Below are 57,671 nucleotides of genomic sequence, written 5' to 3'. Positions count from 1 at the left end.
ACTGCGGTGATCGCCCAGCCGATCAACACGGCGCCCACTTCTGCGCGGGCCGCCATGTTTTGCGGCAAGGAGAAGATCCCACCGCCAATCATCGAACCGACCACCAAGGCAATCAGGGCGCTGAGTCGAAGTTTCTGGGCCGGTTGAGACATGAAGACTCCTGAATAAATAACCACGTGAGCTGACAACCGTGCACTCAACTCATTAGTTGAGCGAGTGTAGCGTTTATTAGAGACCGCGATAAAACCCCACGCTCATAACGTAAGGGCATGACAGTTTGAGAAGTTTAGGAGTATTTAGAATTTAAATACGGCCAGGGTGGAGCCCAGGCCAAACCACCTTGAAAAGTTTGCACATTCGGCAATACGGTCTAGTTTCAAACGTCCACGCCCCCTGGCTAAAAGATTGACCACAAAGAGCGAAACGGCTCTGGCAAGCGCGTTTCCGAGGTTTTATATCGTCCACTAACTTCCATCCTAAGTCATTAATTCACAATGGAATGTGCCAATGAAGTGATCTGAGTCAGCTGTTTGATTCGCGCACGGAATTATTCTGTGGTCTCTCTTCTCCTGCATTGGAGTCATGCAATGTCTGAAACTCCCGGAAAACTTCGATTAGGCGCTCTGGTCGCACTTGTCGTCGGTTCGATGATTGGTGGAGGGATCTTCTCACTGCCGCAAAACATGGCCGCCAGCGCCGATGTCGGCGCGGTGTTGATGGGTTGGGTGATTACCGCCATCGGCATGTTGACCCTGGCGTTCGTGTTCCAGACCCTCGCCAACCGCAAGCCTGACCTGGACGGCGGTGTGTACGCCTACGCCAAGGCCGGTTTCGGCGACTACATGGGTTTCTCTTCCGCCTGGGGCTACTGGATCAGTGCCTGGCTGGGCAACGTGGGGTACTTCGTACTCTTGTTCAGCACCCTCGGCTACTTCTTCCCGGTTTTTGGCGAGGGCAATACCCCCGCGGCAGTGATCGGCGCTTCGGTGCTGCTGTGGGCCGTGCATTTCCTGGTACTGCGCGGCATCAAGGAAGCCGCGTTCATCAACCTGGTGACCACCGTCGCCAAGGTGGTACCGCTGGTGCTGTTCGTGCTCATCGCGTTGTTCGCGTTCAAGCTGGACATCTTCACCGCTGACATCTGGGGCGTGAAGAACCCCGACCTGGGCAGCGTGATGAACCAGGTGCGCAACATGATGCTGGTCACTGTCTGGGTGTTCATCGGCATCGAAGGCGCAAGCATCTTCTCGTCGCGTGCGGAAAAACGCTCCGACGTGGGCAAGGCCACCGTGATCGGCTTTATCACCGTGCTGCTGTTCCTGATGCTGGTGAATGTGCTGTCCCTGGGGATCATGACCCAGCCGGAATTGGCCAAGTTGCAGAACCCGTCGATGGCCGCCGTGCTGGAGCATGTGGTCGGCCACTGGGGGGCGGTGCTGATCAGCGTTGGCCTGATCATTTCCCTGCTGGGTGCGTTGCTGTCGTGGGTGCTGCTGTGTGCGGAGATCATGTTCGCCGCCGCCAAGGACCACACCATGCCGGAGTTCCTGCGCCGCGAAAACGCCAACCATGTGCCGGCCAATGCCCTGTGGCTGACCAACGCAATGGTCCAGCTTTTCCTGGTGATCACACTGTTTTCCGCCAGCACCTACCTGTCGCTGATCTACCTCGCCACCTCGATGATCCTGGTGCCCTACCTGTGGTCGGCGGCCTATGCGCTGCTGCTGGCGGTGCGCGGCGAGACCTATGAGAACGCCCTGCGCGAGCGCAAGAAAGACCTCTTCATCGGCGCCATCGCCCTGATCTATGCGGTCTGGTTGCTGTACGCCGGCGGCGTCAAATACCTGCTGCTGTCCGCCCTGCTGTATGCCCCTGGCGTGGTCCTGTTCGCCAAGGCCAAGCATGAACTGGGCAAGCCGATTTTCACCAACGTCGAGAAACTGATTTTCGCCGCAGTCGTCATCGGCGCCCTGGTGGCGGCCTATGGGCTCTACGACGGTTTCCTGACCTTGTAATTGTGTACCACTGGAGGATCTGTAATGACCACGAAAAAAGTGAAGTACGGCGTACATTCCGAAGCCGGCAAACTGCGTAAAGTCATGGTGTGTTCCCCAGGTCTGGCCCATCAGCGGCTGACCCCCAACAACTGCGATGAACTGCTGTTCGATGACGTGCTGTGGGTCGCCCAGGCCAAGCGCGACCACTTCGACTTCGTCACCAAGATGCGCGAGCGGGATATCGATGTGCTGGAAATGCACAACCTGCTGACCGACATCGTCGCCATTCCCGAAGCACTGGACTGGATTCTGGCACGCAAGATCACCGCCAACCAGGTCGGCCTCGGCCTGGTCAATGAAGTCGGCTCGTGGCTGCGCAGCCTGGAGCCGCGCAAGATCGCCGAGTTCCTGATCGGCGGCGTATCGGCCGATGACCTGCCGACCAGTTTCGGCGGCAAGACCATCGAGATGTTCCGCGACTTCCTCGGCCACTCCAGCTTCATCCTGCCGCCGCTGCCCAACACCCAATTCACCCGCGACACCACTTGCTGGATCTACGGCGGTGTGACGCTCAACCCGATGTACTGGCCGGCGCGCCGCCAGGAAACGCTGCTGGCCAGCGCCATCTATAAATTCCATCCCGAGTTCGTCAACGCCGACTTCCAGGTCTGGTACGGCAACCCGGACCAGGAACACGGCAATGCCACGCTGGAAGGCGGTGACGTGATGCCCATCGGCAACGGCGTGGTCTTGATCGGCATGGGCGAACGTTCGTCGCGCCAGGCCATCGGCCAACTCGCACTGAACCTGTTCAAACACAACGCCGTGGAGCGTGTGATCGTTGCCGGCCTGCCCAAATCCCGTGCCGCGATGCACCTGGATACGGTGTTCAGCTTCTGCGATCGCGACCTGGTTACCGTCTTCCCGGAAGTGGTCAGCCAGATCGTCGCATTCAGCCTGCGCCCTGACGACAGCAAGCCTGGCGGCATTGATGTGCGTCGTGAAGATGCGAGCTTCCTCGACGTGGTCGCCACCGCCCTCAAGCTCAAGACCCTGCGCGTGGTCGAGACCGGCGGCAACGCCTTCGCCGCCGAGCGCGAGCAGTGGGATGACGGCAACAACGTGGTGGCCGTGGAACCGGGCGTGGTGATCGGCTACGACCGCAACACCTACACCAACACGCTGCTGCGCAAGGCCGGCGTGGAAGTCATCACCATCAGCGCCGGTGAACTCGGCCGTGGCCGTGGCGGTGGCCATTGCATGACCTGCCCGATCATCCGCGACCCTATCGACTATTAAGGAGATTCCATCATGGCTTTCAATATGCGCAACCGCAGCCTGCTGTCGCTGATGCACCACACCACCCGCGAGCTGCACTACCTGCTGGACCTGTCCCGCGACCTCAAGCGCGCCAAGTACACCGGCACCGAGCGTGCGCACCTGCAGGGCAAGAACATCGCGCTGATTTTCGAAAAAACCTCGACCCGCACTCGCTGCGCGTTCGAAGTGGCGGCCCATGACCAAGGCGCCCACGTCACCTACATCGACCCGGTGTCGTCGCAGATCGGCCACAAAGAAAGCATGAAAGACACGGCCCGCGTCTTGGGCCGGATGTTCGACGCCATCGAGTACCGTGGTTTTGAACAGGAAATCGTCGAAGAGCTGGCCAAGTTCGCTGGCGTGCCGGTGTTCAACGGCCTCACCGCCGAGTTCCACCCCACACAAATGATCGCCGACACCCTGACCATGCGCGAACACAGTGACAAACCGCTGCATAACATCAGCTACGCCTACCTGGGCGATGCGCGCTACAACATGGGCAATTCGCTGCTGATGATCGGCGCCAAGCTGGGTATGGACGTGCGCATCGGCGCGCCGAAAGCCCTGTGGCCCCATGAAGATTTCATCAAGCAATGCCAGGCGTTTGCCGAGGAAAGCGGCGCGCGCATCACCATCACTGAAGACCCGAAAGAAGCGGTGAAAGGCGTGGACTTTATCCACACCGATATCTGGGTCTCCATGGGCGAGCCAGTAGAAGCGTGGGACGAGCGTATCGAGCAACTGCTGCCGTACCAGGTCAACGCCAAGATGATGAAAGCCTCGGGCAACCCACGCGTGAAGTTCATGCACTGCCTGCCGGCGTTCCATAACAGCGAAACCAAGGTGGGCAAGGACATCGCCGCGCGTTACCCGAACCTGGCCAATGGCGTGGAAGTGACCGAGGACGTGTTCGAGTCGCCCGCCAACATCGCGTTTGAGCAGGCAGAAAACCGCATGCATACCATCAAGGCGATCCTGGTGTCGGCGTTGGCGGACATCTAAGGCTACACGGTCAAATGTGGGAGGGGGCAAGCCCTTTCCCACCTTTTGTCCTGTGTTCACAACGATGGATTTCAGAAGGACATTCTTTATGCGTATCGTCGTAGCCCTGGGCGGTAACGCCCTGCTCCGCCGCGGTGAACCCATGACCGCAGACAACCAACGCGCCAATATCCGAATCGCCACCGAACAGATCGCCAAAATTCATCCCGGCAACGAGCTGGTCATTGCCCACGGCAATGGTCCGCAGGTCGGCCTGCTGTCGTTACAGGCGGCGGCGTACACCAGCGTGTCGCCCTACCCGCTGGACGTACTGGGTGCCGAGACCGAAGGCATGATCGGCTACATCATCGAACAGGAACTGGGCAACCTGCTGGACTTCGAAGTGCCGTTCGCCACGCTGCTGACCCAAGTGGAAGTGGACGCCAAAGACCCGGCGTTCAAGCACCCGAGCAAACCCATCGGCCCGGTGTACGCCAAGGCCGAAGCGGAAAAACTCGCCGCCGAAAAAGGCTGGGCCATCGCCCCGGATGGCGATAAATACCGTCGCGTGGTCGCCAGCCCGCGCCCGAAACGCATCTTTGAAATTCGCCCGATCAAGTGGCTGCTGGAAAAAAGCGCCATTGTGATCTGCGCCGGCGGCGGCGGCATTCCAACGATGTATGGCGAAGACGGCAAGCTGCGTGGCATCGAAGCAGTGATCGATAAAGACCTGTGCTCCTCGCTGTTGGCTTGGCAACTGGACGCCGATTTGCTGGTGATCGCCACCGACGTTAACGCCGCTTTCATCGACTACGGCAAGCCCACCCAGAAGGCCATCGGCCGGGCCCACCCCGACGAAATCGAAAAACTCGGCTTCGCCGCCGGCTCCATGGGGCCCAAGGTGCAAGCGGCCTGCGAGTTCGCCCGCCAGACTGGCAAAACCGCCGTCATCGGTTCACTCTCGGACATCGAAGCCATCGTCCAGGGTAGCGCCGGTACACGCATCAGCACCGCCAAACCCGGGATCAGTTACCTGTGAAGTAGAGGAGAAACGCCTATGGCCACCTTTGAACCTGGTCACTTGCACATCGAACGTCACGCGCTCAACAAGGATGACTACAGCTACAACCTGTGTATCGACTATGAAGTCAGCCAGGACCCAAAGGAAGGCAAGGGAATGCTCTTCAAGTTGCACGGTTCGGTGCAGGGCAAGGAGTTCAATGAGGAGTTCTTCTTGCCCAAGGACCAGTCATTCGATTTCGCCCGCCATGCAATGAACATCGCGCAGAAATATGGCATGCCGAAAGTCGCGACGATCAATGGCCAGATGCATAAGCAGTATGACTTGATGTTTGAGGATGTGCGGCATCAGTTGGACGTGAAGCCCGGAGACCCGGTCAAACCTGAACATCTGGCATAACACACCTGCACTGAAACAACACGGGCCAAACATGTGGGAGGGAGCAAGTCGAATCGTCGCTCCGCCCCTCCCACATTTTGACTTCCATCAGTTGTCAGATTTCACCTGCGCCCCGCTCCAAGGCATACTTGCCGCCTCTGCTCTCCAGAATTGCCAACCGCCCCATGCGTATCCACGTCAGCTTCATCGACCGCGTCGGCATCACCCAGGAAGTCCTGGCCTTGCTCGGTGGGCGTAATCTCAACCTGGATGCGGTGGAGATGGTGCCGCCCAACGTCTATATCGACGCGCCGACCCTCAGCGCCGAGGTGCTTGAAGAGCTGCGCGACGCCTTGTTCAGCGTGCGCGGCGTGCAGGCGGTAACCGTGGTCGATATCCTTCCTGGCCAACGCCGCCACCTGCAACTCGACGCCCTGCTCGCCGCCATGACCGACCCGGTGCTGGCCTTGGACAGTGCGGGCAAGATCCTGCTGGCCAACCCGGCGTTGATCGCCCTGTACGGCCGCGAGCCGGCGGGGGAAAGCATCAGCGAGCTGTTCAACGACCCGGCGCTGCTGGAGACCTTGCTGGAACAAGGCTTCCGTTTGCCGCTACGTGAGATCAGCGTCAACGGCCAGACTTTTTTGCTCGACGCCACGCCAATCACCGACGCAGGCGCCCTGCTCACGCTCTACCAGCCCAACCGCATCGGCGAACAACTGTCGGCACTGCACCATGACCATGCCGAAGGGTTTGATGCGCTGTTGGGCGAGTCTCCGGTGATTCGCACCCTCAAGGCCCGTGCACAGCGGGTCGCGGCCCTGGATGCACCGCTGTTGATTCAGGGTGAAACCGGCACCGGCAAGGAGTTGGTCGCCCGTGCCTGCCATGCGATCAGTGCGCGGCACAGTGCACCATTTTTGGCCTTGAACTGTGCGGCGCTGCCGGAGAACCTGGCCGAAAGCGAGTTGTTCGGTTACGCCCCCGGTGCGTTTACCGGCGCCCAGCGTGGCGGCAAGCCAGGGCTGATGGAACTGGCCAACCAGGGCACGGTGTTCCTGGATGAGATCGGTGAGATGTCGCCGTATTTGCAGGCCAAGTTGTTGCGCTTCCTCAATGACGGCAGCTTTCGGCGGGTGGGTGGCGACCGTGAAGTGAAGGTCAATGTGCGCATCCTCAGTGCCACCCATCGCGACCTGGAAAAGATGGTCAGCGAGGGCACCTTCCGCGAAGACCTGTTTTACCGCCTCAACGTGCTCAACGTCGAAGTACCGCCGTTGCGTGCACGTGGCCAGGACATCCTGCTGCTGGCCCGCTACTTCATGCAGCAAGCCTGCGCGCAGATCCAGCGCCCGGTGTGCCGCCTGGCGCCCGGTACGTATCCCGCGCTGCTGGGTAACCGCTGGCCGGGCAATGTGCGTCAGTTGCAGAACGTGATATTTCGTGCCGCCGCCATTTGCGAAAGCAGCCTGGTGGATATCGGCGACCTGGATATCGCCGGCACCTCCGTCGCCCGCCAGAGCGACGGCGAAATCGACAGCCTGGAACAGGCCGTGGAAGACTTCGAGCGCAACCTGCTGGAAACGCTCTACACCAGCTACCCTTCGACCCGCCAACTGGCCAGCCGCTTGCAGACTTCCCACACCGCTATCGCCCATCGCCTGCGCAAGTACGGCATACCCAACAAACCTTGATTCAAGTTGGAATACAAACCTATGTGGGAGCGGGCTTGCCCCCAATGCCAGTCAGTTAAGAAGGAACACTATCACTGTGGCGAGCGGGCTTGTCCCGCGTTGGGGCGCGTAGCGCCCCCAAAGAAGGACGAATGCGGTGTATCCGATACTCCGCGCAGATAGCTTTTGGGGCTGCTGCGCACCCCAGCGCGGGACAAGCCCGCTCGCCACAACAAGCCCGCTCGCCACAGGTTACCGGTTGCTCGTTCTAGCGCTTAACTGACTGGCATTGGGGCTTGCCCCCTCCCACATTCGAATGCATTTCAAAACATTTTGGTCTGAGAACGACATCCTGTGTACTGAAAGCGCTACAGCGTAACGATATCGCTACAACCCTGTTTTTTACGCGCCATGCAAGGCTTTGATCCACATAGGCTTTTTTTCGCGGCACCAGCTGTAGCGAAATCGCTACAGCCAAACAGCATGCCGTCATAACAAATTTTATTAACTCGTTGATTTATAACAATTTAATAACATTGGCCGCGATATTGCTAAGCAACTCCTCATTATTCCAATCCCGTCCACCAGACGAATCTGGCCCTGAGGAGTTTCCATGAGCGAGTTGCGTTTCACTGAAGATCACGAATGGCTGCGCACCGAAATCGACGGCAGCGTCACCGTGGGTATCACCGCTTTCGCACAGAACGCGCTGGGTGATGTGGTTTTCGTGCAACTGCCGGAGTTGCAGAGTTACGAGCAGGGCGCTGAAGCGTCCACCGTAGAATCGGTCAAGGCGGCCAGTGGCGTGTACATGCCCCTGGCTGGCGACGTGCTGGAAGTGAACGACAAACTGAGCGACAGCCCGGAACTCGTCAACGAAGACCCGATGGGCGAAGGCTGGTTCTTCCGCTTTAAACCCGCCGATGCCGACGCAGTGGCTAAGCTGTTGGATCAGGATGCGTACGACCGCCTGATCAAAGCCAACGCTGAAGCCTGAGGAGCGCGCCATGACTGTTAATTTGAGCACCGCCAACGAATTCATCGCCCGCCACATCGGCCCACGCCAGGAAGACGAGCAGCAAATGCTTGCCAGCCTGGGCTTCGACTCTCTGGAAGCCCTGAGCGCCAGCGTGATCCCGGAAAGTATCAAGGGCACCAGCGTGCTCGGCCTGGAAGACGGCTTGAGCGAAGCGCAGGCCCTGGCCAAGATCAAGGCCATCGCCAGCCAGAACCAATTGTTCAAGACCTACATCGGCCAGGGCTACTACAACTGCCATACGCCGTCGCCGATCCTGCGTAACCTGCTGGAAAACCCGGCCTGGTACACCGCCTACACCCCGTACCAGCCAGAAATCTCCCAGGGCCGCCTGGAAGCGCTGCTGAACTTCCAGACCCTGATCAGCGACCTCACCGGCCTGCCGATCGCCAACGCCTCGCTGCTCGATGAAGCCACCGCCGCCGCCGAAGCGATGACCTTCTGCAAGCGCCTGAGCAAGAACAAGGCCAGCAACGCCTTTTTCGCCTCGGTGCACAGCCACCCGCAAACCCTCGACGTACTGCGCACCCGTGCCGAGCCGCTGGGCATCGACGTGGTCGTGGGCGATGAGCGCGAATTGACGGATGTCAGCCCGTTCTTCGGTGCCCTGCTGCAATACCCGGCCAGCAACGGCGACGTGTTCGACTACCGCGCGCTGACGGAGCGTTTCCACGCCGCCAATGCCTTGGTAGCCGTGGCCGCTGACCTGCTGGCGCTGACCCTGCTGACCCCTCCGGGCGAGTTCGGTGCCGACGTGGCCATCGGCAGCGCGCAGCGCTTCGGCGTGCCACTGGGCTTTGGTGGTCCGCACGCGGCGTACTTCTCCACCAAGGATGCGTTCAAACGCGACATGCCGGGCCGCCTGGTCGGGGTTTCCGTGGACCGTTTCGGCAAGCCGGCCCTGCGCCTGGCCATGCAGACCCGCGAACAACATATCCGCCGCGAGAAAGCCACCAGTAACATCTGCACCGCCCAAGTGCTGCTGGCCAACATCGCCAGCATGTACGCCGTGTACCACGGTCCCAAGGGCCTGACCCAGATCGCCCAGCGCATTCACCAGTTGACCGCGATCCTGGCCAAGGGCCTGACCGCCCTGGGCCAGAAGGTCGAGCAGGCACATTTCTTCGACACCCTGACCCTCCACACCGGCGCCAACACCGCCGCCCTGCACGACAAGGCCCGCGCCCAACGCATCAACCTGCGTGTGGTGGATGTTGAGCGCCTGGGCCTGTCGGTCGACGAAACCACCACCCAGGCCGACATCGAAGCCCTGTGGTCGATCTTCGCCGACGGCAAGGCACTGCCAACCTTCGCCGCCACTGAAAGCACTCTGCCCGCCGCCCTGCTGCGCCAGTCGCCGATCCTCAGCCACCCGGTGTTCAACCGCTATCATTCCGAAACCGAGCTGATGCGCTACCTGCGCAAATTGGCCGACAAGGACCTGGCACTGGATCGCACCATGATTCCGCTGGGCTCGTGCACCATGAAGCTCAACGCCGCCAGCGAGATGATCCCGGTGACCTGGGCCGAATTCGGCGCCCTGCACCCGTTCGCGCCGGCCGAACAAAGCACCGGCTACCTGCAACTGACCACCGAGCTGGAAGCCATGCTCTGCGCCGCGACCGGTTACGACGCAATCTCCTTGCAACCCAACGCCGGTTCCCAAGGTGAATACGCGGGCCTCCTGGCCATTCGTGCCTATCACCAGAGCCGTGGCGAAGAGCGTCGCGACATCTGCCTGATCCCATCGTCGGCCCACGGCACCAACCCGGCCACCGCCAACATGGCCGGCATGCGCGTCGTCGTGACCGCCTGCGACGCCCGTGGCAACGTGGACATCGAAGACCTGCGCGCCAAAGCCATCGAGCACCGCGAACACCTCGCCGCGCTGATGATCACCTACCCGTCCACCCACGGCGTGTTCGAGGAAGGCATCCGCGAAATCTGCGGGATCATCCACGACAACGGCGGCCAGGTGTACATCGACGGCGCCAACATGAATGCCATGGTCGGCCTGTGCGCACCGGGCAAGTTCGGCGGCGACGTGTCCCACCTGAACCTGCACAAGACCTTCTGCATCCCTCACGGCGGTGGCGGCCCAGGCGTGGGCCCGATTGGTGTGAAGTCACACCTCACGCCATTCCTGCCGGGCCACGCCGCCATGGAGCGCAAGGAAGGTGCGGTATGCGCGGCGCCGTTCGGCAGCGCGAGCATCCTGCCAATCACCTGGATGTACATCAGCATGATGGGCGGCGCGGGCCTCAAGCGCGCTTCGCAGTTGGCGATCCTGAATGCCAACTACATCTCCCGTCGCCTCGAAGAGCACTACCCCGTGCTGTACACCGGCAGCAACGGCCTGGTGGCGCACGAATGCATCCTGGACCTGCGCCCCTTGAAAGACAGCAGCGGCATCAGCGTGGACGACGTGGCCAAGCGCCTCATCGACTTCGGCTTCCACGCCCCGACCATGTCGTTCCCGGTGGCGGGCACCTTGATGATCGAGCCGACCGAAAGCGAATCCAAGGAAGAACTGGACCGCTTCTGCGACGCCATGATCGCCATCCGTGAAGAAATCCGCGCGGTGGAAAACGGTACGTTGGACAAGGACGACAACCCACTGAAAAACGCACCGCACACCGCCGCTGAATTGGTAGGTGAGTGGTCGCACCCGTACAGCCGTGAACAAGCGGTGTACCCGGTGGCGTCGCTGATCGAAGGCAAGTACTGGCCGCCGGTTGGCCGGGTCGACAACGTGTTTGGTGATCGCAACCTGGTGTGTGCGTGCCCGTCGATCGAGAGCTACGCATAACCTGACTGGCTGAACGCGGTCAAAATGTGGGAGGGGGCTTGCTCCCGATGAGGGAGTGTCAGTCACCAGATCTATCAACTGACACACCCTCATCGGGGGCAAGCCCCCTCCCACACTTAAACCCAGTACATCCGATCAATAATAAGAAACCGGAGAACCACCATGTCCCTTAGCGTGTTCGACCTGTTCAAGATTGGCATCGGCCCCTCCAGTTCCCACACCGTTGGCCCGATGCGCGCCGCCGCTCGATTCGTCGAGGGGCTCAAGCGTGACAACCTGCTGAGTGCCACCACCGGCATCAAGGTGGAACTCTATGGCTCGCTGGGCGCCACCGGCAAAGGCCACGGCAGCGACAAGGCCGTGCTGCTCGGCCTGGAGGGCGAACACCCGGACACCGTGAACACTGAAACCGTGGCCGCGCGCCTGGCGCAAATGCGCAGCGACGGTCGCTTGAACCTGCTCGGCGAACACAGCATTGCGTTCAACGAGAAAGAACACCTGGCGATGATTCGCAAGCCCCTCGCCTACCATCCCAACGGCATGATCTTTCGTGCCTTTGACGCCGCCGGCATCCAGATTCGCAGCCGCGAGTACTACTCGGTCGGCGGCGGTTTTGTCGTGGACGAAGACGCGGCCGGCGCTGACCGGATCGTCGAAGACGCCACGCCCCTGACCTTCCCGTTCAAGAGTGCCAAGGATTTGCTCGGCCACTGCACCACCTATGGGCTGTCCATCAGCCAGGTGATGCTGACCAACGAAAGTGCCTGGCGCCCGGAAGCGCAAACCCGCAGCGGCCTGTTGAAAATCTGGCAGGTCATGCAGGACTGTGTGGACGCCGGGTGTCGCAATGAAGGGATCTTGCCCGGGGGCTTGAAGGTCAAGCGCCGTGCGGCGGCGCTGCATAGGCAGCTGTGCAAGAACCCCGAATCGGCGCTACGCGACCCTTTGTCGGTACTGGACTGGGTCAACCTCTATGCCCTGGCGGTCAACGAAGAAAACGCCAATGGCGGGCGCGTGGTCACGGCGCCCACTAACGGTGCGGCCGGGATTGTGCCTGCGGTACTGCATTACTACATGCGCTTTATCCCCGGCGCGAATGAGGATGGCGTGGTGCGTTTTCTGCTCACCGCTGCCGCCATCGGCATTCTGTACAAGGAGAACGCCTCGATCTCCGGGGCTGAAGTCGGCTGCCAAGGTGAAGTCGGTGTGGCCTGTTCCATGGCTGCCGGCGCGTTGTGTGAAGTATTGGGTGGCAGTGTGTCCCAAGTGGAAAACGCCGCCGAGATCGGCATGGAGCACAACCTCGGCCTCACCTGCGACCCGATTGGCGGGCTGGTGCAAGTGCCTTGCATCGAGCGCAACGCCATGGGTTCGGTCAAGGCGATCAATGCGGTGCGCATGGCCTTGCGTGGTGACGGGCAACACTTCGTCTCGCTGGACAAGGTCATCCGCACCATGCGCCAGACCGGCGCCGACATGAAAAGCAAATACAAGGAAACCGCCCGTGGCGGTTTGGCGGTCAACATTATCGAGTGCTGACGCCCATCTGCGCGCCAGCACGTTTTTCAGGAGCTGAATATGTCCACCGAAACCCTGTTGAAAACCCCATTGCACGCCCTGCACCTCGAGCTGGGCGCGCGCATGGTGCCCTTCGCCGGCTACGACATGCCGGTGCAGTACCCACTGGGCGTGATGAAGGAACACCTGCACACCCGTGAACAGGCCGGGTTGTTCGACGTGTCCCACATGGGCCAGATCCGCCTGACCGGCGCCAATGCCGCCAAAGCCCTGGAAACCCTGGTACCCGTCGACATCATCGACCTGCCGGTGGGCATGCAGCGTTACGCCATGTTCACCAACGAGCACGGCGGCATTCTCGACGACCTGATGGTCGCCAACCTGGGCAACGACGAGCTGTTCCTGGTGGTCAACGCCGCCTGCAAGGACCAGGACCTGGCCCACCTGCGCAAACATATCGGCGACCAGTGCAGCATCGAGCCGCTGTTCGAAGAACGCGCCCTGCTGGCCCTGCAAGGTCCGGCCGCCGTCAGCGTGCTGGCGCGCCTGGCACCGGAGGTCAAGCACATGACCTTCATGCAATTTGCACCGACCCGCCTGCTGGGTGTGGACTGCTACGTCAGCCGCTCGGGCTATACCGGCGAAGACGGTTTCGAAATCTCGGTGCCGGCGGCCAACGCCGAAAGCCTCGCTCGCAGCCTGCTGGCCGAGACCGAAGTGCAGGCCATCGGCCTGGGCGCCCGCGATTCCCTGCGCCTGGAAGCCGGCCTTTGCCTGTACGGCCACGACATGAACACCGACACCACGCCAATCGAAGCCAGCTTGTTGTGGGCGATCTCCAAGGCCCGTCGTGCCGACGGCGCACGTGCCGGCGGCTTCCCCGGCGCAGACCGCATCTTCACCCAGCAACAAGCCGGTGTGAGCCGCAAGCGCGTGGGCCTGTTGCCACAAGAGCGCACGCCTGTGCGCGAAGGTGCCGAGATCGTCGACGAACACGGTACGGTGATCGGCCGTGTGTGCAGCGGTGGCTTCGGCCCGACCTTGGGCGGCCCGCTGGCCATGGGTTACCTGGACAACGCATTCGTCGCACTGGATACCGAGATCTCTGCGTTGGTGCGTGGGAAAAAGGTGCCACTGCGTGTAAGTAAAATGCCATTTGTGCCACAGCGTTACTACCGTGGCTGATTGACTGTTTCTATAAGTAACGCGGTTGCGTTAACGTGCACTAATCTGTAACGCAACCGCCATAAAACAGTGCATTGACGATAGTCATTGTTATAGCAATTAACCTATAACAAGTGACTTATTCTATCGAATAAGTCCGGTCTACAATTTTGACCTAAGTGTCATAAACCCGAGCAAAACCGTGGCATTGCGCAGGGCTTGTTTTTTCTCCATTAGTTGGCGTAGAGTTTGTTCACTGTGTTTGCATGGGTCGCTTGGAACCTGGACCTGGGCAGTAGCTGAAGTAACTACGCTACAACCCGTTCGACGTCTCTTACTTTCCTGCAACCCAGCCCAGTACTCTTTCATATGAAAGGGGCTGTCATTAATTTTTAGCGTCAAAGGAAAGAAGAAAATGGCTGATCGTCAGAGCGGTACCGTCAAGTGGTTCAACGACGAGAAAGGGTTTGGTTTTATCACTCCTGAAAGCGGCCCGGATCTGTTCGTGCATTTCCGCGCCATTCAGGGCAATGGCTTCAAAAGCCTGAAGGAAGGCCAGAAGGTCACCTTCGTTTCAGTTCAAGGCCAGAAAGGCCTGCAGGCTGACGAAGTACAAGCAGAAGGCTGATCCTTCCTGCGACAAAAAGCCCCTGGTATGACATCAGGGGCTTTTTTATGGGCGCGATTCCGTAAACTGCTTTTTTTCCTCAGAGAGCCCTGCCATGTCCAACCCCCTGCTGAGCCCCCAAGGCGAATTCCCCGCCGTTGGCCTGGGCCGTCGTCTGGCAGCGATGTTCTATGATTTCCTGTTGTGCACTGCCCTGCTGATCGTCACCGCGTTTGTCTACAAACTGGTGTGGATCGCCATCGTGGGCGAAGCGAAAATGCGCACGCTGACCGAGTCTGGCGCGCTGGACGGCGACCCGTTGCTGTCGACGATTCTGTTCTTCGTGCTGTTTGGGTTCTTTGCCAAGTTCTGGACCCATTCCGGGCAGACCCTGGGCATGCAGGTGTGGGGGGTGCGCGTCCAGAACGCCGACGGCTCGCGCATCAGCCTGTGGCAGGCACTGTTACGCTTTGTGGTGTCGATTGCGTCGTGGTTGTGCGTGGGGCTGGGGTTTATCTGGTCGTTGTTCGACAAGCACAAACGCAGCTGGCATGACATCTATTCGGACACGCAGCTGGTGCGGATCCCGAAGCAGAAAAAATAATTCCAAGCGACACAAATCAAATGTGGGAGCGGGCTTGCTCGCTCCCACATTTTGATCGTATCCACAACAGGATCAGGCGTTGCCGGCAAGTTTGAGGCGCGCAGCCTGGGTGAAATCCAGCATGCGCTTGAGCGGGCGCACCGCCTGCGGGATCACCGAAGGTTCGACGAAGATCTCATTACTGCCCTCACGCAGGCACTGCAACGTGCGTTCCAGCGTGTTCATCGCCATCCACGGGCAGTGCGCGCAACTGCGGCATGCCGCGCCGTTACCGGCGGTAGGCGCTTCGACGAACACCTTGTCCGGGCACAGCTGCTGCATCTTGTAGAAGATGCCGCGGTCGGTGGCGACGATAAAGGTCTTGTTCGGCAAACGCTGCGCCGCGGCAATCAGCTGGCTGGTGGAACCCACCGCATCCGCCAGTTCGATCACCGACGTCGGCGACTCCGGGTGCACCAGAATCGCGGCATCCGGGTACAGCGCCTTCATGTCTTCCAACTGCTTGGACTTGAACTCTTCGTGGACGATGCAGGCACCGTCCCACAGCAGCATGTCGGCCCCGGTCTGGCGCTGGATGTAGGTGCCCAGGTGTTTGTCCGGCCCCCAGATAATCGTCTCGCCGTTGTCCATCAGGCTTTCGACGATCTCCAGTGCACAACTGGAGGTCACCACCCAGTCCGCCCGGGCTTTGACCGCCGCCGAGGTGTTGGCATATACCACCACGGTGCGCTCGGGGTGTTGGTCACAGAACGCCGAAAACTCATCCACCGGGCAACCCAGGTCCAGGGAGCACGTGGCTTCCAGGGTGGGCATGAGGATGCGTTTTTCGGGTGTGAGGATTTTGGCGGTCTCGCCCATGAACCGCACACCGGCGACCAACACAGTCTTGGCCGGGTGGGCCGCACCGAATCGGGCCATTTCCAGTGAATCGGAGACACAACCACCGGTTTCTTCGGCCAGGGCCTGAATCACCGGGTCGCAGTAGAAATGGGCAACCAGCACTGCGTCTTGAGCCTTGAGCTCAGCGGCGATGGCGGCGCGCAGGCCAGCCTCTTCAGCGGCGCTGAGGGCCTTGGGCTGCTTGGCGTCGAGGTGGGCTTGAACCAGTAGGCGTTCGGAAATTTGCGTCATGTTCGCAAGACCTGCAGGCGCAGTAAGCGCGAAAGTCGAGTGTACCACCGGCTCTGGAGCCCTTCGGGCGCCGCCGGACGAAGTGATTGTGTTCATCAAGCACGGGTGAATCTGAAGCTGCGCAAGGCTACAGAATATCCCCAGAATGCAAAAGCCTATGTTCATCAATCGGCGTGACCAGGTGCCCGTGCCCCCCCTGCCCGCCAACGAACCGATTAAACGATTCTGCTGCAACAATCAAAAACACTCTTTGCCTAACCGCCTCCCCGCTTAGCCCGAAAATAAAGCCCCGCCCGGTTATCACTCGCCTATCGCGCACCGCTTTTGTGCATTTTTTTGCCAAATAACGCGGCATTACTCACATTTTGTGTAATAAATCCTACAGACGCTGTAACAAACCGTTTATTGATGACTCAAGTGCGGCAAGTCCCCTGAGCTCACGGTATGGCTGAGCGTTCATGGGTCGTGTGTTTTTCTACGTTAAGGATGTCGAGTGCCGAATCAGCCCTCAACCGAACGCCCGTGTTATCTCCCTAAGTTGGGCATCGCCCTGCTCTGCCTCTGTGCGCTGCCGGTCGCGGCCGCCGATGGGCCGCAACCCGGCCAGGAAGCGCTGCGCTTGCAGCAGCAACAGCAGCGCGATTTGCAGCAGTTACAACTCGAACAGCGCCAGCGGCAACTGCAAAGAGGCAGTTTCGGGACGCTACCGGCCACGCCCACCTTGCCAAAGGACATCGCCAACGATGAACAGTGCTGGCCGCTGAGCGGCACGCGCCTGGCCGGTGTGACGCTGTTCAGCAAGGCCGAACTGAACAAACGCATCGAGCCCTACGTGGCCCCCTGCATGGGCGTGACCCAGATCAACCGGCTGTTGGCGCAAATCACTGGCCTGTATGTCGAGGCCGGCTATATCGCCAGCCGTCCGTACCTGATCAGCACGCCAGCCGCCGGGCACCCGCTGGATATTCACGTCGAAGAAGGCTACCTCGAAGGCATCGAACTGGCCGACCAGAGCCTGCCCGTGTCGTTAGGCGGAGCATTCCCCGGGATGCTCGGCAAGCCACTGAACCTGCGCGACCTGGAGCAGGGCCTGGATCAGCTCAACCGTCTGCGTTCGGTGGACCTCACCGCCGACATCGCCCCCGGCAACGAACCTGGCGCCTCGCGCATCATTTTGCGCTCGCGCAGCAGTGACTCGCGTTGGGGGCTGGGACTGGGTGTGGATAACCTCGGCAGCGCCAGCACCGGGCGCGATCGCAATGCCATCAGCGTGAGCCTGGACAGCCCGCTGCAGCTCAACGACTCGCTCAACCTGAGCTTCAGCGACACGCTCAACCATGGCCCGCGCTATAGCCGCAGCAACAGCCTGTTCTATTCGATCCCTTACGGGTACTGGACCTACAGCGTATTTGCCAGCCATGCCGAATACCGCTCGCCCTTCAAGCTCAGCAGTACCACGTTCTATAACAGCGGCCGCACGGATCAAGTCAGCTTGCGCACCGACCGAGTGCTGTGGCGCGACCAGGGCCATCAATTGAGCGCCAACCTGCAACTGGCCTACAAGGACGTCGACAGCTACCTGCAAAAGGTTCGCCTGGGGATCCAGAGCCCGACGTTGACCGTGGCCGAGGCCGGCTTGAACCTGTTCTGGCTCAACAGCGCAGTGTGGAACCTCGACGTCAATTACGCCCAGGGACTGACCTGGTTCGGCGCCGATCGTGATGCCGATCAGGTGGTGAAAAACCTGCCCCAAGCGCAGTTCCACAAGTACCGCGCCAACCTGACCCAATGGCGCAACGGCCAATGGCGACAGCAAGCGTGGCAATGGCAGAGCCAGCTGTCCGCGCAATACAGCCCGGATACCTTGCCCGCCATCGAACAACTGCTGGGCACCGACGACTCGGCCGTGCGTGGCTACCGCGAAAACAGCGCGTCCGGTGCTATCGGTGCGGTGTGGCGCAATACCTTGCGCCTGCCCCTCAACAGCGACCTGCCGGTCAAGATCACCCCGCGCCTGGGCCTGGACAACGGCTGGCTCAAGCGCGAACACGGCGCCCAGGGCCAACGCCTGAGCGGTGCCAGTGCCGGGCTCAACCTGAGCTGGAAGAACGTGCAGCTCGACTTCGATTACCAACGCAGCCTCAACACACCCACAGGGTTTGGCCAGGAGCCACAGGTCTGGCTGACGCGCTTGAGCTTGCAGATTTAAGCCAACACCGGATTAGCCTGAATTAACTGCCGTACCTGACCCCCACAGCAGCGTTGCAACGAACAACGCACGTGGCAGATCAGACAACACAGAGCGAAATCAATGATGCCGACTGATACTCACGCGTTTCACCTCTCGCCCCAGGGCAAACTGCGCTGGGCCATTGCCAGCCTGTTCCTGCTGCCGCAACTGGTACTGGCCGGTGGCCTGACCATCGTCGAGGGACCTGGCGGCACGCCGCAGCTGCAAAACCAGGGCGGTGTGCCCATCATCAACATCGTCGCGCCGAATGCCGGCGGCCTGTCCCATAACCAGTTCCTGGACTACAACGTCGACCGCCAGGGCGTGGTGTTGAACAACGCCTTGCAGGCCGGCCAATCCCAACTCGCCGGGCAACTGGCGGCCAACCCGCAGTTCCAGGGCCAGGCAGCGAGCGTGATCCTCAACGAGGTGATCAGCCGCAACGCCTCGACCCTCAACGGCGCCCAGGAAATTTTCGGCCGGGCCGCCGACTATGTACTGGCCAACCCGAACGGGATTTCCGTGAATGGCGGCAGCTTCATCAACACCCCGAACGCCAACCTGGTGGTCGGCCGCCCCGAGTTTACCGACGGCAAGCTGCAAGCCTTGAACACCCGCGATGCCCGCGGCCAACTGACGGTACAAGGCCAGGGCCTGCAAAACCGCGAGGGTTCGATCAACCTGATCGCCCCGCGTATCGACAGCGACGGTCGCCTCAGTGCCCGTGATCAATTGAACCTCACCGTGGGCCGTAATCAGGTCGACTACGCCAGCGGGCAAGTGCGCCAGGTGGACCCGGCCAGCAAGACCCAGGACCAGCGCATCGACGCCAGCCTGTTCGGGGCGATGCAGGCTGGGCGCATCAACATCATCAGCACCGCCGAAGGGGCCGGTGTACGCGTAGGTGCCGTGCAAGTGGAGGGTCGCGATGGGGTGACGATCAGCTCGGCCGGCGACCTCGCTATCAGCGGCCAGGTCCACGCGGGCAGCCTCGACGCCACCCGCGCCGGCGTGCAGAGCCGCCAGGGTGACGTCGACTTGCACAGTGCCAAGGACTTGAACCTGACGGCGACCGATGTCAGCGGGCGCAACGTCAAACTCGACGCCGGCCGCAACCTGACCCTCAGCAGCCTGGAAAGCCGCAAGCTCCAGGAAAAGCGTGAACAGTGGAACAACAGCAACTTCCTGTTCACCTACGAAACCTATGACCGCACCACCACCGACAAGGACTCGCGCCAGCACGGCAACAAGGTTGTCGCGCAACAAGATGCCGCGCTGTAGTCCGGCGCCAAGACCGAGATCAAAGCCAGCCAGGTGGAAGCGGGCAGCGCGTTGCACGTCAACAGCGGCGCCGACCTGCAGGTCAATGCCGCCACCGAAACCCATGAAACCCGCGACCTGGGCAACCATCGCAAGCACCTGTGGAAGGCTAACTGGGACAACTCCAGCAGCGAACAACGCAGCGTCACCAGCAGCCTCAAGGCCGGCAAGACGCTGGAGCTGAGCAGCCAGCAGACACTGCAATTGCAAGGCGCCGAGCTGAAAACACCCGGTGATATCCAATTGGCCGGCGGCAAAGTGGACATCAGCAGCGCCAGCCGTACCCAGAGCAGCAGCGACAATGCCTACTCCGGCGACCTGACAGGTGGCAGTTTCTTCGGCAAGAACGGCGACGGCGATAAGGGCAAGACCTTGAATACCGGCAGCCGGGTCAACGCAGATGGCAAGCTGATCGTCAAGGCCGACGACGTGCGCATCAGCGGCAGCCAGGCCCGAGGCGGGAAACAGGCCAGCGTTATCAGCGACAAAGGTTCACTGGTCATCGACGGCGTACAAGACACGTCCCACGACAACCGCTACAGCAACGACAGCAAGTTCTTCGGCCTCTCCAAGGATGAAAACCGCACGAACCTCAAGGGCAGCACCGTCGTCGCCAGCGACTTGCGCTCGGACAGCAACCTCACACTGCAAAGCGCCAAGGACATCACCGTCAGCGGCTCGCAAGTGTCCGCCGCAGGTGAACTGCAAGCGGACGCCAAGGGCGACATCAAGGTCGTGGCGGCTGAAAACACCGCCCACGACACGACCCGCACTCATACCCGCGGCTTCAATGGCTACGCCAAGGAAACCGCCAACGGTAGCCGTCAGTACCGCGCCGGTGTGAACTATGAAGACCAGCAGCAAACCCGCAAGACCGACACCACCCGGCAGCACGCCTCGGGCCTCAGTGGCGGCAGTGTCGTGGTGACAGCCGGTGGCGATGTGAGTATCAAAGGTTCCGACGTCAAGGCGACCCAAGGTGATGCGACCTTGAGTGGTAAAAACGTGGAACTGCTGGCCGCTCACGACAGCACGCTCAGCGACACTGACACCACCACCACCGGCGGCGGCGTCTACTACACCGGTGGCCTGGACAAGGCCGGCAACGGCGCGCAGTTCAGCCATCAGAGCAGCCACGACACCCGCAACCAGACCACGGCACACACCAGCAGCGTGGCGGCGGCGGGCAAACTGACCATCAATGCCGGCAACACCCTCACCAGCCAGGGCGCACAGGTCAAGGCCGGTTCCGGGTTGCAGGTCAACGCCGGCAACATCGATAACCAAGCGGCGCATAACACCGAGACCAGCACCCACAAAGAGAACGGCTGGACCGCCGATGTCGGTGCCAATGTCGAGTACAAAGGCGTCACCCGGCCGATCGAGAAGGCGGTCGAAGGCGTCGCCCAGGCCAAATTCCATCAACCCGGCTTGCTGGATGCGTTCGAGCAGCCCAATGTCGGCTTGGATGTGGAGGTGGGTCATACCCAAAAGACCCGTACACAGCAGGACAGCACCGCCGTGGTCAGCCAGTTCAGTGGCGCCACGGTCCAGGTCAACACCGCCGGCAAATTGCAGGATGAAGGGACTCAATACCGCGCCACCGACGGCGGGCTGAAGATCAATGCCGGTGAACATGTCGTCACAGCGGCCGCCAATACTCACAGCAGCAGCGAGCAAGGCGTGGACGCCAAGGCGGGCGTGCGGGTCTACACCACCACCGGTGAAGACGTGAATGTGCGCGGCAGCGGCGCAGGCGGCAGCAGTGACGTGCGCGAATCCAGCAGTACGGCGGTGGTCGGCAGCTACGCGGGCACTCAAGGCGTGAACATCCAGACCAAGGGCGACGCGCGTTATGAAGGCAGCCAATTCAACGGTGGCCAGGCGGGCGTCAACCTCAAGGCAGGCGGTGAGCTGGCGCTGAACCAGGCCAACGACACCCAGAGCCAAAACAGCAGCACCCTGCGTGGCAGCGGTTCACTGACCGTGGGCACGGCACCCGGCACCAACGGCACGAACGTCAACCTCGGTGCCGGCGTGCAACTGGATCACAAACGCGTGGACACGCAAGACAGCCAGGCGCGGGTCGCGACGATTCAGGGCAGCGGGCCGATCCTGCTCAGCAGCGGCGGTGACATGACCCTGCAAGGCACTCAGATCGGCAGCGACACCGCCAAGACCGGTGATATCAGCCTCAAGGCCGGTGGCAAACTGGACCTGCAGGCCGCGACCAACACCCATGTCAGCAGCGGCAGCAACCTGGGCGGCGGCCTGACCGTCGGTGCAGGCAAGACCAGCAGTGCCGAAAGCAGTGGCAAGACCGGTAGCCTCAGTGCCAACTTCAACATCGGCAACGTGGCGGAGAATGACCACGGCGTGAGCGTCGGGCAGTTGCACAGCAACGGCAACGTCACCCTCGCCAGTGGCGCCGACACCGCCAATGCCATCCACTTGCAAGGCACTCAAGTCACGGCTGCCAGCGTCAATCTCGACGCGCAGAACGGCGGCATCCTGCAAGAGTCAGCGCAATCGACCCAGGCCCACAACAGCTGGGGCGTGGCCCTGGGCGCAGGCGGCAGCGGCGGCAAGACCACCTTGGCCGACGCCGGTGAGCACGACACACCCAAGACCCAGCGCGGCATCAATGCCCGGGCCAAGGTCGACGTGGATCACCTGCAAGGCACCACCCAACACGACAGCCTGATCAAGGCGGGTACCGTGGCCATCAACAGCGCCGGTGATACCCACCTGGCGGGGGCCCGTATCGAAGCGGATCAAGTGAGCGGCAAAGTGGGCGGCGACCTGATCGTCGAGAGCCGCAAGGACCAGGTCAACAGCACCCAGGTCAATGTCGATGCCAAGCTGGATGTCGAAAAAAACCAGCCCGGCGTGGTCGATAAGCTGGCCAAGACCACAGGCCCGCTCAAGGACAAGGTGCAAGCCAAAGCCCAGGGCGCCTTCGACAAACACCGCGAGAAACTCGAGAACGCGGTCGACAAGGGCACCGAGCACCTGGCTTCGGCCAAGGACAAGGTGGTCAACAGCGTCGCTGACGCCAAGGAGCGTTTGGGCGAAAAACTCAGCCGCAGCGGTAGCTACGACGTGAACCCCGAACCCCGTGGCGCGTTCGGCACCCGCGTGGACAAGGCCAAGCAATACCTCGCGGACAAGAAGGACGCCCTGGGCACTCGCTTGTCCGGGTTCAAGGATAAGGTCTGGCCAAAAACCAGTGACAGCTACGTCGTCAGTGGCAAGAACACCACCGGCAGCTCAGTGGCGGATACGGCGCAGAACGTGCTGTTCGGCGACAAGAGCGGCAACACCGCCTACACCCCGACCCTGAACCTGGACGTCAGCCACGTCGTCAAGGACAGCGTCGCCCAGGCGTCGGGTATTCGCGGCATCCAGGGCGTCCATCTGCAAGTGAGTGGCGAGACTCGCCTCACGGGCGCCCGCATCAGCGCGGACAATGGCAAGGTCGACCTGGGTGGCTCCACGGTGAAGGCGACGACGCTGTCCGGCAGCGACTATCGCGCCGATGTCGGGCTGAACGCGTCGAAATCACCGGTCAACCTGGTGCTGGGTGCCAAGGACGAATTGCCCCAGAAACAGGACGACGCAACGCGTCAGGACCAGGCCATCAACCTTGGGCTGCTGCGGGCGGGTGGGCACAGTGACAGCCAGGAGTTGCAGGCTGGAATTGATCAAAACAACCGCTAAATAGGCAGGCTTCGGTGGCAGCAGGTGCGCTTGTTGCCATCGGAGCAACCATTTCTAAATGTTTCTTCATAAAGCCAATTCGTCATTAAACAGACATATATCAGGAATTAAATCGTCACGTCTTAGACAGGTGGACCTATCCACTTGCCCCTTCCCTTGAGGTGTTGTCGTGATGTTGCCGACTAAAAAAAGTCTGTCTGTTTTGTTGACGGCCCTGTGTCTGAGCGGCGTGGCCCACGCCACCGACGTAACCGGTGCCGGCTCCAGCTTCGTGTACCCGGTGCTGTCCAAGTGGTCGCAGGACTACAGCAAGAACTCCAACAACCGCATCAACTACCAGTCCATCGGTTCCGGTGGTGGCATCGCCCAGATCAAGGCGGCCACCGTGGATTTCGGTGCCTCCGACGCCCCTCTGTCGGCCGATGACCTCAAGGCCGGTGGCCTGGGTCAATTCCCCAGCGTGATTGGCGGCATCGTGCCGGTGATGAACGTCGAAGGTGTGGCGGCAGGCCAGTTGAAGCTCGATGGCGACGTGCTGGCAAAGATCTTCCTGGGCGATATCAAGGCGTGGAACGACCCGGCCATCGCCGCACTCAACCCGGGCTTGAAGTTGCCTGGTGCCAACATCACCGTGGTCCATCGTTCTGATGGTTCCGGCACTTCCTACAACTTCACCAACTACCTGTCCAAAGTCAGCGATGGCTGGAAAACCAAGGTCGGCTTCGGTACCACCGTGCCTTGGCCGGTAGGTGTGGGTGGCAAGGGCAACGAAGGCGTGTCGGCCTATGTGAAGCAGATCAAGAACTCGATCGGCTTTGTCGAATACGCCTACGCGTTGCAGAACAAAATGACCTACGCCCAGTTGAAGAATGCATCGGGCAAATTCGTCGAGCCTAACGCCAAGGCGTTCCAGGCCGCCGCAGATACCGCGGACTGGGCCAGCGCCAAGGACTTCAACCTGATCATGACTAACGCGCCAGGCGAAGGCGCATGGCCGATCACGGCCACCACCTGGATCATCATGTACAAGCAGCCCAAGAATGCCGAGCAAAGCCAGGCGGCTTTCAGCTTCTTCAAGTGGTCACTGGAAAAAGGCCAGCAACAGGCCGCTTCCCTGGACTACGTTGCCTTGCCGGACTCCCTGGTGTCGCGAATCGAAGGTTACTGGAAGTCTGACTTCGCCCACTGATTCGCCCTACAACCACCTTGCGCAGTGATTGCGCAAGGTGGTGAGCACATCTGATATGAACGACTCCGTCCAATCCCTGGTTATGACGACTCACGCGAGTGACACACGGGGCGACAGCCGCGCCGCCCGCGACCAACGCCACGACCTGTGGTTCAAGCGCTCGATGTTCGGCGCCGCCATGCTGGTGCTGGTACTGCTGGGAGCGATTGCATTCTCAACCCTCTGGGGTGGCGGCCTGGCCTTCAAGACCTTTGGTTTGGGTTTCATCACCAGCACCGAGTGGGACGCCGTCAACAACCACTTTGGTGCCGTGGTGCCGATCTACGGCACCTTGGTCACTTCCTTTCTGGCCTTGCTGATTGCGGTGCCCGTGAGTTTCGGCATCGCGATTTTTCTCACCGAAGTCGCGCCGCCCTGGCTGAAAATGCCGGTGGCGTCGGCCATTGAATTACTCGCCGGTATTCCCTCGATCATCTACGGCATGTGGGGTTTGTTTGTGTTCGGGCCGTTCATGGCTGAACACTTGTCGCCCTTGATCAATGACTACCTGGGCGCCCTGCCCTTTGTCGGTTCTCTGTTCCAGGGGCCGCCGCTGGGCATTGGCATGCTGACTGCCGGCATTGTGCTGGCGGTGATGATCATGCCGTTTATCACTTCAGTGATGCATGAGGTGTTCCGCAGTGTGCCGACGCAATTGAAAGAGTCGGCCTACGCGCTGGGCAGCACCACGTGGGAAGTGGTCTGGGACATCGTCTTGCCCTACACCCGCTCGGCGGTGGTCGGGGGCATCTTTCTCGGCTTGGGCCGTGCCCTCGGCGAAACCATGGCGGTGACCTTCGTGCTCGGTAACGCGCAACAGTTCTCCGCGTCCCTGTTGATGCCCAGCAGCTCCATCGCCTCCGTCATCGCCAACGAATTCAGCGAGGCTTACACCGACCTGCATCGCTCCGCGCTGATTGCCTTGGGCTTCCTGCTGTTTATCGTGACCTTCGTCGTACTGGCGCTGGCGCGATTGATGCTGATGCGCCTGTCGCGCAAGGAAGGGCTATGAACGCCAACGAACGCCTGTACCGAAAGCGCGCCCTTAAAAACGGCGTGGCCATGGTCCTCAGTTGTGGTGCCACCGCCTTCGGCTTGTTGTGGCTGGCGTGGATTCTGCTGACGACCGTGATCAATGGCCTCCAGGCCCTCAACCTGCGCCTGTTTACCCAGATGACCCCACCGCCCGGCACCGAAGGCGGACTGGCCAATGCGTTTTATGGCAGTGCACTCATGTCGGCCATCGCGCTGCTGATCGGTACGCCCATCGGCTTGATGGCCGGTATCTGGCTGGCGGAGTTCGCCCGTCATTCGCGCCTGGGCACCACGGTGCGCTTTATCAACGACATCCTGTTGTCCGCCCCTTCGATTGTGCTGGGCCTGTTCATCTACACCGGCGTGATCCTGCCGCTGAACCTGCTCACCCACCACCAGGTGGGGTTTTCCGCCATCGCCGGTGCATTGGCCCTGGCGCTGCTGGTGATTCCGGTGGTGGTGCGCACCACGGATGAAATGCTCCAACTGCAACCGTCGACCCTGCGTGAGGCTGCGCTGGCACTGGGTGTGCCGCAATGGAAGCTGACGCTGCAGATTGTCCTGAGAGCGGCCAAGGCCGGCGTAGTCACCGGCATTCTGCTGGCCCTCGCCAGGATCACCGGGGAAACCGCGCCGCTGCTGTTCACCGCCTTCGGCAACCAGTTCTGGAGCAGCAACCTGCTCAAACCGATCGCCAGTGTCCCCGTGGTGATTTTCCAGTACGCCATGAGCCCGTTCGACGACTGGCATTCGCTCGCGTGGGCGGGTGCATTGGTCCTCACGCTGTTCGTGCTGGTACTGAGCCTGGCATCTCGCCTGATTCTTTTACGCAATAGGTCTCACTGATGGACGCCACCGGCATTGATCGCGAAAAAACCAAAATCCAGGTGCGGGGGTTGGAGTTTTTCTACAACCACCAACGCTCGCTGAAATCCATCGACATCGATATTCCAGAAAAACGCATCACCGCCATCATCGGCCCCTCGGGCTGCGGTAAGTCCACCTTGCTGCGGGTGTTCAATCGTATTTACTCGATGTACCCGAAACAGGAAGCGCGGGGCGAAGTGCTGCTCAACGGTGAAAACATCCTCGCCCCCGGCTACTCGATGAACCGGCTGCGCAGCCATGTCGGCATGGTGTTCCAGAAACCCGTACCGTTTCCGATGTCGATCTACGACAACATCGCCTACGCCGTACGCCACCATGAAAAATTGTCCCGGCGCGAAATGAACGACCGCGTCGAACAAGCCCTGCGCGGCGGCGCCTTGTGGGATGAGGTCAAAGACAAACTCAACCAGAGCGCGCAAAGCCTCTCCGGTGGCCAGCAACAGCGGTTGTGCATCGCCCGCACTATCGCGCTGCGCCCGCAAGTGTTGCTGCTGGACGAACCGACCTCGGCGCTCGACCCCATCTCGACCGGACGTATCGAGCAACTGATCACGGAGCTGAAGGCTCAGTACACCGTGATTATCGTGACCCACAACATGCAGCAAGCCGCACGGGTGTCGGACAACACCGCGTTCATGTTCATGGGAGAGTTGATCGAGTACGGCAATACCGACGAGATCTTCACCAAGCCGAAGATGAAGCAGACCGAAGACTACATCACCGGGCGGTTCGGCTAGCGCGACCAGCCCTGCAAGACGCCTGCGCCAACGCGCACTTGCAGGGCCATGCAACCGTCGCTGTCAGGCGAACAGCGCCTGTACATTGGACATTGCATCATCGGCAAACCCCTGCAGGAATGCCTCGAACGCCGGCACATCTTCCTGGCCGCCGGTGTAAGGCTGCCCCATGATGGTCCAGGTCGCCACGCTCTGATTCGCACCGTGCGGAACGACCTCCATCAGCGCCCACAGGTTGCCGATATTCAGGGAGGTGTAGATGAGCGACCAGGTCATGGTCATGCGCTCATTGTCGTGGGAGTTGAGTTGCTCAATGACCACGTTACCGTCCTTGAACAGCTTCTTGCGCACCGAACGCACGCCGGTGCCGGTCATGTCGATATGGGACAGCGCCGGAATAAACTTGTTAAACCCGGCGAAATCACCGACGACGTTCCATACGCTACGGGCATCGCCATCGACGACGACGCGAGCAACGACCGGGTTACCGACCGGATTGCGGACCAGAGTGTCGGGTTCAAAATGCTGCATGGGAAAGCTCCTTTTTGTTGGGCCAGATAAAGTCGACTGGCTTGAGGTAATAAGCGTGCAAGGAAATCCACCGGCATCAGATCGAAGTGGAGTGCCCATTCAGGCACCTCCTTAAGGTGCAACGACGCATTGAGCATCAACATCAGACGGTTCTGATGTGGCTGGCACACCCCGCTACGCGTGTTGAACGCAATATTTCCCAGGCGATAAAAGTTGACCTCTCCCCCGACTCATTGGGAGAGGGCCTAGCCTGCGAACCCTGATGTATTCAGTTTTTTGATTGTCGCAAGGCCAGGGCCATGATGAAAAAGCCACTGGCGACCATGAGTTTCGGGTTGAACCACTTCATCCGGCGCGGCCTGAACGGCGCCAGCCCCCGTTGCACCAGGCCGAAGGTGGCCCCGCCAGACATGAACATCGCTACGCGGGCCACGTGGACGTTCATGCCGGCCATGAAACAACCGAACAAGCCCCCGATCACCGCAACCCATGCGCGAAAAGAAACCGTCTTTTCAACGGCCTCAGTCATGCGTATCGCCCTGGTGCGGGGTCGAGTGTCGACGGTCGTGATCACGGACATGGCGCTTTTCAAATGCGAGGCACAAAAGTGCACCGCCTAGTTACAGGCGGCGGCTTTTTTTACAACGCTAATTTTTAATCAACTGCCCAACTGCCCACGGGTGTCCGCGTCGAAGCGCTTGCGGGCCTCCTCAGCCGCCGGTTTGAGCAGCTTGAGCAGCGCCGCCTCGCTGTACAACTGAGTGACTGCCAGTTCCTTGGGGGTCGGCTCAATCGGGATCAGCACCTCTTCGCTGTCCGCGTGCAGCCAGATCGCCACAACGTGCAGTGCCGAGATGAACAGGACTCGCAGCTCAACGGTTTTACCTTTCAATTGCGCCGACTGCTCCGCCAGTTTCAACGCATCCACCGTCGCCGCTGCCAACGGCCCGTGGTTGAGCGAGGCGAACTCGACCTGCCCCTGGACGTCGGCCAGTTGCGCGTCCGCAATCGTCACGCCATCGGCAAACACCAAGTAGTGCCAATCGCCGACCTTCGCGTCTTTCAGGCTTTTACCGTGCGTCAAATCCTCGAGGCTGAGCGAGTAGCCACGATAGGCCTCGCTCAGCCTGATTTTGCCCGGCGCAGCGGCCGCGAGTGAGTGATGGGCCCCCGCACCCTGGGTTTGCAGCGCGGCTTGCAACGCAGGACGCAGTGTCTGTACGCCGTTGGAGGGCGCCTTTGGATAAGTCAGTTGCATGATCTCGCCCTCCTCAGTTTTTTACGGTGAAGTAAGTGTTAGTCCAATTGCCGCCGCCGTTGTACGAACCGGGAAACGCGTTCAACGCGCGGGTCGAATAGCCGTAGATCGAATCTGCGATCAACAGGTAATTGCCGTTGGTTCCATAGATCACCAAAAAGTGCGCACCGCCTCCGTACCAGGCGCAACGCAAGCCGATGGGTCGGCCCCTGTTGATCTGGTCCTGGATGGCCGCCATCTGCAACGAACCTTGGCTCATGCCGTTGTAGCTGCGCGTGGTTCGTAAAGCGGAATCCAGATAGCCGTAGACGTTGCACGGTCCGGGTTGATTGCAGCAGTTACGGTCCAGCTCGCTGCTGGCGACACCGCACTGGGTCCAGGACCCGGTGCCGTAGTAGTTGCCGACCGAGGCGGAAACAGCCGCCCAGCACCAGTTAGTCTGGGTTTGTCGCTGCATGCTGAAATTGAGACTGGCGGCAGCCATTGCCTGTGGCTGAGCAGCCGCTTCGACTTCGACCAACTGCGGATCGAGCAGATGGCCAATCAGGCAGTTGGGCAGTGTGTTGCCGGTGGATGGGGTTGTTTCAGTGGTTAACATGTTTCAATCCTCCATGAGTGAAAACAAGCGTCCTGCTTGTAACCGTGTGGCGGTGTTGCTGAGCTATCGACGTTCAAGGTTGCCCATATTGGATGGGGCGTTTCGATCTGGCTCGAGGTAACCCTAGACGTGGATATGCATTAGCGCGAATAAATGGATGCATGGATGCATAATTGCTGATGGAAGATTTCAGCGGTTCAATGGAAGAATGGAAGGGGACATACAATGAAAAGGATTTATTTATTCTGAGAAAATAAATCCCCTTTTTTGCTAAAAGCAGTCGCTCGTGGCGGCGTAAAACGACCAGACAGCGCTATTGCTCTTCACCATCAGACAAGGGAATCAACAGCCGGGAAAGTAGTTTTTTAGGGATAATTATCTGTCCTTGCAGGAACCTCTTGTGTGTAGTAACGAATACGGCCATCAGGCAGTGTTCTAGTGACCGCTGCTGTCTCTTGAGCTTTTTGTAGTCCTGATAGTTTCGCTCTCAATGCAGCTTGGGCATTCGCACTTGTGGCTTCAGTAGCTACAACCTCTCCCGTTGTAGCAGTAGCTTTTGCACCAACAGTATCACCCGACGCGAATTTCGTTGTCTAGGCGCGCAACGCCAGACGTGGCGCGGCCTGCGCGCCGGTCGGCCCAGCCGATGCGCGCTCATCGAACAAAACCACCCCGATATGGGTATTGAGCCCACCACAGAACACCCTGGACGACCCAAGAGCCAACAGAAATTTGTGGCGCAGATGTTGGATGCCTTGATCGCTCAGGCCACGACCAAAGCGAGCAGCGAAGGACGGGAGGTTTTGCAGTAAGCAGATAAAACAACACCGGCGCATGGCCGGTGTAGGATGAGGATATCTATCAAATATGAGCAGAAATTCTTTTATACAAAAACTCATAAAAATCTGAAGCATAATTAACATTATCGCCAGACGGAAGCCGAAGACTCACAGGGCACTCACCATCTTTAAACTTCGAATAGTCAAAGAAAAAGACCTCCCCCATATCAGTTTCGCTAATCACAAGTTTTTTGCCATCTACCAGATTATTTTTTATGCCCACAATGTGCTGATAGACAATATCCCCCCCATTGACATCCTCAAAGTCCACGCCATAGATACTATAAATTTCTTCAGTACCAATCTCGCCCCCCGCATACGTCTTTAAAAACCACTTGTATGACTCTGGTAGTTCAAGCCCTAGCCGCTGCTCAGCCTTCTCAATCCAGTCATCACCCACGCAGTCGGCCTGACTGCCAAAGCACACGATATCAGGATGCAGTGATACTAAATCCTCAATTTGGTGCGTCGTAACTTGGCTCATTCTCAATTCCTAAAATCTGCAGATCGTTGCTGCCAATACTGCGCCTTCCACTTATCAAAAGCTGCCCTATCAATACCTGAAGGAATTGTATTAGGGTTAATGTGAATAGTTGCGCTATTTGTTTGGTGAAAACTTTGCGTCATTTCTGCAATAGGCCCTGACTGTGTTTGCGTCATATGGTGCAGGTTCACCGACTTGCCATCTACACCGATGGGCGCGCGACCAGAGGCCATACGCTCAGCATTACTACCTGTTATGACCTTGCCACCTTCACGCCAACTAGTTTGCAAATTAGGATCAAATAAATCATTCCGTTGATATACCTTATCCCAACTAAACTGAATAGGGTCTTTTGACCAAAAGTTACGTTATTGAGTAAAAACGGAGCCCGCTTCTGTAGCGTTACCTATTCCTTTTGCACCATTTCTAAACGCATAATTATTATTTAGCCTCTGGCAGTGGTTTTAATGGCGCGGACACATCCTGTGCGCTCTTTAAACTACGACTGCCAGAATGTCAGACAGACACCATATTCATCGAGAAGATCGTCAGCAATTTCAAACTGAAATACCTTCTCTGGAAAGGCATCGGATAACGCGCGCCTCCAATATCTAGTGATCTGTTCAGCAAATAAATGACAAAGACGATAATCTTCTTCCGACAGGCCCACTTTAAATACGGGTCGACCCGGTGCATCCTCCCACTTTGAAAAGAACTGATTTATTGAAAAAATATTTCTGTATCGTTCAACGTCTCTACGCGATGTACTTTGTTCCAACACACTAGATTCGGTCTCAACCAGCCCGTTCAAATGAAATTTTTGCGGATCGTATTGCTGAGCGTTAGGCAGCCAGAAAATGTGACCATTGACCTCAATAAAATCAGGAGAGAGCAAACCCAGAACAGAAATTGCCTGTTCTAATGAAACCAAGTTCCCTACATATGAAAAAAACTCCCCGGAGCCAATATCTGAAACAAACAGACTCAACGACTCTTTAGAAATATTACCCTGATAAACTTTCATCATTTCAACCCCAAGCTATCAAGAACCGACTGAGGAACATTCCCCTCAAAAACTTTTGCATCACTTCCCTTCTTGGGGAAATATGTTCCATTCGGAGCTTGGTTCCATTCGACCACCTTAATCCGAGAGCTAGACACATCATATAGTGCACGCCCCTCAGGACAGTAGACAACAACATGCCCATTTCCAAGATTTGCATAAGAATCGGGAGTTTGCCCTTGCAACGGATACTGAACACCACCACGCGTTCCCGTGACCGTCACATTCGTTTCCCTGAGTCCCTTGGTATAATCTAAATCAATAGTACTACCGGCAGAGTCCGTAATGAACCTGGGTGTATTTGGAGCGTTAGTAGTTGCTTTTGCACCAACAAATATTTCGGACTATATCTGCTTTACCCTATTAACATATACCTAATAATCCAAGGTCATCTTTAAGCTCCACGACTTCATCAGAAGGCAGATCTTCCAACATAGAGGAGAGTTCAAACTCATCTAACAATTTAGAGATGGTATCCAGATGATACCTCTGGACCTTTTCCGGAGATCGCCCTGCTGAAAGAATAAGTGCTATAACTTCGAGCATTAACTTTTCAACAGGCAATTCAAATGAGTTTTCAAGCTCGCCATAGGCATAACCCACTTCACTTTCACCTTCAGCCCATGAGCTTTGGTGGCTGAGCTTGACCTTGCAATAGCTATAATAGCTACCCAGAAACCAAGCCCGGATTTCACCATAAGTCACTCTGTCTTCCATTACGGCGTCTTCCTCGGAGGGCGCAGCATAACACCCTGATTATCAAGAATATTAACGGTAATATTGGGGTACTTCGCCTTGAACTGCTCAGCCACATTCAGACAGCTGGCACAAGCCGCTTTCTCCGTAAGGATATTTACTGTTCCTCTTGCGGAGGTATTTCTCCCCAACTGGTCAGCGATATTATCTAGAATTTTGTATTCCGTATCTATTCCCCGATAAACCAAGTCTCCAGCCTTATTGGGTACAGATTGAGCGACAAAATTCCCATTTCCGGAGCCGATAAGCCCCTTACCAGCATCAGAGACTTGGCTGTGTGCGGCCATCTGCTTAGGTATTCCGGGAATATCTATTTCCGCGACAGCTACGTTACCACTTCGCCGTAAGCCAGACGGCAACCCAGCTCGAACGTCCATGACCCGTTGGGCCATCGGAGCAGTGTCAATCACGGTCGCAGTCGCTTTTGCACCTCCCGCCTTTTTAACCCCAAACAGCATAGCTGTCCACTTGGAAAGCATACCCACCGTCTCGGGGGCTATGTCAACGCCTACCTCTCCTGCCGCGTTACTCGCTGCCTGCAAAGCACCATCGACAATACCTACCCCGGCCACCCTCAAGCGAGAGTTAACGTTCATCAAATCCACCGCCCCTAGCATGCGATCCACCTCATCAGGTAGGTCACCGTGGGCTCGTACTTGAGAAATCATCTCATGGATTGCGTCATAGCTCGCCACCCAGTCGCCATAAGCTTCCTTGCACTTTGCAGGATCGCTTTCACAGAGAGTATTCAGGCGTTTTTCGTTAGCCTCATTCAAATCAGCATATTTATTGATGACGTCCCTGCAGCTTTCTGTGGCGGTACAGGTTTTGGCCTCACCAATGAGCGCTTCAACCTCCTTGTGCTGCAGCTCGTTGTAAATTGTTCCCTGCTGAGCCACCCACCCCGCCACTTCCTGATCTTTTGCGCTCCCCCCCACACCTGCTGCGACCGTCATTCCGATTAACTGAGAGGTCATGGCCAACACACGATCATGGGCCTCGCCAGGGAATAATTTTTCACCAAACGTTTGTATCAGGGCCTTATTCGCGCCAGCAGCAATAGCTCCCGAGGCGAAATCCCCTCCTGCCGCTTCGGCGATTAATCCTCCGACAATCGCATGCACTGCCACCTTAGTGGAAAGGTTGGAACCAACGAGTTCGGTTCCCACACGCTCGTAAATCATTCCAGACAGGACGCTGGCAGTCAGATCAATAGCTGCTTGACCGATATTTTTAGTAAAACTGCCGCCATTGGTAACAGTTCTCAGCGCCGAGTTGACCGCCAATTGCCTCCCAAGGTCTGCGGCAGTGAATTCACCGGTGACGCCGGCAAACTTAGCTATAGCCCCACTGAGCCCTGCGATTGCATAGCCTTTCAGGCTATCGCCCGACGTCACATCCTTGGCAATATCGCCCAAGTTCCCTTTGTTGTTGATGGTACTTGTCGCGCCTTTGACTGCGACCGCAGTAACCACCGAGTTCGCAACGAGACCGGTTGTTGTAGTAGACGCCGCTCCCACAAGACCCGCTCCAGCGCCCCAGGTGAAGTAAGTGACAATGATGGCGATGACCAACGCCGCGCCACCACCCAGGCTTGAGTTGTTGTACTTGAAACTATCGTGAACCTCTTGGACCTTGCGCCAATCCACATCTCCGCGCTGCTCGGCTTCTTTCAGCCAAGCCAGTTGCGGGTCAGCTTTTACCATCACGTCAATGGTCTGGCTTACGGTGTGCTGGTCGATCTGCTTGACATCAATCTTCAAACCATCGACCGCTTTGATCACGACGCTACCTTGCGCAATCATCTGCGTTTGGCGCAACGTCTCGTCGGTGTTGCCTTTGCCTTTAGAGCTCGTCCACACCATGTCACTCTTGCTCTTGGTGTGGCTCTCGTCATGCAGATCCTTCACCGCCTCAAACGTCACCGCCCCACCACTGACAATCGCAATATCCCCGCCACTGTCGAGCTTCGCCGCCTGATACTTCTGATCCCCACCACTCTCCAGCGTCAGATCACCCCCCGTCTTGATTTCACTGCCGACATTCTTCACATCGGTCACTTCATCACGCTGGGTCTTCTTGCTGCCCCACCCGCCCTTCTTGCTCATGTCATACAGCGAGTAGTGGCTGTCCTGCGCCGCCAGCAGTTGCAGCTCGTTGTCGGCATGCACGTAGGCTTCGTTGCCCGCGCTGATCTTGCTGGCGACTAGCGTGAGGTCGGTGCCGGCGATGGCGACCAGATCGCCGCCAGCTTTGAGTTCGGCGCTTTGTTGGGTGACGTTGTCCAGTTGGGTGGTGGTTTTGGTGTCGCCTTTTTTGCCTTTGGAGTACTCGTGTTCTTCGTTGGCGGCGGCGGCCAGGGTCAGGTTATTGCCGGCCTTGACGCTGAGGTCCTTGGCCGCGCTGACGGTGCTGGCAACTACGGCGATGTCGCGACGGGCGTCGATGGCGAGGTTACCGCCCACGTCCACACCGGAGGCGTGTTGCAGTGTGGTTTGCTCGGTGCCTTTGACGCGGCGGCGTTGGTAGGCGTAGTCGTCCTGTTCGGTCTGGCTGGCGATCACTACGTCACGCCCTGCGCTCACGCTGGCGTTGCCACCGGCCTTGAGGTGGCTGCCAAGGTTGAGCACATCGCGCCCGGCATTCAGCTTAAGGGTATCGATAGCCTCAAAGCGTGAGGCTTCGCTGACCACGTCGTTACGCAGTTGATAGCCCTCGCCCTCTTGCTTGAAGGTGGTGACGGTGCGCTCGTTGATGATGTCGCCGGTCACGGCGGTGGCGCTGATGTCGCGGCCATTGATGATGCCGCCACGGCTGTTGCGGATCGAGTCGGTGGCGAGCATTTCCAGGCGGTTGCCGGCTTGCATCAGGCCGCTGTTGTCGATGTTGCCCGCGACCATGCTCAGGTTGTTGGTGGCGCGCAGGGTGCCGCTGTTGTGCAGGTCGCCGCCGGTGATCAGGCTCACGTCCTGGCCCTGGATCAGCGCGCCGTTGGGAGCCAGGCGGTTGTTGGCCTGGGCCAGGTAGAGCACCGGGGTCAGGACTTTCTGGCCGTTGACCTCGGCTTCTTCCATCCACACGATGTCGTGGGTCAGCGCCGCCACTTGTGCGGCGCTCAGGGAGACGCCCAGTTGCAGGTTGAGCGAGTCCTTGTAGGAGATGGCGTTGTCCATCAGGTAACGGAACAGCTTGTCATCGCTGGCAATGCCGTTGATGTAGCGCTGGCCGGTGCGGGCCACCACGGCTTCGCGGATCAGGCGTTGCTCGTACAGGCCGTCGCCCAGGCGCTTCCAGCTGGCATCGGGGTTGTAGCCCAGTTTGCCGAGCAGGTAGTCGGAGCTCATGAACTGCTTGAGGTCGGTGAGCGCCGGGTTGGTTTCGATCAGGTATTTGTGGCTGTTATCCACCGGGGCGATTTCCGGCAGGCCTTGCACGCGGGTGATCGAGGGGGAGCGATTGTCCAGAGCCAGCGGGCCCTGGCCGTTGACTGCGCCGCTGACGGGCTGGCCGTCGAGGCTGAAACCGCGTTCTTGCACGGCGGTGTAGTCGAGTTTTTTCTCGCTACGACCACTTAGAGTTGTTACAAGGACAGCTTGGCGACTTGCACCCTTTCATGCCGCAGGCTTATAGTCCGCCGGTCGCCCACATGGCGATTCAGGTTTGGCGACCTGACGGTAGAGAATGCGCAAGCTGACGGCTTTTTTGCAGCCACTTGCGCGCCTGCAAAGTCGTCTTATGACGGCTGTGCGCGGGAGACCTTCGGGTCTGCCGGTTTTCTCTACTGCCGGTTCGCCAACCTGCGTACAGCTGTCACCCATTCGTTTGGCGACGTTTGAGTGGTGGCATCAATCACTTGAGTAGAGAGTTTGAAAATGACCCGATACATCCCCCTGACAGGCCACGATTCAACCATCCCCGCGCTGGTGATCGACACCCAAGCTCCCCTTGATGTTCTCTATGATGCAGCCGCCTACCGTATTCGTGCGGTGACTCAATTTTTGGAAAACTTGGCGTTTCGGGAGCAGATTAGTAGTGATGCGGTTGTGCTTCACGATTTTGCATTGCTGCTGGCCATCCCTCTGAGGGATGGGTGTGATTTGTTGGATGTAATTAGTCGAAAAATGAGTTCGCAGAATTCATAAATAAAAAAGGGCGGTTTTCAACCGCCCGCTTGACTAAGCTCAAGCTTGCCAAGCAAAAAAAATAAAAACTCAATTATTAAAGAGCAATAATACGCCAAGCCATTTCTTAGCTAACAGATTAAAAAACAGAAACTAAATAAAATCCGTCCCCTTTTCCATGGAAGGTTGGCGGCCGCTCCTTTCCTCACCGGTCATCTCATGGAGGAAAACAACGGGCTAGGCTCCTGAAAAACCCTCATGCGTACATGCCCTGCTCTCTGACCCGGTGGGATTTCAATACCAAGCCATTGCGGTATTTCAATGTTGCCTTCCACTATTTATAAGGCGTCGGCTTCCACGCTGCGGACATTTCGAGGTTGTATTACACGGCCTATACACTCGCTGTCTAAGCTTCGCAGTGCCGGTTACCCGAGCACCACACAAGACTCGCTTCCGGTGGATGGCTGGTCCTTGCCGGACGGGGTTAGTACCCGCTCGGTTTCTTACGCCATTTCATGACGGATTGCGCCGTCAATTCCAGGCGACCAAGCTTTGCCTGGCGCACATAAATCTGCCCTTTTTTAACCGCCTTTATGCTTTCTACTCTTAACTTCTTTAATTTTTGAAAGCACCCAAATCCCTACACCCACTGGAACTCCATAAGTTAAGCCAACCCACAGGGCTCCCTTAATATTAGCCCCATCAAATCTCCAAACCTCAAACTTAAAAAACCCAATTATCGACACAATCAAATTCCCAATTAGTCCCAGCACAAAAAAGGCCACTACAAAATACACAAGAAGGACCACCAACAGGTAAACACCCACACTTTTCGGTTTCATTTTCCACCACCTAAATTAGTTACCCCCCCACCTATGACTTCTGACATTGCAGAACCCATCGTAGCACCTACTCCTTCGCTCGCTGCGCCCCCCACTAAGGGCTTCAACTGCCCAGATACAACATTACCCGTCTTATATCCTATGGCAGTACCTATCGCTGTCCCCAGCAATGAAAATTTTGAATCTTCCCCCTTGATCACGCTCCCTAGGTATGCGCCACTTAGCCCATAACCTTGTGTAAGCCAAAAACCTTTTCCTTGAGTCAGTGCACCCACACCGGCGGCAAGTGAAACGTCGGTATAAGCAACAGGTTTACCTGTGGATAATTGATACGTGAAGTTAGCACCTCCAGAAATCAAGGCACCCGCTACCAGCCCTCCTATCCCTACAGCAGGTGCTTCAACTGCCGCCAGGGGCAGACCAACGCCGATTGACCATGCTTGTACAAGTCCATTGGCAGGCATTGGCCCATCAAAACCATCGCCCCTCAGGTGCGAACTCATTGCAGCGGTAGCCTGGTCTGGCGTTCCACCCTCTTTAAGCACTTTTTCACCTGCACTCACAGCCCCCGCAATGGCGGGCCCACCAATATGAAACTCATCATTATATTTTTTTGCGTTTCCGGCTACCCAGCTAGCGGTTGCAGGATCACCGTTGACTAGAGCACCCGCCAAAACGCCGACGAGTTGAGCGGTGCCTACCCGGAACTGGGTATCCGTGGTAAACCGGGAGTCCAGGTACTTATCCAGCTTCTCCGTAGCCAAGGCCGTCAATCCCTCTGAAGCAGCGCCGGCTAAAGCCCCGGTCTTGAAGTCTCCGCCTTTAGCACTTGATAACGCTCCTCCCAATACGGCGTGCATCAAGACTTTTTGTGCCGACCCTGGGGCTATTTTCAGGTAATCAGCCAAATCGCCCACCTGCTTGTCGTTAGCAAGGGTACCTGCGCCTTGTGCACCGACTAGCTAGAATAGGAAGATATCAGAGCCTTTGCGATAATACCTTCCGCGGTGCGAGCGGATGCCAGCTTAGCCAACTCATCCATCGAGATTAAATTAGAGTTTAAATACTCGTAAAAACCCTCTTGAAGCTCTGATTTTTTCACAGCAACAACGCCAAATTCCTCATATGCGCTTTCAAAGGCAACCCATTTGCACGCGCTATCGCATAGAACTATTGGATAACCAACCTTTCCATCAAAAAAATTTCCAAACTTTTTACTCAGCCAACGAACATCGCTCTCTAAATCGCTTCCATCGAAGGAAAAACAAGAGCTCCCTAATCGCTCGCTTCCTGAAAACTTTATAAATACATCTGACTTAAAGTTGGAAACGCTATTCGATACCAGCCCCGAAAAAACTTCAAAAAAGCAGAGCAATGGTCTCTCAAAAAACCAAAACAGAAATCCGCCACCAACAAAAACATTCATCGGCAAGTCTTTATTAAAATTTATGACACCTGACAGCCTATCAAGAAAAGAATTCAATTCTTTATCTTCAACTTTCAAAACAGCCATGACTACTCTCCTGAAAACCTGATTTTCGCAGTTGGTTTTTTCACCCCTTCTATAGTCAACGACGCGGAAGGTTGCCCCGTGGACGTTGAAGATGGATAGAATCGATAGGTCTTCTGTCCATTAGTTAACACAGTAACTGAGCCATCCTGAGAAATTGTCTTTTTATAACCATTAGACTCAAGTATCTTTATGGCGCTGCCCTGAGTAATGTTGGCCTCTATCTGCCCTGCACTATTGCGCGTAACTTTCGGCAAAAACTCAATCGATGTTGCTTTAGCACCGACGGCAAAATAACAGCCTTACTAATTAACTTATTAAACTATCCACTCCACCTCAAAATCAGCTAGCTGAGCCTGAAGCCCTGCCTCATGCTCGAACCAGTAGTCAAACCCTTCAACATCACTTTTCTTCAAGTAAAGATAATACCCGCCAGTGTCTCCATCACGGTCGTCCGCAACAACAATTTCCCAGCCAGAATATTCGCCAGTGACAACAATACCCCTCCGTACGATAGACATATCCATATCCTAGTCCGCATAGAGAACATGATTGTTAGAAATATATTTTCCAGTCACAGGGTCTTTAACTCCGAAAGGTACATGCGGAACTCCCGGAGCGTGTGCTCCTGATATAGATCCTGAGTCGATACGGAACTCCTTGGTGCCATCAGCGCTGTGAAACACCCCAGAGCCGGGCTTACCGATTTCCCTGTACTCGGGACCGAGATATTTTTGCCCTGCAGATAGAGCCTCATCGGTTGTGAGCGTCATAGAGCTCGTGAAATTTTTCTTACCAGATAGAGTTTCATTGATAACTTGATCTACACGCTGCCCAGCACCTGCTTCCAGTTGAATCTGTTTTTCAGCATTAACAAAGGTTTTCCAGTTTTCAGTAGGACCAGCTAGTGGAGTGCGTGGAGTAGCTGTTGCTTTTGCACCCTACATACTTTTTTACTTTAAGCATTCAACACTGTAAAGCTTACATCACCGGACCTCAAAAATTCTTGAAAACAAGAAATAACGATATCTATATTTCTTGTGACAAAACTCGCCGGATAGTAATCGCCCAGAACATCAACCAATTTTGCTCCAGTCGACGTATTATTAAGAGTACGCACAACATGCTCACCATCATCAAGGTATTGGTTCAGCATCAGAATATAATTTCCAGAATCAGCATAAAGATTGATTTCGTAAGGTCCGGCTTCAGGTGCTGGGGAAATAGACAACGAAGCGACGCCGTCGACTTTACTATATTCACATATAATGGACCTTACATCTTCCATGGTCGGCTGATCAATGAGAGGGATTTGCGATCTGCCATGCTCAGGACTAAGGGTATACCCTCCGATGATCATCTATTTTTTCTCCTTAATAGACTTCATACCTGACTCCCAGTAATAGTTTTTCGGAAGTCCTGTTTTATCATCTATAGCTCTTACGGTTAAAAATTTCAACTCAGCCTTTTCTGCGGCAGCGGCTATGTCACTTTTGCAGAATCCGCATACATCTTTCCCTGCGACTGTCATAGACATGTCCGCTCCGGCAGTTTTACCAGAGCTATATGCTTGCTGGATCACACCGATTTCAGCGTGGGCATCTTTCATATTTCCGTTTGGATAAAGTTTGCCAGGATTCGTAGCGGCTTTATCTGCAATCCTATCCGTGATCAACGAAGGTATTTTCGGGTCCGCCTCGTTGAGTGGACGAGCGGTTTGATTGACGTCTTGGAAGGTCTGACCTCCTACCTTTCCCGCTGCCGCCACTTTTGGTGCAGCGCCCTTAGCCGTTCCCCAGCTCGCGTAGAGCTTTCTATAATTTGCTCAAAAGTTTTCCCTTTCTTAACGAGATCGTCAAACGCAGGACCGATCTTATTTCCGTATCGCTCCATGTTTCTCGCATCAATAGTCTCTAGCATATCTGGCGGCGTATACTCTCTATATTTCAACTTCAGATCATTCCTAGCACTGTATGCATATTTTGCTATGTCTTCAGCGCTAGCGCCTCCAGCGCGCAAATTATCTACGGACGTTTGTAGATCGTAAACTTCTCGAACGTAATTTTGCCGGAGGGGTGGCAGATAGCCAAAATCTCCATCGGCTTTGGACACAGCATTATCCCAAGCTGGTGCCGTAGATGTCCCTTTTGCACCAAAGGCAAACGACCAACACCATCTACTCTTTTAACAGGATACAAAAATCTCGTTACACCAGCCTAAACCGCCTTATGGCACTCTATCTCGCTTTCTATATCTAAATCTTGCCCTTTCGCAAAAGAGAAGGTGAGAAGTTTAGCTCGCAACGCAAGCTGCTTAAGCGATTCAGGCAAATCATCAATGGTAATTGGACTTATCGGCGACGCTACAGGCTCATATTTATTTGAGCACTCGTGAATCGTTCGATGTACATCTCGCCAGTCATACACAAAAAAACCTTTTTTTGCCATATCATAAAAATCGTCAGGACGATTTACCTGAATAAGAAGACGAGCTTCAGAAACAATAGGAAGATTTTCGATAGCCTCCTCCACATTCTCTATCGCAAATGAACAGTCATGCAGCATGCCAACCGGAATTGGCCCACTCCCTCCAGTAAAAAACACTCCAAGGTTTAGCTCGCGATCGGTAGCAAGCCAAACACAATCCAGCCCATCGGGGTATACATCGCTACTCATATTAGATTACTCATCAGATTTGAATCGAGTCCCTGGAGGGAATGGTTCACGACCATAAGTAGATTCGCAACGAGGGCATACAGGGACTTGGTCGCCAGTCCTGGGACGCATCGCCTCCGTAAAGCGAACGTCCTCTTTGTTACCTCCTAAGGCATCTACCACATGATCTTCCGCACATTTTCCACCGCCACAGGGCCTTGCAGCAACCTCACCAGTCTTTACGTTGTAGCCACCTGTAACAGTTGCAGGGGCTTTGCCTTTCAAAGGTGCAAGTGATTCAGCTAAAGCATCACGCGCTGCTGATGCTTCTTGACCCTTTGCAGCATCAGTCGCTTTTGCACCAACCTCCTTCACCGGGTGGGCATACGGCATGCCAGCCTCAGCATCCGGCGAGGCAGTCGAGGTGTATGGCGCCTTTCCTGCGCCCGTCGCTTTTGCTACCGTCAACTCAGCCTTAACAACCTTAGCAGTGACCTTTTCGACGAGCAAGGCCCCGCTTTTGAGCGCTCCCCCAACCCCCGTCCCTAGCGCCACCACGTCGCTTATCAGCTTCCCGGCTTCACGCCCTGCGTTAAACGATCCACTCGCCCCGGCTCGTTCATACTCCGATTGCAGATTGTCAATTCGTTCGATGTAGGACTGCTTCATGGTGGCCGAGACATGACCCAGCACATCCTCGCTTTCAAGCACGGATCTCAACGCCCGAAACGTCTGTATCGGGCTGCCGGCAGCTTCCAAGATACCCTTGACCGTATCAAGTACCCCTTCCGGCACGCCAACCACTGCCCCACCCGCAAAGCTGGCGTCCTGCCCGGCGTCGATCAATTCCCACTTCGTATTGATCCTGAGTCTATCTAGTGCGTCTTCGCTTTCTGCCAGCTCTTTCTCTCTCTGAGCCTTTTGATGCTCGCCCAGGTAGTTGTACTGCGTAGCATTCTTCGCAACCCAAGCCGCCTTCTCCATCGAGGCCGCATCTGCATCCTTCTGCCCTGCCGCCGCCAGTACGCCTACGATCTGCGAACTCATCGTCAGCAGCTCTTCGTTACCTTTGACCAGCGTATTCAGATGAGTAACCAGCGCCTCGTTCGCCCCCGCAGCCAATGCACCGGTTTTGAAGTCACCGCCCGTGGCTTCCGCCAGCAAACCACCCACCATCGCGTGAATCGCAACTTTGGGTGCCGAGCCTTCGGCCACTACACCTTCTGTGTAATTACCCACCAAGTTGAAACTGGCTGCCGCCAATGTATTGAACAGCGCACTTTTCAGCGCATCACTGGCGCTACCACTCTGCCCCAGCGCTTTGCTCAGCAGCAGGGATGTACCGCTTTGCAACGTCTGGTTAGCGGCAAATTTACCGACACCGCTCCACGTATTCAGTAGACCTGGCGTCGTGACTTTCCCAGTGATTGTGTTTGTTTGAGTCCCCGTCCAATCACCAAAGTAGGCAGCGGTCAGACCGGCAGTAGCACCAGCAATCACATACCCCTTCATCGCATCCGAAGAAGTTACATCCTTGAGCACCGCCCCCAGATTGCCGCGATTATTAACCACACTGACGGTCGCATTTGTAGAGGCTCCCGACGCTACAGCGCCTGCAACCGCGCCCACAGTACCGCCACCTGCCGCAGTCGCAGCGAGAGGCCCAACCACCGCCGCCATCACAATCGCAATAATGATCTGCGACGCCGGCCCCAACCCCGAGTTGCTGTACTTGAAGCTGTCATGAATCTCCTTGACCTGCCTCCAGTCCACATCACCTCGTGCCTCGGCGTCCTTGATCCACGCCAACTGAGGATCAGCCTTGACCATCGCATCAATGGATTGGCTGACGGTTTGCTGGTTGACCTGCCTGACGTCGATCTTCAGGCCCTCAACCGCTTTGATCGCAATGTTGCCTTCAGCCACCATCTGGGTCTGGCGCAGGGTCTCATCTGTATTGCCTTTACCCTTTGATGACGTCCAGAACGCATCTCCGTTGCTCTTCTCGTGACTCTCCTGATGCAGATCCTTCACCGCCTCAAACGTCACCGCCCCACCACTGACAATCGCAATATCCCCGCCACTGTCGAGCTTCGCCGCTTGATACTTCTGATCCCCACCACTCTCCAGCGTCAAATCCCCCCCGGTCTTGATCTCACTCCCGACATTCTTCACATCGGTCACTTCATCACGCTGGGTCTTCTTGCTGCCCCAATTACCCTTCTTGCTCATGTCATACAGCGAGTAATGGCTGTCTTGCGCAGCAAGCAGTTGCAGCTCGTTGTCGGCATGCACGTAGGCTTCGTTGCCCGCGCTGATCTTGCTGGCGACCAGCGTCAGGTCGGTACCGGCGACAGCTATCAGGTCGCCGCCGGCTTTCAGTTCCGCACTTTGTTGGGTGACGTTGTCCAGTTGGGTGGTGGTTTTGGTGTCGCCTTTTTTGCCTTTGGAATACTCGTGTTCTTCGTTAGCGGCGGCGGCCAGGGTCAGGTTATTGCCGGCCTTGACGCTGAGGTCCTTGGCCGCGCTGACGGTGCTGGCGACTACGGCGATGTCGCGACGGGCGTCGATGGCGAGGTTACCGCCCACGTCCACACCGGAGGCGTGTTGCAGTGTGGTTTGCTCGGTGCCTTTGACGCGGCGGCGTTGGTAGGCGTAGTCGTCTTGTTCGGTCTGGCTGGCGATCACTACGTCACGCCCTGCGCTCACGCTGGCGTTGCCACCGGCCTTGAGGTGGCTGCCAAGGTTGAGCACATCGCGCCCGGCATTCAGCTTGAGGGTATCGGTAGCCTCGAAGCGTGAGGCTTCGCTGACCACGTCGTTACGCAGTTGATAGCCCTCGCCCTCTTGCTTGAAGGTGGTGACGGTGCGCTCGTTGATGATGTCGCCGGTCACGGCGGTGGCGCTGATGTCGCGGCCATTGATGATGCCGCCACGGCTGTTGCGGATCGAGTCGGTGGCGAGCATTTCCAGGCGGTTGCCGGCTTGCATCAGGCCGCTGTTGTCGATGTTGCCCGCGACCATGCTCAGGTTGTTGGTGGCGCGCAGGGTGCCGCTGTTGTGCAGGTCGCCGCCGGTGATCAGGCTCACGTCCTGGCCCTGGATCAGCGCGCCGTTGGGAGCCAGGCGGTTGTTGGCCTGGGCCAGGTAGAGCACCGGGGTCAGGACTTTCTGGCCGTTGACCTCGGCTTCTTCCATCCACACGATGTCGTGGGTCAGCGCCGCCACTTGTGCGGCGCTCAGGGAGACGCCCAGTTGCAGGTTGAGCGAGTCCTTGTAGGAGATGGCGTTGTCCATCAGGTAACGGAACAGCTTGTCATCGCTGGCAATGCCGTTGATGTAGCGCTGGCCGGTGCGGGCCACCACGGCTTCGCGGATCAGGCGTTGCTCGTACAGGCCGTCGCCCAGGCGCTTCCAGCTGGCATCGGGGTTGTAGCCCAGTTTGCCGAGCAGGTAGTCGGAGCTCATGAACTGCTTGAGGTCGGTGAGCGCCGGGTTGGTTTCGATCAGGTATTTGTGGCTGTTATCCACCGGGGCGATTTCCGGCAGGCCTTGCACGCGGGTGATCGAGGGGGAGCGATTGTCCAGAGCCAGCGGGCCCTGGCCGTTGACTGCGCCGCTGACGGGCTGGCCGTCGAGGCTGAAACCGCGTTCTTGCACGGCGCTGTAGTCGAGGGTTTTCTCGCGGTCGGCGGCGGTGATTACACGTCCGTTGGCGCTGAAGTCTGCGTTGCCGGTGGCAGCTTTACCCGCTGCGTCGGTTTTCGCCGCCTGGCCACTGAGGCGGAACAAACCGTTCTGGCTGGTGGGCAAACTGAAGCCTGGCAAGGTCACCGGGTTGACTTGGCGCTGGGCCAGGTCTGGCGGCAGTTGCGCGGTGATCGCCGGCTTGACGGTGGAGGCAAATACGTCGGAGTTGGTGTTGCGGTTAGCCGCCGGGATGTCGATGTTGGTGGCGTTGGGGCGGATGACGCTGTTGTCGATCTTGGAGGTCGCATTGACCGTCACCGAACCCGCCGCCTGAATCACCGCCTGTGCAATCACACTGCCGGAGGTGGGCACCACGTAGCTACTGCTCTCATAGAAGTTACCAACGCCCGCCCTGACCTGCTCCATCGTCATCTGGCCCGGGCGGTAGTCGCCTGAGCTGGGATTGTTGTAAGTGTTGAACTGGTTCTGGCGCGCTATGAAGGTGTTGTAGATGCCACGGTCGCGGGTATAGAGCCCCGAGTTGAAGTGACGCTCTTCGCCGCCGGCCGCTCCCCGGTTGGTCAGCACATCAGTGTTGATCAGGATGTTCCCGGCCGCCGATACCGAGCTGTAAAGGTTATCGAAGGTCTGACTGCCCACGGTCAGATCGCCCCCTGCGTTGATAAACGAAGAGGCCGAGCTGCCGGTGATGACATCTTCGTATTTTTCGACCGAGGTGAAGTACAGCTCGCAGCCTTTGCCTTTGCAGTAGTCGTTCCAATAGATATTGAGGTTGCCCGACACCAGTTTCTTTTCAGTGGAGAACTGGTCACGACGGTTGCTCAGGGTATCTGCCAGCAAGCGCATGCCGGCGCTACTTTCCAGGCTGCCGGAGACGTTCTCGATCAGGCTGCTGCGCGCGCCCGCATCATCCCGGGCAATGTCCAGGGCGCCCAGGCTGTAGACGTCGCCATAGCGGTTGCTGAAGTCATTGACGCGCAACGTCATGTCGTTGCCGCTGAAGAGCAAGCCCTTGTCGTTGAGCAGGTGCGTAGCGTTCAGCCGGACTTTTTCAGCGCCGCCCAGGGTGCCGTAGTTGTTCAGTGTGGCGGCGTTGACCGTCAGGTCACCTACCGACGTCAGGCGACCACGGTTGTTCAGAACGTTGGTGGTGGTGATCTGGGTGACTGCGCCACCGGCAATCCGAGCGTTTTCGCCCAGGTCCATGTTGGCGGCGGCGAGGGTCATGCCGCCTAGGCTGCTGACGCGGCCGTTGCCGCTGTAGCCACCGGTGAGCGTCACGTTGAGGGTGCCGTCACTGGCCAGCAAGCCTTCGTTGTTCCAGGTGTCGCCGGTGCCGGTGAGGCTTTGCGCACCGAGCAACTGGCCACTGGCTGTTTGGGTGAACTGGCCGATCTCAAGGTTCAGGCGCCCGGCCTGGATCACGCTGCTGTTGGTCCAACTGGCGGCCTTGATGTCCAACTGGCCGCTGGTGACGAAGCTGCCGCCGGCCCGGGTGACTTGGTCGGAGGTCAGGTCGAACCTACCGGTGCCGGTGTGCACGATGCGCCCGCCGTTGTTGTCCAGGCCGCCAGCGTGCAGGTTCAGGTTTTCGTTGGCACTTTCCAGCACGCCGAAGCGGTTATCGAACAGGCCCGAAACCTCGATGTCGGTCGTCCCCGTACGGCCCATGGCCCGCAGGTTACCGCCAACGTTGCTGATGGTTTGCGCAGCAAGGCGCAGGGCGTCGTCGCTTTCGATCAGGCCGTAGCTATTGCTCAGGGTGCCCGTCAGGCCGAAGTCGATGCTGCGTGCGCCGACTTTGCCGCCATTACCGGCAGCCGTGCCCTGGTTATCAAAACTCTGGGCCGTGACCTTGAGCACGGTGTCGGCGTAGACACCGCCGCCCTGGTTATTGAAGGTCGTCGTGACGATGCGGTTTTCACCGCCGAGTGCCGACAAATGCCCCAGTTGGTTAAGCAGCCCGCCTTTGGCTTCGATGTTCAACGACTGCGCCTGGGTGATGCCACCGCTGTTAGTGAACAAGCCAGTGACCAGTTTGACCCAGCCCTTGCTGCTGTTGAGTACGCCACCGGCGGTGTTGGCCACGCTGGCCGTTTCCAGGTCCAGGTTGCCACTGAGGCTGTCGACGCGGCCGCCCTGGTTGTTCAGGCCGCCGCTGAGTCGCAGGCGGTTATCGGTTTGGCTTTGCAGCGTGCCTTGATAGTTGGTGAGGGTTCGCGCGGCAAGATCGAGCTTGCCCTTCTGGCTGAATATCAGGCCGTCTTGCTGGTTGTGGATGTCACCGGCCAACAGCTTGATCACCAGGTCTTTCTGGCTGGCGAGCGTGCCTTTGGCGCTGTTGTCCAGGTCACCATTGGCGAGGGTCAGGTCAAGGCGGTCCTGGCTGACCAGTTGGCCGCCACGGTTGTCCAGGCTGGCGGCATTGAGCAACAGCGCCGCACCACTGGCCAGGCGGGCGTTGTTGGCGTTGATCAGCGCACCACTGAGGGTGCCGTCCAAGGTGCCCTGGCTGATCAACTGGCCGGCGCTGTTGTCCAGGCTCTCGCCGATAAGGCTGATGTTGCCGGCATTGATCCGGCCACCCCGGTTGAGGATTTGACTCTGGGCGTTATTGAAGTCCAGGCGTTGAGCAGCGGAGATCAAGCCGTTGTTGCTGTTATCCAGGCGACCGGCAACGTTGAGACTGACATCAGCCTGGCCGGAGATGATCCCTTGATCATTGTTCAGGCTGCCCACGATGAGGGTTTGTTTGCCCTGGCTGACCAGGGCGCCCGCTGCGTGGTTATCCAAGCCACCCGTGAGGCGCGTGTGCAGGGTGCCGCTCTTGCTCGACAAGGTGCCTTCGGTGCTGTTGTCCAGGCTATCGCCGACGACCGTCAGACCGTTCCAGCCGGAGATCAAGCCCTTGTTGGCGTTGACCACTGCATCCGCTTCAAGACGCAATTGATCGGCACTGAGGATGACCCCGCGATCACCGTTGTCGATGCGCTTGGCCGCGATGGTGAACGCTGTCTGGCTGGAGATTTCGCCTTGTTCGCGGTTGGTCAGGTTGGCAAGCCGCGCGAAGGTCAGCGGGCCCTTGGCACTGATCAAGCCTGCGCTGTTGTCGAGGTTGCCACCTTGCAAGTCAAGGTTCACGGCGCGCTCGCCGATCAGGCGGCCCTGGCGCTGAATCAACTGTTGGACGATGAGCTTCAAGTCGCCCTTGGCTGAGATTTCCCCGCCCTGGTTTGAGACGACTTTTTTCCCTGTCAGGGTCAAGCCTGCTTGGCTGTTGATCAACCCGGCAGTGTTATCGAGGTTGGCAGTGGTCAGGTTCAGCGTCTGTTGACTGCCGATCACGCCCGCACGGTTATCGACATTGGCGGAAGTGACCGTCTGGCTACCGTCGCTGACGATTTGCCCACCTTGGTGATTGTCCAATGCGCCGGTGGTGAGCGTCTGAAGCGTACCGGCAGAAAGCCGGCCCCTGTCACTGTTATTCAAGGAGCCCGAGGTTGTACTCAGGGCAGTGGCCGCGGAAATCAGCCCTTGGTTGCGGTTATCCAGCATGCCGGTGACGTTCAGGTCCAGCGCGCCACGGCTGGCGAGTGCACCACCGGCCTGGTTGTTCAGGCTGTCGGCCGCCACCTGCAGGAGGTTCTTGGCTGACAGCACACCTTCGACACTGTTATCCAACGCCTTGGCGATGCGCACCTGCAAGCTGTCACCACTGATGACCTTGCCGCCGCGGTTGTTCAGCCCGTCAGCCGCCAACAGGAATGACTGGGTGCTGGAGATTTCGCCGCCCTGGCTGTTGTCGACGCTGCCGAGGTTGCTCAACAGCAGTTGGCCAGGAGTCGCTATCAAGCCATGGTCGCGGTTGATCAGTTGCCCATGGTTCAGGTCCAGATCGATTTGGCTATTGCTGACCAGTTCACCCCGGTCGTGCTGGTCCAGCCCGGTCAGGGTTGCCTTGAGCATGGACTTGGCAAAGATCGAACCTTGCTGGCTGTTGTCCAGTTGCCCTGCATTAAGGGTGATACCGGCGTCACTGCTGATGCGGCCGCGCTGGCTGTTGTCGAGGCCGGTGCTGCGCACGTCAACCTGCTGCTTGGCGCTGATCACACCGCCCTGGCTATTGTTCAGCGCAGCACTCACCAGCGTGGCCGTGCCATCGGCCAGCAGTTTGCCCGCCTGATTGTTCAGTTGGCCCTGAGTCGTGATCGACAGGGCGTTGGCGGCAGACAGAATGCCGCCCTGGCTGTTGTCCAACGTGCCAGCCTTGACCGTCAACACGCCTTCACTGAGCAAGGTGCCCTGGCCCTGGTTGAGCAGGTCACCGGTCAGGTTGATATTCAGGTCTTTTTGGCTGGTGATGCGGCCACCCGAGCTGTTATCCAGTCGACCGCCGTTCAACACGAGGCTTTCGCGCCCCGCCAGCAGGCCTTTGCTCTGGTTGAGCAGGCGTTGCACCGTCAGGGTCAAGCCACTGTCACCAATCACCTTACCGGCGTTGTTGTTCAGTTGATCGGCCACCAGCAGCACTTTGGCCTGGCTGGATATTTCGCCTTGCTGGTTGAGGACGGTCTGGCTGCGCAGGTCAACGCCATTGGTGGCAGCGATGAAGCCGCCGTTGCGGTTGTCCAGCGAGGTGCCGGTGAGGCTCAGTGCGCCTTCGCTGACGAGCTCACCCGCTTGTTGGTTGAGTACGCCGACAGTCGCCTGCAGGTCGCCCTTGGCGCTGATGCGGCCTGCGCCGTTTTCAAGTTGGTTGGCATTGAGCGTCAACCGGCCATCGCTGCTCAGTCGACCGCCATTACTGTTGTTCAGGCTGGCCAACTCGACACGGGTATCGGCCTTGCTGCTGATAACGCCCTTTTGGCTGTTATCGACGCTACCACCGGTCAGGGTCAATGCCCCGTCGGCGATCACTAGCCCGCCCTGATTGGCCAGGCTATCGCCGTGCAGCGCCAGGGTCGTTTTACTCGACACCAGCCCGGCCTGGGCGTTGTTCAGTTGCCCAACGGAAACCTGCTGGGCGCCCTGGCTGATCAGGTTGCCTTCATTGTGATTGTCGAGCAGCCCGGCGATGGTCGCGGTCAAGTTGCCTTGGCTGGCGACGGAGCCTTTATCGCTGTTATCCAGGCTTGCGGCTTGCACCGTCAGCAGGCTGGTGGCGGAGAAAATCCCCAGCCGGTTATCAATCGCGCCGCTGGCGGTCACGTTGAGGTTGCTGCCCAGCAGTTTGCCGGAACGGTTATCCAGCGTCGTGGCGGTAACGGTGGTTTGGCTGGCGGAGATTTCGCCCACTCGGTTGCTCAACCGCCCGGCGGTTACACGGGCCTGCTCCTGACTGGCCACCACGCCGTTGTCGTTGGTCAGTTGACCGGCATTGAGCGTCAGGTCCTTGAGACCGATCACTCGACCGTTCTGGTTATCCAGCGCGGCCGTCACCGTGACATCGGCGTTGTTATCACTGTGCAGCAAGCCGTTCGTGCGGTTATCCAGGCCAGTGGCACTGACCTTGAGCGAGTCCGTGCCGAGGACACGGCCGCCACGGTTATCGATTTGGCCTGCGTTAACCACGGCTTTCGCACCGCTCAACGTACCGCCCTGGTTATCCAGGGTTTGAGCGGTGGTCACCGTTAGGTTGCGACTGGCAACGACGCTCTTGGTATTTTTCAGGGTGGCCGCCGACAGGCTTACATCACCGTTTGCATTACGGCTTTCATCACCGTTGACGCCCGCCTCGATGATCCCGTTGTTGATGACCTGCCCGCTGCTGGTCAGGGTGATGCTGTCCCGTGCCGCGAGGCTTTGCTGGTTGCTCAAACCTGTAGTGGTTTGTACGTCAATACGGGTACCGGCATAGACCGCGCCCGTGGCGTCAAGCTGACCCGCCTTGACCACCACCGCTTCGCTGGCCTTGGCATTGACCATGCTCAACCGCCCATTGGCATCGAGCTGAATATCCCCACCACTGGCCGCCAACGTCCCGTCCAGCTTCACGCCCACACCGGCTTCAGTGCCGACCAGCCTGATCGCACCGGCATACATCCCACCCAACGCCGTCGAATCAATCGCCAACTCTGGCTTGGCACTGCCGTCATCGGCCCGTGCGGTGGCGCTCAAGGTCTGCGCATTGACGTCATTACGCCCGGCAATCACGGTCAAGTTGCGCGCATTGATCTGCGCGTTGATCTTGGCCGAGCGGGTGATGATTTCGAAGCGGTCGACGTTGCTGGCGTTCAAACCCTGGCCGTCGATGGTTACGGCGCCGCCGTCGACCTGGTAACGGTCCAGGCGGCCGTTATCGAGGATGGGCTTGCCGGTGGTCAGGGTGACGTTAGGGGTGTTGATAAAGCCGCAGCCATTGCAACTGACACCGTAGGGGTTGGCGACGATGACCTTGGCCGACTGCCCCGCCACTTCGGTGTAGCCGCGCAACTGGCTGGGGCTGCCGCCGTTGACTTCGTTGAGGATGATGTTGGCGGCGCGGCCCTGCAGGTTCGGGTTGCCGAGAATGATCCCGCCCAGTTGCGTCGACTGAGTGCGGTCGGTGGCGTTGTTGAGGATCACGCCGTTGGCGCCGACGTTGTAGTCCTTGAACTGGTTGTGGGACAAACCACTGCCATTGGGGGCGGCGATGTTCACCACCGGCACGCCATTGCCGGCCTGGCCGACGGTGGTGCCGGGCGCGCTGACCACGATGCCTTCAGCCTGGGCCAGCAGCGGTTGCCAGAACAGCGCATTGGCCAGGATCAGCGCCAGGCCACGTTTGGGCAGGCCCAAGAACGCGTCACGGTTTTTCAGGGCAGCAGAAGGCTGGCGAGCCAGGAAGGCAAAGTGGCGAACATCCATTTCAAGTTCTCGTTGCAGCTGGGCGTTGAATTACAGGAAGAAATCCATGCGGAAGTAGATCGGCGTTTCGCGCTCAAGCAGTCCGGCCGGTCGTTCCAGCGAGTGGGCAAAGGTCACGCTGGTGCTCACGTATTGGCCACGGGCGAATAGCTCAAGTGAGTTGCTCGAGACTCGGCCGTGCGCTTCTCGGTTGTAGCGACCGTTGCGGATCACGCCCTGGTCATAACCGACACTGGCGCCGTATTCACCGAACACCGGGCGCAGCCAACCGAGGGTCACCGGCCGGCTCCAGCGCAGGTCGTTGCGCCAATAGCCGCCGCTGTCGCCATTGAGTTGCTGGTCCTTGAAGCCGCGCACCGACGAGGAGCCACCGAGGCTCATGCGCTGGGGACTGAACAGCACATCTTCACTGCGCTGCCCGGTGGCCAGGCTGGTAAAACTGAACGACTCGCCCCACAGCTTGAACGGCTGCAGGTAGCTGACGGTGGCGGTGTATTTGCGGTAACGCGCATCCGGCACACCGGGGCCCGGGTTGTGATTACCCTGGGCGTCAAACGCACCGGTACCGTTTTGCATGCCGAGATCGAAGTTGACGAAGGCGCTGCCGACTCGCCGGCCGTGGTTGATGCCCAGTTGCAGCTCGCTGAGGCGGTTGCTGCTCTCTTTGAGGCGGCTGTCGTTGATGTAGTTGTTGGTGCGCAGGTGGGACAGGCCGACATTGACAGAGGTCTTGCTCACAGCGTCGCGGTGGACTACTCGCTCAGCGCGCAACTGGTGGTTTTCACTGTCACCGGTTTGCTTGAAGTTGAAACCGTCACCTTGGGCGAGCGAGCGATAATCGCTCTGGTTGTAGCTGTAGCTGAAGTTCCACCAACCCCACGGCACGTTGTAGTAGAGCATGGCGTTTTTTGAGGTTTTCTGATGGTCGCTGATGGCGTCGTGGCCGCCGCGCAAAATCAGCTGATCGGCCAGGCCCAACGGGCTGTCCCATTCAAAGCCGGTGCCCCACTGCTGCTCGCCGGTGCTTTTCTGGCCGTCGTTGTTGCGCGACAGGCTGGCGCGCCAAGGCTTCTGCGGGTTGTTTTTGACTGACACCGAACTGCCGCCCACGGTGTTGCCCGGAGTCAGTTCCATTTGTGCCTGATTGGACGGCAAACGATTGAGCTGGTCGACGGCCTGTTCGATTTCCCGCAGGTTCAATAGCTCGCCGCTTTTGCCGGGGAAGGCCATGGCCAGTTCACGGTCCGACAATTTGCTGTTATCGGCGCCCTTCAAGCCTTCAAGTTTGCCCTCCACCACCAGCACTTGCAGATGCCCCTTGGACATATCCTGCTGCGGCAGGTAAGCGCGGCTGGTGACCAGGCCTTTGTCGATGTAGTAGTCGGTGATGACCTTGAGCAATGCATTGAGCTGGGAAATGCCCAGGCACTGGCCTATATAGGGCTTGAGCAGGCGCTCGCGGTCTGGCGCAGGAAGGCTGTCGGCGCCCTTGAGTTCGATGGATTGGATGGGGAAGCAACGGGTGTCTACCGGAGCAACGGGAGCCACGGGGGCTGCCTCTTTGCCCGGCAATTCCTTGAGTTGTTCCAGACGCCGCTGCTGTTCTTCGAGAAGACGATTTTGACGGTCGCGGATCAGGTCTTGATCACCCGGCAGGGGTGCGGCCATCACGCTATGGGAAGCGAGACAGGCAAGCAGGAAAATGCTCAGTGAATACCGAGTCCTTGGTACTAGGGGCGACATGTTCGATCCATCGATTTTCGAAGGATGGCAACCTAACATCGTAGCCCTGGCTAGCCAATAATATGACCAGTTTTTAAGAATCCTCCTAAAATCCAAATAACCTATTGATAAATAATGGATTTAATCAAACAAGAACAAATATCTTTTGAAATATTTCTGTTCTTTCCGATAAACGGTATCAATTTTGATACATATCGCGGACACAAATGAACGCCCGGATGCTCCAGCCGTCACGGGGTTCAGAATGATGAGAATTGATTAAATCGAAGGGATGTATTGAGGCCTGCCACGAGAATCTGAGCGCGGATGAGACCGTACTCACTCGGACGTGCCAAATTCCAGGCAAAAAAAAACCCGGAAATCCTCACTTACGTGGGCCTTCCGGATTTTCTAAACTGCTACAAAAATGGTGGGTCGTGTGGGATTCGAACCTACGACCAATTGGTTAAAAGCCAACTGCTCTACCAACTGAGCTAACGACCCGCTGTGTGGTGGCGCGTATAATACTGATTTCTAAGGATTATTCAACACCTTATTTGAAATAAATCAAAAATAACGTGTCGGGTCCGTAATTCCGGCCGTTTGGAAGCCTTCTGCACGCAGTCGGCAGCTATCGCATTTCCCACAAGCACGGCCGTCATTGTCCGCCTGGTAGCAGGAAACAGTCAGCGCGTAATCGACGCCAAGTCCTACACCGGCCTTCACAATGTCCGCCTTGCTCATGTTCTGCAGTGGCGCCTGTATACGGAAGCCCTGCCCTTCTACCCCGGCCTTGGTAGCCAGGTTAGCCATGCGCTCGAATGACTCGACGTATTCGGGGCGGCAGTCGGGATAGCCGTTGTAATCCAGTGCATTAACGCCGATGAAAATGTCGCGGGCATTCAATACTTCGGCCCAGCCGAGTGCCAGGGACAGGAACACCGTATTGCGCGCTGGCACGTAGGTCGCAGGAATGCCCTCACTGGGCGCCTCCGGCACATCGATGCTGCTGTCGGTGAGCGCCGAGCCGCCGATGCCATTGAGGTTGAGGCCGATCACTTTGTGCTCGACCACACCCAGGTCACGGGCAACCCGCTCGGCGGCAGCCAGTTCGGCGCGGTGGCGCTGGCCGTAGTCGAAGCCCATGGTGTAGCAGCTATAGCCTTGGGCACGGACCATGGCTACCAGGGTGGCAGAATCAAGCCCACCGGACAGCAAGATCACCGCACGCTTTTGATCCGCCATGTCAGCGCCCCGGTTCGTCGTTCCACAGGTATTTATGCAACTGCAATTGCAGACGCACCGGCAGGTTGTCCGCCACCACCCAGTCAGCCAGGTCACGAGCGTTCAGGTCGTGATGGCTAGGGGAAAACAGCACCTCGCCAGCCCGACGTTCCAGGCCGTATTGGATCAGCTTGGAGGTCGCCCAGTCATAATCTTCGCGGGAACAGATCACGAACTTGACCTGGTCGTTGGCCGTCAGCAGGTCCAGATTCTCGTACAGGTTGCGGTGCGCTTCCTTGGAGCCTGGGGTCTTGAGGTCGAGCACTCGGCTTACCCGCGGGTCGACCGCAGAGATGTCCAAGGCGCCACTGGTTTCCAGTGAGACTTCGTAACCGGCGTCACACAGTTGCTTGAGCAAAGGGATGGCGTTAGGTTGCGCCAATGGCTCGCCGCCCGTCACGCAGACGTAGCGCGGCCGATAGCTTGCAACCTGCTCCAGGATATCGTCGAGTGCGCGCACGGTGCCGCCACTGAAGGCGTAGGCGCTGTCACAGTATTGGCAGCGCAACGGGCAGCCGGTCAACCGTACGAATACGGTGGGCAGCCCAGCAGTGCGCGTTTCACCCTGCAACGAGTAAAAAACTTCGGTGATGCGTAATGTGTCTTGCATAGTCGCCACGGGCGTAACAGCTAAACAGGCTGTCCGCCTCCGTCAGGCACTTCAAGGGATTGCGCCAACGCGTGAACCCCAGGAAGCGTGTTTCATAAAAGGGCGTGGATTCTAACGAAAAAACCCGCGCCAGGCGCGGGTTTCTTCTAAACGGCTGCATTGCTTACAAGCGTTGCAGGTCCCGCTGGGCCAACTGGGCAGCGGAAGTACCCGGATACTGGGCCACCACTTGCTGCAGAATGCCTTTGACCTTGTCGGTATGACCCAGGCGGCGTTCTACGTCAGCCAGCTTGTATAGCGAGTCAGGCACCTTGGCGTGCTTTGGGTAGAGCTGGCTGACCTTGGCAAATGCCTGGCCTGCCGCTTGCAAATCACCCTTTGCCAGGTTGACCTCACCCAACCAGTACTGGGCGTTGCCCGCGTATTGGCTGTTCGGGTACTTGCGCAGGAATGCGGTAAAAGCCTGGCTGGCCTTATCGAAATCCTTGGCTTTGATCAGGTCGAAGGCTGCATCGTAATACAGTTTTTCCTTCGCAGGATCACCCGGTTCGCTGCTGGCAGCAGGGGCGGCAGCTGCGGCCCCCGCTGCTGCGCCACCGGCAGCGGCACTGGGTGCGCCACCGGCAGAAGAATTATCAGGAGTAGCGGCAGGTGCTGCACCGGCTCCAATACGGCGATCAAGATCCTGGTATCGCTCCAGGCCCTCTTGCTTCAGCTGGTTCACTTGATTCTGCAGAACTTCAATGGTGCCTTGTTGCTGCGACAATTGATCCTGCATGCGTTGCAGCTGGTTGAACAGTTCGCCCTGTGCCGAGGGAGCGGCAGTCGCCGGTCCCCCAGCATAGGCGCCGTTCGTGCCATAACCCGCTGGCGGATAACTGCTCCCGCTATTGTTATAGCCAGAGTTGCTATCTTCCACAGGAACCGCAGCCCACACCGCAAGCGGTGCGAGGCTGAGAGCCAATACAGTTAGAGCACGACGGCACGTTCGCATGACGAATTACTTACGCAGTTCGACGCGACGGTTCTGAGCCCACGACTGTTCGTCGTTGCCAGTTGCAACTGGACGCTCTTTACCGTAGGAAACCAGTTCCAGTTGGCCTGGAGCAACACCTTGCAGTACCAGGTAGCGCTGAACGGCTTTCGCACGACGCTCGCCCAGAGCCATGTTGTACTCACGAGTACCACGGGCGTCAGTGTTACCTTCCAGAACAACGCGAGCGCCGTTAGCTTTCAGGTCCTTGGCGTGAACGTCCAGAGCGCGCATGGCTTCTGGCTTCAGGTCCGAACTGTCGTATTCGAAGTAGAAAGTGGTGATAGCGCGCAGAGCAGCTTCTTCGCTCAGGGAGCCGTCAACTGCACCAGTGTTAGCGCCGTAACCAGCGTTTGGATCAACAGCTGCGCCTTCACCGGCATTGTCGCCGCCTTTAGACGAGCAACCAACG

General features: G+C 58.0%; 41 protein-coding genes, 1 tRNA gene and 2 pseudogenes (2 of these 44 only partly in view). 19 read left to right on the top strand and 25 right to left on the bottom strand.

The annotated features are described in order from the left end of the window. Positions 1–152: the beginning of an arginine-ornithine antiporter gene (arcD, locus tag M5B43_RS03400; protein WP_248748776.1), read on the bottom strand. The gene continues 1,276 nt to the left of window position 1, outside the view; only the first 152 of its 1,428 coding nucleotides appear in the window; it begins with the start codon at positions 150–152; the stop codon falls past the left edge of the window. Positions 153–587: 435 nt separating this feature from the next. Here arcD (M5B43_RS03400) and arcD (M5B43_RS03395) point away from each other — a divergent pair, with 435 nt between their 5' ends. From arcD (M5B43_RS03395) to M5B43_RS03340, 12 genes are all read left to right on the top strand, one after another. Then, positions 588–2,015 carry an arginine-ornithine antiporter gene (gene arcD / locus M5B43_RS03395; RefSeq protein WP_248748775.1) on the top strand — a complete coding sequence of 476 codons (1,428 nt, stop codon included), beginning with the start codon at positions 588–590 and terminating at the stop codon, positions 2,013–2,015. 24 nt (positions 2,016–2,039) lie between these two features. Beyond that, the gene (gene arcA, locus M5B43_RS03390) at positions 2,040–3,296 is read left to right on the top strand and encodes an arginine deiminase (RefSeq protein WP_248748774.1); all 1,257 of its coding nucleotides are present in this window, start codon (positions 2,040–2,042) and stop codon (positions 3,294–3,296) included. 12 nt (positions 3,297–3,308) lie between these two features. Beyond that, positions 3,309–4,319, top strand: coding sequence for an ornithine carbamoyltransferase (locus M5B43_RS03385; protein ID WP_248748773.1), 1,011 nt, complete (start codon positions 3,309–3,311; stop codon positions 4,317–4,319). A gap of 88 nt (positions 4,320–4,407) precedes the next feature. Beyond that, positions 4,408–5,337 carry a carbamate kinase gene (arcC, locus tag M5B43_RS03380; protein ID WP_248748772.1) on the top strand — a complete coding sequence of 310 codons (930 nt, stop codon included), beginning with the start codon at positions 4,408–4,410 and terminating at the stop codon, positions 5,335–5,337. Between the two features lie 18 nt (positions 5,338–5,355). Further along, positions 5,356–5,718 (top strand): DUF5064 family protein, encoded by a 363-nt coding sequence (locus M5B43_RS03375; RefSeq protein ID WP_248748771.1) that lies wholly within the window; start codon positions 5,356–5,358, stop codon positions 5,716–5,718. Between the two features lie 164 nt (positions 5,719–5,882). Further along, positions 5,883–7,391: a sigma-54-dependent transcriptional regulator gene (locus tag M5B43_RS03370; RefSeq protein ID WP_248748770.1), complete on the top strand. Its 1,509-nt coding sequence runs from the start codon at positions 5,883–5,885 to the stop codon at positions 7,389–7,391. A 592-nt stretch (positions 7,392–7,983) separates the two neighbouring features. Then, positions 7,984–8,367 (top strand): glycine cleavage system protein GcvH, encoded by a 384-nt coding sequence (gene gcvH, locus M5B43_RS03365; protein ID WP_248748769.1) that lies wholly within the window; start codon positions 7,984–7,986, stop codon positions 8,365–8,367. Between the two features lie 10 nt (positions 8,368–8,377). Then, the gene (gcvP, locus tag M5B43_RS03360) at positions 8,378–11,215 is read left to right on the top strand and encodes an aminomethyl-transferring glycine dehydrogenase (RefSeq protein WP_248748768.1); all 2,838 of its coding nucleotides are present in this window, start codon (positions 8,378–8,380) and stop codon (positions 11,213–11,215) included. Positions 11,216–11,377: 162 nt separating this feature from the next. After that, on the top strand, positions 11,378–12,754 hold the full coding sequence (locus M5B43_RS03355) for an L-serine ammonia-lyase (RefSeq protein ID WP_248748767.1): 1,377 nt from the start codon (positions 11,378–11,380) through the stop codon (positions 12,752–12,754). A gap of 39 nt (positions 12,755–12,793) precedes the next feature. Then, positions 12,794–13,918 (top strand): glycine cleavage system aminomethyltransferase GcvT, encoded by a 1,125-nt coding sequence (gcvT, locus tag M5B43_RS03350; RefSeq protein WP_248748766.1) that lies wholly within the window; start codon positions 12,794–12,796, stop codon positions 13,916–13,918. 394 nt (positions 13,919–14,312) lie between these two features. Further along, positions 14,313–14,525 carry a cold-shock protein gene (locus M5B43_RS03345; protein ID WP_065887618.1) on the top strand — a complete coding sequence of 71 codons (213 nt, stop codon included), beginning with the start codon at positions 14,313–14,315 and terminating at the stop codon, positions 14,523–14,525. A gap of 94 nt (positions 14,526–14,619) precedes the next feature. Then, the gene (locus tag M5B43_RS03340) at positions 14,620–15,108 is read left to right on the top strand and encodes an RDD family protein (RefSeq protein WP_248748765.1); all 489 of its coding nucleotides are present in this window, start codon (positions 14,620–14,622) and stop codon (positions 15,106–15,108) included. A 72-nt stretch (positions 15,109–15,180) separates the two neighbouring features. Here the strand turns inward: M5B43_RS03340 and nadA are convergent, their stop codons facing one another. Beyond that, the gene (gene nadA, locus M5B43_RS03335; RefSeq protein ID WP_248748764.1) at positions 15,181–16,239 is read right to left on the bottom strand and encodes a quinolinate synthase NadA; all 1,059 of its coding nucleotides are present in this window, start codon (positions 16,237–16,239) and stop codon (positions 15,181–15,183) included. A 493-nt stretch (positions 16,240–16,732) separates the two neighbouring features. Here nadA and M5B43_RS03330 point away from each other — a divergent pair, with 493 nt between their 5' ends. The 6 genes and pseudogenes from M5B43_RS03330 to pstB all read left to right on the top strand — a co-directional run bounded on the left by M5B43_RS03330 (position 16,733) and on the right by pstB (position 27,397). After that, positions 16,733–18,448: a ShlB/FhaC/HecB family hemolysin secretion/activation protein gene (locus M5B43_RS03330; protein ID WP_248748763.1), complete on the top strand. Its 1,716-nt coding sequence runs from the start codon at positions 16,733–16,735 to the stop codon at positions 18,446–18,448. Positions 18,449–18,553: 105 nt separating this feature from the next. Continuing rightward, a pseudogene (locus tag M5B43_RS03325) lies at positions 18,554–23,509 on the top strand (hemagglutinin repeat-containing protein). 172 nt (positions 23,510–23,681) lie between these two features. After that, positions 23,682–24,698, top strand: coding sequence for a phosphate ABC transporter substrate-binding protein PstS (gene pstS / locus M5B43_RS03320; protein WP_248748762.1), 1,017 nt, complete (start codon positions 23,682–23,684; stop codon positions 24,696–24,698). 55 nt (positions 24,699–24,753) lie between these two features. Next, a complete protein-coding gene (pstC, locus tag M5B43_RS03315; protein WP_248748761.1) occupies positions 24,754–25,749 on the top strand; it encodes a phosphate ABC transporter permease subunit PstC in 996 nt (331 codons plus the stop codon). Next, on the top strand, positions 25,746–26,618 hold the full coding sequence (pstA, locus tag M5B43_RS03310) for a phosphate ABC transporter permease PstA (RefSeq protein ID WP_248748760.1): 873 nt from the start codon (positions 25,746–25,748) through the stop codon (positions 26,616–26,618). The genes pstC and pstA overlap by 4 nt, the downstream gene beginning before the upstream one ends. Then, positions 26,618–27,397, top strand: a complete 780-nt coding sequence (pstB, locus tag M5B43_RS03305) for a phosphate ABC transporter ATP-binding protein PstB (RefSeq protein ID WP_248748759.1) — start codon at positions 26,618–26,620, stop codon at positions 27,395–27,397. Before pstA ends, pstB begins: the two co-directional genes overlap by 1 nt. A 63-nt stretch (positions 27,398–27,460) precedes the next feature. Here pstB and M5B43_RS03300 read toward each other — a convergent pair whose 3' ends face one another. The 9 genes and pseudogenes from M5B43_RS03300 to M5B43_RS03260 all read right to left on the bottom strand — a co-directional run bounded on the left by M5B43_RS03300 (position 27,461) and on the right by M5B43_RS03260 (position 36,462). Then, positions 27,461–27,928 (bottom strand): SRPBCC family protein, encoded by a 468-nt coding sequence (locus tag M5B43_RS03300; protein ID WP_248748758.1) that lies wholly within the window; start codon positions 27,926–27,928, stop codon positions 27,461–27,463. A gap of 430 nt (positions 27,929–28,358) precedes the next feature. Next, positions 28,359–28,457, bottom strand: a pseudogene (locus M5B43_RS03295) (hypothetical protein); the annotation flags it as partial. A 129-nt stretch (positions 28,458–28,586) separates the two neighbouring features. Continuing rightward, entirely contained in the window at positions 28,587–29,186 is a 600-nt protein-coding gene (locus tag M5B43_RS03290) for a hypothetical protein (RefSeq protein WP_248748757.1), read from the bottom strand. A gap of 13 nt (positions 29,187–29,199) precedes the next feature. Then, positions 29,200–29,784 (bottom strand): papain-like cysteine protease family protein, encoded by a 585-nt coding sequence (locus tag M5B43_RS03285; protein ID WP_248748756.1) that lies wholly within the window; start codon positions 29,782–29,784, stop codon positions 29,200–29,202. An 861-nt stretch (positions 29,785–30,645) separates the two neighbouring features. After that, positions 30,646–31,107: an SMI1/KNR4 family protein gene (locus M5B43_RS03280; protein ID WP_248748755.1), complete on the bottom strand. Its 462-nt coding sequence runs from the start codon at positions 31,105–31,107 to the stop codon at positions 30,646–30,648. 2 nt (positions 31,108–31,109) lie between these two features. Further along, positions 31,110–31,340 carry an HNH/ENDO VII family nuclease gene (locus M5B43_RS03275; RefSeq protein ID WP_248748794.1) on the bottom strand — a complete coding sequence of 77 codons (231 nt, stop codon included), beginning with the start codon at positions 31,338–31,340 and terminating at the stop codon, positions 31,110–31,112. 266 nt (positions 31,341–31,606) lie between these two features. Next, positions 31,607–32,134, bottom strand: coding sequence for a hypothetical protein (locus tag M5B43_RS03270; RefSeq protein WP_240996594.1), 528 nt, complete (start codon positions 32,132–32,134; stop codon positions 31,607–31,609). Positions 32,135–32,533: 399 nt separating this feature from the next. Next, a complete protein-coding gene (imm2, locus tag M5B43_RS03265) occupies positions 32,534–32,887 on the bottom strand; it encodes an Imm2 family immunity protein (RefSeq protein ID WP_248748754.1) in 354 nt (117 codons plus the stop codon). After that, complete coding sequence (locus M5B43_RS03260; RefSeq protein ID WP_248748753.1) at positions 32,887–36,462, bottom strand: deaminase domain-containing protein; 3,576 nt, start codon at positions 36,460–36,462, stop codon at positions 32,887–32,889. The genes imm2 and M5B43_RS03260 overlap by 1 nt, the downstream gene beginning before the upstream one ends. Before the next feature lie 336 nt (positions 36,463–36,798). Here M5B43_RS03260 and M5B43_RS03255 point away from each other — a divergent pair, with 336 nt between their 5' ends. After that, positions 36,799–37,068: a hypothetical protein gene (locus tag M5B43_RS03255; protein WP_194439062.1), complete on the top strand. Its 270-nt coding sequence runs from the start codon at positions 36,799–36,801 to the stop codon at positions 37,066–37,068. Between the two features lie 560 nt (positions 37,069–37,628). Here M5B43_RS03255 and M5B43_RS03250 read toward each other — a convergent pair. From M5B43_RS03250 to pal, 14 genes are all read right to left on the bottom strand, one after another. Beyond that, entirely contained in the window at positions 37,629–37,889 is a 261-nt protein-coding gene (locus tag M5B43_RS03250) for a hypothetical protein (protein WP_248748752.1), read from the bottom strand. Beyond that, entirely contained in the window at positions 37,886–38,797 is a 912-nt protein-coding gene (locus M5B43_RS03245; RefSeq protein WP_248748751.1) for a hypothetical protein, read from the bottom strand. Before M5B43_RS03245 ends, M5B43_RS03250 begins: the two co-directional genes overlap by 4 nt. Before the next feature lie 50 nt (positions 38,798–38,847). Next, complete coding sequence (locus M5B43_RS03240; RefSeq protein ID WP_248748750.1) at positions 38,848–39,402, bottom strand: hypothetical protein; 555 nt, start codon at positions 39,400–39,402, stop codon at positions 38,848–38,850. A gap of 314 nt (positions 39,403–39,716) precedes the next feature. Continuing rightward, positions 39,717–39,926 carry a hypothetical protein gene (locus M5B43_RS03235; protein ID WP_248748749.1) on the bottom strand — a complete coding sequence of 70 codons (210 nt, stop codon included), beginning with the start codon at positions 39,924–39,926 and terminating at the stop codon, positions 39,717–39,719. A gap of 431 nt (positions 39,927–40,357) precedes the next feature. After that, positions 40,358–40,759, bottom strand: coding sequence for a hypothetical protein (locus M5B43_RS03230; RefSeq protein WP_248748748.1), 402 nt, complete (start codon positions 40,757–40,759; stop codon positions 40,358–40,360). Beyond that, on the bottom strand, positions 40,760–41,008 hold the full coding sequence (locus M5B43_RS03225; protein ID WP_248748747.1) for a hypothetical protein: 249 nt from the start codon (positions 41,006–41,008) through the stop codon (positions 40,760–40,762). 607 nt (positions 41,009–41,615) lie between these two features. Continuing rightward, entirely contained in the window at positions 41,616–42,074 is a 459-nt protein-coding gene (locus tag M5B43_RS03220) for a hypothetical protein (RefSeq protein WP_248748746.1), read from the bottom strand. A 6-nt stretch (positions 42,075–42,080) separates the two neighbouring features. After that, positions 42,081–52,610: a filamentous hemagglutinin N-terminal domain-containing protein gene (locus tag M5B43_RS03215; protein ID WP_248748745.1), complete on the bottom strand. Its 10,530-nt coding sequence runs from the start codon at positions 52,608–52,610 to the stop codon at positions 42,081–42,083. 30 nt (positions 52,611–52,640) lie between these two features. Further along, positions 52,641–54,353 (bottom strand): ShlB/FhaC/HecB family hemolysin secretion/activation protein, encoded by a 1,713-nt coding sequence (locus M5B43_RS03210; RefSeq protein WP_283099330.1) that lies wholly within the window; start codon positions 54,351–54,353, stop codon positions 52,641–52,643. A gap of 407 nt (positions 54,354–54,760) precedes the next feature. After that, a tRNA-Lys gene (locus M5B43_RS03205) sits at positions 54,761–54,836 on the bottom strand. 63 nt (positions 54,837–54,899) lie between these two features. Next, a complete protein-coding gene (gene queC / locus M5B43_RS03200) occupies positions 54,900–55,577 on the bottom strand; it encodes a 7-cyano-7-deazaguanine synthase QueC (protein WP_248748744.1) in 678 nt (225 codons plus the stop codon). A gap of 1 nt (position 55,578) precedes the next feature. Continuing rightward, the gene (gene queE / locus M5B43_RS03195) at positions 55,579–56,226 is read right to left on the bottom strand and encodes a 7-carboxy-7-deazaguanine synthase QueE (RefSeq protein ID WP_248748743.1); all 648 of its coding nucleotides are present in this window, start codon (positions 56,224–56,226) and stop codon (positions 55,579–55,581) included. Positions 56,227–56,389: 163 nt separating this feature from the next. Further along, positions 56,390–57,220 carry a tol-pal system protein YbgF gene (gene ybgF, locus M5B43_RS03190; RefSeq protein ID WP_248748742.1) on the bottom strand — a complete coding sequence of 277 codons (831 nt, stop codon included), beginning with the start codon at positions 57,218–57,220 and terminating at the stop codon, positions 56,390–56,392. Between the two features lie 6 nt (positions 57,221–57,226). Then, positions 57,227–57,671: the 3' portion of a peptidoglycan-associated lipoprotein Pal gene (pal, locus tag M5B43_RS03185; protein WP_003193861.1), read on the bottom strand. It continues 56 nt past the right edge of the window; the window shows 445 of its 501 coding nt (coding positions 57–501); its start codon lies beyond the right edge, outside the window — the gene reads right to left on this strand; it ends in the stop codon at positions 57,227–57,229.

The organism is Pseudomonas sp. MWU15-20650, from assembly GCF_023242475.1.
GTDB lineage: Bacteria > Pseudomonadota > Gammaproteobacteria > Pseudomonadales > Pseudomonadaceae > Aquipseudomonas.
Note: the sequence above shows the minus strand (reverse complement) of the source record. Positions and strands in the feature narration are given on the sequence as shown.

Bases quoted from the DNA above. Each gene is read 5' to 3' on its own strand.
- M5B43_RS03235 (WP_248748749.1), bottom strand. From the start codon at position 39,926: ATGGATATGTCTATCGTACGGAGGGGTATTGTTGTCACTGGCGAATAT.
- pstS (WP_248748762.1), top strand. From the start codon at position 23,682: ATGTTGCCGACTAAAAAAAGTCTGTCTGTTTTGTTGACGGCCCTGTGT.
- M5B43_RS03255 (WP_194439062.1), top strand. From the start codon at position 36,799: ATGACCCGATACATCCCCCTGACAGGCCACGATTCAACCATCCCCGCG.
- arcC (WP_248748772.1), top strand. From the start codon at position 4,408: ATGCGTATCGTCGTAGCCCTGGGCGGTAACGCCCTGCTCCGCCGCGGT.
- imm2 (WP_248748754.1), bottom strand. From the start codon at position 32,887: ATGGAAGACAGAGTGACTTATGGTGAAATCCGGGCTTGGTTTCTGGGT.
- pstC (WP_248748761.1), top strand. From the start codon at position 24,754: ATGAACGACTCCGTCCAATCCCTGGTTATGACGACTCACGCGAGTGAC.
- nadA (WP_248748764.1), bottom strand. From the start codon at position 16,239: ATGACGCAAATTTCCGAACGCCTACTGGTTCAAGCCCACCTCGACGCC.
- ybgF (WP_248748742.1), bottom strand. From the start codon at position 57,220: ATGCGAACGTGCCGTCGTGCTCTAACTGTATTGGCTCTCAGCCTCGCA.
- M5B43_RS03345 (WP_065887618.1), top strand. From the start codon at position 14,313: ATGGCTGATCGTCAGAGCGGTACCGTCAAGTGGTTCAACGACGAGAAA.
- M5B43_RS03230 (WP_248748748.1), bottom strand. From the start codon at position 40,759: ATGATCATCGGAGGGTATACCCTTAGTCCTGAGCATGGCAGATCGCAA.
- M5B43_RS03220 (WP_248748746.1), bottom strand. From the start codon at position 42,074: ATGAGTAGCGATGTATACCCCGATGGGCTGGATTGTGTTTGGCTTGCT.
- M5B43_RS03275 (WP_248748794.1), bottom strand. From the start codon at position 31,340: ATGGCCTCTGGTCGCGCGCCCATCGGTGTAGATGGCAAGTCGGTGAAC.
- M5B43_RS03340 (WP_248748765.1), top strand. From the start codon at position 14,620: ATGTCCAACCCCCTGCTGAGCCCCCAAGGCGAATTCCCCGCCGTTGGC.
- pstA (WP_248748760.1), top strand. From the start codon at position 25,746: ATGAACGCCAACGAACGCCTGTACCGAAAGCGCGCCCTTAAAAACGGC.
- gcvT (WP_248748766.1), top strand. From the start codon at position 12,794: ATGTCCACCGAAACCCTGTTGAAAACCCCATTGCACGCCCTGCACCTC.
- M5B43_RS03215 (WP_248748745.1), bottom strand. From the start codon at position 52,610: ATGGATGTTCGCCACTTTGCCTTCCTGGCTCGCCAGCCTTCTGCTGCC.
- M5B43_RS03210 (WP_283099330.1), bottom strand. From the start codon at position 54,353: ATGTCGCCCCTAGTACCAAGGACTCGGTATTCACTGAGCATTTTCCTG.
- gcvP (WP_248748768.1), top strand. From the start codon at position 8,378: ATGACTGTTAATTTGAGCACCGCCAACGAATTCATCGCCCGCCACATC.
- M5B43_RS03285 (WP_248748756.1), bottom strand. From the start codon at position 29,784: ATGTTAACCACTGAAACAACCCCATCCACCGGCAACACACTGCCCAAC.
- M5B43_RS03300 (WP_248748758.1), bottom strand. From the start codon at position 27,928: ATGCAGCATTTTGAACCCGACACTCTGGTCCGCAATCCGGTCGGTAAC.
- arcD (WP_248748775.1), top strand. From the start codon at position 588: ATGTCTGAAACTCCCGGAAAACTTCGATTAGGCGCTCTGGTCGCACTT.
- gcvH (WP_248748769.1), top strand. From the start codon at position 7,984: ATGAGCGAGTTGCGTTTCACTGAAGATCACGAATGGCTGCGCACCGAA.
- M5B43_RS03385 (WP_248748773.1), top strand. From the start codon at position 3,309: ATGGCTTTCAATATGCGCAACCGCAGCCTGCTGTCGCTGATGCACCAC.
- queC (WP_248748744.1), bottom strand. From the start codon at position 55,577: ATGGCGGATCAAAAGCGTGCGGTGATCTTGCTGTCCGGTGGGCTTGAT.
- M5B43_RS03225 (WP_248748747.1), bottom strand. From the start codon at position 41,008: ATGAAAGATGCCCACGCTGAAATCGGTGTGATCCAGCAAGCATATAGC.
- M5B43_RS03355 (WP_248748767.1), top strand. From the start codon at position 11,378: ATGTCCCTTAGCGTGTTCGACCTGTTCAAGATTGGCATCGGCCCCTCC.
- M5B43_RS03240 (WP_248748750.1), bottom strand. From the start codon at position 39,402: ATGGCTGTTTTGAAAGTTGAAGATAAAGAATTGAATTCTTTTCTTGAT.
- queE (WP_248748743.1), bottom strand. From the start codon at position 56,226: ATGCAAGACACATTACGCATCACCGAAGTTTTTTACTCGTTGCAGGGT.
- M5B43_RS03280 (WP_248748755.1), bottom strand. From the start codon at position 31,107: ATGAGCCAAGTTACGACGCACCAAATTGAGGATTTAGTATCACTGCAT.
- pstB (WP_248748759.1), top strand. From the start codon at position 26,618: ATGGACGCCACCGGCATTGATCGCGAAAAAACCAAAATCCAGGTGCGG.
- M5B43_RS03370 (WP_248748770.1), top strand. From the start codon at position 5,883: ATGCGTATCCACGTCAGCTTCATCGACCGCGTCGGCATCACCCAGGAA.
- M5B43_RS03250 (WP_248748752.1), bottom strand. From the start codon at position 37,889: ATGAAACCGAAAAGTGTGGGTGTTTACCTGTTGGTGGTCCTTCTTGTG.
- M5B43_RS03375 (WP_248748771.1), top strand. From the start codon at position 5,356: ATGGCCACCTTTGAACCTGGTCACTTGCACATCGAACGTCACGCGCTC.
- M5B43_RS03270 (WP_240996594.1), bottom strand. From the start codon at position 32,134: ATGATGAAAGTTTATCAGGGTAATATTTCTAAAGAGTCGTTGAGTCTG.
- M5B43_RS03290 (WP_248748757.1), bottom strand. From the start codon at position 29,186: ATGCAACTGACTTATCCAAAGGCGCCCTCCAACGGCGTACAGACACTG.
- arcA (WP_248748774.1), top strand. From the start codon at position 2,040: ATGACCACGAAAAAAGTGAAGTACGGCGTACATTCCGAAGCCGGCAAA.